Here is a 57,671-nt window from a genome sequence, read left to right as displayed (position 1 = left end):
CTCGTGCTGGAGGATGGCGACGGCGTCGACGTGCTGCGCGAGATGGCGAGCGCGAAGTTTGCAGGCTCCGTGATCGTCATCAGCGGCATGGACGGCAAGCGCCGCAGTGCCGCCCGCAGCTTCGCCCGTTCGGTCGGCATCGAGCTCCAGAGCCTGCCGAAGCCGCTGGATCTCGCGGCGCTGCGCATCAGCCTCGCCAATCTCGGCAAGACCGCGATGGGCCTGCCGGCGATTCACACCTGGGGTGGTGTCGCCACCGACGCGATCGTGGAACGGCACCGCGCCTGAGCTTGCGGAGCCGCCATACGGTCAGACGCGGCTTCCGGCCGCGTTGCCGGATTCCGATAGACATTGCAGGGCGTGGCCGAGGCCCGCCCGGCAGACATTGAGGGCCGCGCTCGCGCTGGCGTAGCGGGGCGTGACGTCGTCGAGCAAGACGACATCTGCGGAACCTTCCGGATCGCTGCCGTGTTCTTGATCCATGGCTGCGGCGATCCGGCGCATGCTGGTCTCGATCTGTGCGATCAGTAAACGAAGGTCCGCCGCAATCAGCTCACGGCTCTCGACTTCGGACGTTGCGACAGGAGGCGGCGTGTCGGCCAAATTTAGCATGGATATTCTCCGTCCAATGCAATTAGGCGCCATGCCGCTACTTGTGCGTTAAGTCCATGTCCCGTACAAATACGGGTGGGCCGAATCCGCGCCGAGCGCCATAACGAATGGCGCGGACGCGAGTCCTTCATGCCAACCGGATGTGGCACATGGCCGAACAAAGCTCTCGCGGTGAAATCTTCGTGGTCGATGACGACCCTGCCGTTCGCGACACCTTGTCGATGGTGTTGAAGGCGGCGGGCTATGAAGTGATCTGTTTTGCGGACGGTGCAGCGCTGCTCTCCGTCGCGCGAAGCCGCACGCCGGCTGCAATCCTGCTCGACGTGAATATTCCCGGGAAGTCGGGTCTCGACATCCTGAAGGAGCTGCACGGCGAGGATTATCCTGCGCCGATCTTCATGATCTCCGGGCAGGGCGACATCGCGATGGCGGTGGGCGCGATCAAGAGCGGCGCGCTCGACTTCATCGAGAAGCCGTTCCGCGGCAGCGAGATCGTCGGCCGTCTCGACGAGGCGATCGGTGCCTATGCACGCAGGCAGGCGGAGAACGCGTCGCCGAAATTCGGCTCGCTGCATTTCCCCGGCCGCGAGCCGCTGACGCGCAGGGAGCGCGAGGTGTTGGAGCAGTTCGCCTCCGGCGCCTCCAACAAGGAGGCTGGCCGCACGCTCGGCATCAGTCCGCGCACCATCGAGGACCACCGTGCCAACATCATGAAGAAGCTCGGCGCGCGCAATGCCGCCGACCTGATCCGCATCGTGATGACCGCAGCCCAGCGCGCGTCGTAACATGGTCTCGTGCCACGGCTCAGCAGCGCATCATGCAATGATGCGTTGCTGAGCCGGGTCCATCTCTCCTTACCGACGGTTTCGTAGCCCGGATGGAGCGCAAGCGTAATCCGGGATTTCGCGCGCCGCACGATTGTTCCCGGATTGCGCTGCGCTCCATCCGGGCTACGGGCCTTCACCCGCTCAACGCCTTGCGGATGATCCGCGCCAGATCCGATTTGCGATAGGGCTTGGCCAGCAACACCACGCCGGAATCCAGCCGGCCGTGATGGATGATCGCGTTCTCGGTATAGCCTGACGTGTAGACCACCTTGAGATCCGGGCGCGTCTTCATCAGCTCGTCCGCGAGCTGCCGTCCGTTCATCTTGCCGGGCATGATGACGTCGGTGAACAGAAGGTCGAACGGCTTGCCGGCTGCGACGATCGCGAGCGCCTCCGCGGCGTTCGCGGCCTGCAAGGTTACGTAACCCAGCGAATGCAGCTGCGCCAGCACGTAGTCGCGCACCAGCCGGTCGTCCTCGACCACCAGGATCGTCTCGTGTCCGCCCTCGATCGTCGCCGGTGTCACGCCCTCGCCGACCGCCGTCGGCGTCTTGCCGGGCGGCAGATACATCTTGATCGTGGTGCCGTGGCCCTCCTCGCTGTAGATCTTGATGTGACCTGCGGACTGCTTGATGAAGCCGTAGACCATCGAAAGCCCGAGTCCGGTGCCCTTGCCGGGCCCCTTCGAGGTGAAGAAGGGATCGAACACCCGGGGCAGCATGTTCGCAGGGATTCCGGTGCCGGTGTCGCTCACGGCGATCAGCACGTAGTGCCCCGGCGGCACGTCGTTGGCGCTGGCATAGACCTCGTCGAGATAGGCGGCGCCGGTCTCCACGATCAGCTTGCCGCCGCCGGGCATGGCGTCGCGCGCATTGAGCGCGAGGTTGAGGATCGCGGTGGTGAGCTGGTTGGGATCGACGATGGCAACGCAATTCTCGTCCTCGAACACCGATTCGATCTGGATCTGCTCGCCGAGCGTCGGACGCAATAACTTTGCGGTGTCGACGATCAGCGAGTTGATGTCGATCTCGCGCGGCTGGAGCGGCTGCTTGCGCGCGAAGGCGAGCAGGTGCTGGGTCAGGTCGGCGCCGCGCGCGGCGGCCTCGTCGATCATCTTGGTGATCGCCGCGAGCTGCGGCTCCTTGGCGACCGCCTCCGCGAGAATTTCGATCGTCCCGGTGATGACGGTGAGAATGTTGTTGAAGTCATGCGCCACGCCGCCGGTCAGCTGGCCGACGGCCTCCATCTTCTCGGCATGGCGGATGCGCTCATCGGCGGCGATCTTGTCGGTGAGGTCGCGGTAGAAGACGTTGAACAGCAGGCCCTCGCGCCGCTTCAGCGCGGTGACGCTCAACTCGGCCTTGAATTCCTTGCCGTCGCGCCGGCAGCACATCAGCTCGCGGCGGCGGTTCAGCGTCCGGCCACCCTCGTCTTCGAGGAAGCGTTTCAGGCCGGCTCGGACCCGGCCACGTTCGCTCTCGGCGACAATGAGGTCGATCGTGCTCTTGCCGAGCACCTCGTCGCGGCGCCAGCCGAACAGCTGTTCCGCCTGCGAGTTCCAGTTCAGGATGCTTCCGGTCTCGTCGGTCTGGACGAAGGCGTCGAGCGAGGTCTCGACGATGTTGCGGGCGAGCCGCTCGCTCTCGAGCAGCGATTCCTGCGCGAGCCGCGCTTCCGTCATGTCGCGCCCGACGAAGAAGAAGCGCTTGGCGCGCTCGGACCAACTGCCGAGCCAGGACAGCCAGACCTCGTGCCCGTTCTTGTGGTAGCAGCGGGTGTCGGCCAGCCTGACGCGCTCGCCGTGTCGCATCGCCCGCATCTCGGCACGGGACTGCTCCAGGTGATCGGGATGGATGAAGTCGGCGCCGCTGCGGCCGATCATCTCGTCCGGCCGATAGCCGAGAATGGTCTCGCTGCTCGGGCTGATCTGCGCGACATGACCCCGCGCGTCCATGACCATGATCAGATCCTGCGACGTCTCGAAGATCTGACGCCGCTCCTCGAGTTGGTGCTGCAGCGCCCGCTCGGCGCGCCGCGCCTCGGTCAGGCTGCGCGCGCTTCCGGACGCGCCGATGATCTCGCCCGACGGTCCCTTGATCGGCGACAGGCCGAGCGAAATCTCGACCGGCGTGCCGTCCTTGCGCAGGCGGACCGTCTCGAAGCGTTCGATCGGCTCGCCCCGCGCGATCCGCCGCAGATAGTCCTTGCCCTGTTCGCGGCGGTCGGACGGGACGATGATCGAGGTGGGCTTGCCGATCGCCTCCTCCGCCGTATAGCCGTAAAGGCGTTCGGCGGCCGGATTCCAGCCGGTGATGATGGCATCGAGCGTCTGCATGACGATCGCATCGTCGGACGATTCCACCGCGGCACTGAACAGGTTCTCGCGCGCCGCGTGATGGCTCCGCGCGGCCTCGGTGCGGCGATGCTCCTCGATCTCGCGTTCGAGCGCGGCCGTTTTCGCGCGCATCTCCTCCACCATCCGCGCAAAGGCCCGGGCCAGCACGCCGGTCTCGCCGCTAGCATCGACGGGGATCTCCGCGGGACGTCCGCTGCCGATGGCCTGCACCGCCTCCGTCAGACGCCCGATCGGGCGGGTCAACGAGCGCGCCAGCAGCACCGCGAGCGCAGCCGCGGCGAGAACAGCCAGCACGCCGACGAGCAGGGACGTTTTTTGAATGGCGGCCGGCACGCGGCCGAACACGGACGGGGGAACAGTCGCGACGATGGCGACCCATTCCTTGCCCGCAAGCGATAACGGCACGAATGCCGCGCCGCTCGTCCGGCCCGCCTCGTCGGTTGTGACCCGCGTGGCCACGTCCGACGTGCCGGCCAGTTCTGACAAGAACGGAAGGTCTTTGCGCCAATCGGTCGGATGGCCCCGCGATGACCCGAACTCCCGCGTCCGGTCGGGATGGACGAGATAGTCGCCGCGCGCATTCACGACGTAGATATCTCCGCCCGAGGTTGTCGCCGCGCGGACCCGCTCGAGTGCCGGGCGCATGTCGATATTGGCCACGATGATGCCGAACGGCTTGTCGTCGGCCGTGAACAGCGGCATCGCCACGCGCAAAGTCGGTGCGTGAGGCGCCGTCGTTCCCCCCTGACGGGTCGCGAGCTCGATGGGAGACACATAGATCTCGCCGGGCCCGAGCCGTATGGTTTCCTGGAAGTAGGCGCGGCCACTCTTGCGCTCCAATTCGCTGTCCGGAGCGATCCGGGCTGCTCCGTTGGGACCCGAACGATCGACGTGGACCAGCTCGCGCTGGTCGTCGTCGACGCCGATGATCCTGAACTGCCCGTAGATGGGCTTGGCGTCGATCTCGGCCGCGAGCCGCGCCGCGATACGCTCGCGCCAGGTCTGCTGCGAGACGCCGTCCGCCGGATCGATCCCGCCGCCGGCATGAGCCCGGATCAGGCCGTTGATTGCCGCTGCGGCGCGATAGCCGACCAGATCGCCGCGTACGCCGGCAACGTAGGATTCAAGGTTGGTTGCAAGCAGGCGGGATTGGGCTTCGACCCGCTCCAGCACCCGCGGAATGACGGCCTGTGTGGTGTTGCGATAGCCCAACCATCCGACTGCGGCCACGGTGACAGCAACCAGCAGGATCATCGCGAGGGCCAGCCGCGTGGCCAGCGTCGTTACTGCTCGCATGGGGAGTTTCGCCGGACCTGCCGCAGCGCTGCGCCATTTTTGGCTTGCAGCAGAGGCGTTCTTGTCATCGGCGGCCGGAGCGGACATCGGACCCCTCTGGCGCGTCGGCCTTCAGGCAATCTGCGACCACGGCAAGCAGTGCATCGGGCCGGAACGGCTTTTGCAGGCTGGCCACGGCGCCGAGCTTGGTCGCCATCTTCAGGAAGTCCGGCTCCGCATAGGCATCCGGCGTGATCGAACGGCCGGAGATGACGACGATCGGAACGGCTGGGGCCAGCATCCGAATGTGACGCATCGTCTCCAGTCCGTCCATACCGGGCATGAAGATGTCGAGAAACAGCAGGTCGAACCGGCTGGCCTCGAACAGCGCCAGCCCCTTGCGGCCATCCTCGGCGACCGTCACGTGATGACCAGCCCGTTCCAGCAGCAGCCGGATGGTGAACTGGACGGCCGGATCGTCATCCACGATCAGGATGTTGGCCACGCCTAAAATCCTCCGGCCGCATTGGGCGTTCCAGCGGCCCCAAATCAAAGCAACAAATGCAAAATTGTTGCGCGGATTCTGGCCGCGCTGCAAGCACCTCGCGTTTGCCGCGAATGCCTTCCTGGCGTGGCGACAGACGAGGCGCTGTGGCCGGTACGCACGCTTGCGTGCATATGCGATCCGGTCCGAATGCAATAAGTCGTTTCAAAGACAGGAGATATTCTTCTCGCCGTAGTTGTACGGAACCCGATCTTCACCGCGAATTAAAGAGGGCGAACTACTATCTCCGCGAGTTCCATCTCGGTACCTCGCGTATTTCAATTTCGGCATTCCTTTACCCGACGAAGCCGGTTCTCCCAAACCGGCCACCAGCTCGAGATCTCTCATGTTCAAATCGATCGCGAACACCGGAATTCGCACCCGGCTGCTCGGCGGCTTCGCGTTGATCTGCGGCCTGCTCGCAGCGACCGTCATCTACACCGTCGCCGCCGTCTCGGACATTTCGTCGCGGATCAGGACAGTCGTGGATCAACGCGCGCCGGTCGCGATCGCGAGCACGGAGCTCGTCGGCAATCTCTATTCCACGCTTTCGACGCTGCGCGGCTATCTGCTGACTGGCGATGCGCAGGGCAAGCGCGACCGGGCCGCGGTCTGGGCCGAGCTGGATCGCACGGCCGCTGCAGTCGACCGCATGGCGGAGGGCTTTTCCAGCCCCCAGAACAAGACCAATTGGAGCGAGGCCAGAACGTTGATGGCGGAATTCCGCAAGGCCCAGGACAAGGCCGAAGCGGCCGCCTTCACGCCTTCGGCCTATCCGGCGAGCGAATTGCTGGCGAAGGAAGCCGCGCCGCTGATCTCGGCCATGTTCGCCGAGATCACCGGCATGATCGACGAGGAAGAGGCGCTGGAGGCGACGCCGCCGCGCAAGCGCCTGCTCAAGACGTTTGCCGATGTGCGTGGCAATCTTGCCGCCGCGGGATCTCAATTGCGCCTGTACGTTGCCTCGGGCGAGGCGGCCGATCGTGACAAGTTCGAAAAGCCGCTGGCGACCTTCAGGGCCGCGCTTGCGTCGGTCGGTACCCAGACCGATCTGCTCACCGCACGGCAGGCGACCGCTTATCGGGCCATCGTCAAGGCGAACGAGGCGTTCATACCGCTGCCGCAGAAGATCTTCGCCATCCGCCAGACGCCGCAATGGAATATGCCGGTCTTCATCCTGTCGACCGAGGCCGCGCCGCGCGCCGCCCGGATCCTCGACCTGCTCGACGGTCGCAAGGATACCGATGGCAAGCGCTCGGGCGGTCTCAAGAGTGATCAACAATCGAAGCTCGCCGACGACGCCCGCAGTGTGGCCGACGCAGTCGAGAGATTGCTCCTGCTCCAATGGATCCTGCTCGCCGCAGCGCTTGCGCTCGGGGCAACGATTGCGATCCTGGTTGCACGCTCCATAACCCGTCCGATCATCGAGTTGGTGGGCGATTCCGCGCGCCTGTCCGGCGGCGACACCAGCGTCGAATTCAGGACGGCCGAGCGCGGCGACGAGATCGGCGTGGTGTCGCAGGCGGTAGCCAAATTCCGCGACAATGTGATTGCCCAGCAACGGGCGGCGGCGTCCCTAGCGCGCGAGGCGGAGGCACGCGAAGCGGCCAACCGCAACATGGAGGGGGCGGTCGAGGAATTTCGCGCGACCTCGCGCGACCTGCTCGCGCTGGTCGGCGAGAATGCGGGCACCATGCGGCAGACCGCAGAGAGCCTCAGCGGCATCGCCAATCATGCGACGAGCCAGGCCGCGTCCGCAGCGACCACCTCCGAACAGACCGCGGGCAACGTCCAGACCGTCGCCGCGGCGGCCGAGCAGCTCGCTGGCTCCATCGTCGAGATCGGCCGCCAGATTGAGCTGTCCAACATGACCGTGCGCTCCGCGGGCGAGGTGACCGCGCGTTCGGAGAGTGAGATCGAAGGGCTCGCGCACGCCGCACAGAGCATCAGCTCGGTGGTCGACCTGATCCAGGCGATCGCGGCCCAGACCAATCTCCTGGCACTCAACGCCACCATCGAGGCCGCGCGCGCCGGCGAGGCCGGTCGCGGTTTTGCCGTGGTGGCGTCCGAGGTCAAGGCGCTGGCCGAGCAGACCCGCAAAGCGACGCAGGAGATCGCGCAGCACATTGTCGCGATTCAGAACGCGACCGGCAGCGCGGTCGCCTCCGTCAAGGAGGTCGCGACCGCCATGCGCCGGATCGACGAAGTGACCGCGGCGATCGCAAGCGCCGTGGAAGAGCAGGGGGCCGCCACGCGCGAGATCTCGCAGAACGTTCAGATGGCGGCGTCGGGGACACAGACGTTGGCGACCAGCATCGGCACCGTCTCCGGCGCCATCGCGGAAACCAATCGCTCGGCCGACGAGGTGATGGGTGCCGCGAACCACGTCGCGGGGGCGGCCGAACGCCTCGCCGCCGAGGTCCAGGCCTTCTTCGTCAGGCTGCGCACCGGTCCGACGGACCGCGGCAAGAGTGGCGATGCCGATTACCACGGGCCGGAACGGCGCAGCGGCCGCAACGCGGCCTAAAACGGAATGGCTCGGCTAAATCGATCGTCGCGGGAGCGGCGTGGGCCGCCTTCGGCGCCCGGGTGAGGGCAGATGTAGCCGGCGCAGCCGGTCGATCTACCCGCTGCGGCTGCACGCCAGCGCCCAAAGCTCCCCTTGCCCTCCTCGGCATACCTGCAGTCTTCACAGGCCTCTTGACCGAGATCATCATCCGGCTCTTTGTCGAGCCCTGATCTTCCGCGTGATCGAGCGGAATACCATCCAGAAATGGGGCCTCATCGTGAAGAAGAAAATGCCCGACCAGCTCCGCAGCGCGCGTTGGTTCGCGCCCGACGATCTGCGCTCGTTCGGCCATCGCTCCCGCGCCATGCAGATGGGTTACGCGCCGGAGGAGTGGAAGGACCGCCCGATCATTGCGATCCTCAACACCTGGTCTGACGCGCAGCCCTGTCACATGCACTTCAAGTCGCGCGTCGAGGACGTGAAGCGCGGCATCCTGATGGCGGGGGGCCTGCCGCTGGAGCTGCCGGCGCTGTCGCTGTCGGAATCGCTGCTCAAGCCCACCACCATGCTCTATCGCAACCTGCTGGCGATGGACGCCGAGGAGCTGCTCCGCAGCCATCCCGTCGACGGCGTGGTGCTGATGGGCGGCTGCGACAAGACCACGCCGGCGCTGCTCCTGGGAGCAACCTCGATGAACATTCCGGCGATCTATCTGCCGGCAGGCCCGATGCTGCGCGGCAATTGGAAGGGCAAGACGCTGGGTTCCGGCTCCGACGGCTGGAAATATTGGGACGAGCGCCGCGCCGGAAAGATCTCGGACAAGGACTGGCTCGACATCGAGGCCGGCATCGCCCGCAGCTACGGCACCTGCATGACCATGGGCACCGCCTCGACCATGACCGCCATTGCGGAAGCGATCGGCATGACGCTGCCCGGCGCTTCCTCGATTCCCGCTGCCGATGCCAACCATATCCGCATGGCCAGCGAATGCGGCCGCCGCATCGTCGAGATGGTGTGGGAGGATCTGACGCCGAAGGTGATCCAGACCCGCAAGGCGTTCGAGAATGCCATTGCGGTCGCGATGGCGATGGGCTGCTCCACCAACGCCATCATCCATCTGATCGCGCAGGCCCGCCGCGCCGGTCAGGACATCGGCCTCGACGATTTCGAGACGGCGAGCCGCAAGGTGCCCGTCATCGCCAACGTCCGCCCGAGCGGCGATGCGTACCTGATGGAGGACTTCTTCTACGCCGGCGGCCTGCCGGCGTTGATGTGCCAGATCAAGCCGCATCTGCATCTCGATTGCGTCACGGTCACAGGCAAGACGCTGGCTGAGAACATCGAGGGGGCCGAGGTCTACAATGCCGACGTGATCCGCGGCATCGACAATCCCATCTACAAGGAGGGCGCGCTCGCCGTGCTCAAGGGCAATCTCGCGCCCGACGGCTGCGTCATAAAACCCTCCGCCTGCGCGCCGCGCTTCCTCAAGCACACCGGCCCCGCGCTGGTGTTCGACGATTATCCCTCCATGAAGAAGGCGGTCGACGATCCCGATCTCGACGTCACCGAGGATCACATCCTGATCCTGCGCAATGCGGGTCCGCAGGGCGGACCGGGCATGCCGGAATGGGGCATGCTGCCGATCCCGACCAAGCTCGTGAAGCAGGGCGTGCGCGACATGGTGCGCATCTCGGATGCGCGCATGAGCGGCACCAGCTACGGCGCCTGCATCCTGCACGTCTCGCCGGAATCCTATATCGGTGGCCCGCTGGCGCTGGTGCAGAACGGCGACCGCATCACGCTCGATGTCGCTGCGCGCACCATCAATCTCGATGTGAGCGAGGTCGAGCTCGCAAAACGCCGCGCCGCCTGGAAGCAGCCCGCGCGGCGCTTCGAGCGCGGCTATGGCTGGATGTTCACCAAGCACATCAAGCAGGCCAATGACGGCTGCGACTTCGACTTCCTGGAGACCGATTTCGGCGCGCCGATCGGCGAGCCGTCCATCTACTAGCACCTGTCATTCCGGGACATCGCGAAGCGATGGCCGGAATCCATAACCACGATAGGGAGTATGGATTCCGGGCTCGCGCCAAGTGGCGCGCCCCGGAATGACGAACGAGAGAGAGAGCACGACATGACCAAACTTTCCGAAGCCACCCGCACAAAACTCAAATCCGTCTCCACCGCCACCGTCGCGACCGCCTTGTTCAAGCGCGGCCTGCGCATCCAGATGATCCAGGACGTCCGCCCCTTGAGCCCGGACCAGCCGACCATGGTCGGCGAGGCCTTCACGCTGCGCTACATGCCGGCGCGCGAGGATCTCAACACTATCGACGTTTTCAGGGACCGCTCCCATCCGCAGCGCAAAGCGGTCGAGGATTGCCCACCGGGCGCGGTGCTGGTGATGGACAGCCGCAAGGATGCGCGCGCGGCTTCGGCCGGCGCGATCCTGGTGACGCGGCTGATGAAGCGCGGCGTCGCCGGCGTCGTCACCGACGGCGGCTTTCGCGACTCCGCCGAGATCGCAAGGCTCGGCTTTCCCGCCTTCCACCACCGTCCCTCGGCGCCGACCAATTTGACGCTGCATCAGGCGATCGAGATCAACGTGCCGATCGGCTGCGGCGATGCGCCGGTGTTTCCCGGCGACGTCATCCTTGGCGACGCCGACGGCGTCATCGTGATCCCCGCGCATTTGGCAGACGAGATCGCCAACGAAACCTTCGAGATGACCGCGTTCGAGGATTTCGTCACCGAGGAAGTCGGCAAGGGCCGCGGCATCTTCGGTCTCTATCCCGCCACCGATCCGCAGACGCTCACCGATTTCGCGGAATGGCGCAAGAAGAACGGGCGGTAGCGCTCTCGTAGCCTGGATGGAGCGGAGCGTAATCCGGGAACAGTGTTGATCTCTGCGCGAATCCCGGATTGCTGTCCGCTCCATCCGGGCTACGACGTCACGCCTCCGCCATCCCCGCTGCCCACAGCGCGAACGCGTACACGATCGCGACTTCGTCGAGCCGGTCGAAGCGGCCCGAGGCGCCGCCGTGGCCGGCGCCCATGTTGGTGCGGAGCAGGACCGGGCCGCCCCCACGCATGGTTGCGCGCAGGCGCGCGATCCATTTGGCGGGCTCCCAGTAAGTGACCCGGGGATCAGTAAGCCCGCCCATCGCCAGGATCGCCGGATACTCCTTTGCCGCGACGTTGTCGTAAGGCGAGTACGACAGGATGGTGCGGAAATCCTTCTCGCTCTCGATCGGGTTGCCCCATTCCGGCCATTCCGGCGGCGTCAGCGGCAGCGTGTCGTCGAGCATGGTGTTGAGCACGTCGACGAACGGCACCTCTGCGACGATGCCGGCGAACAATTCGCCGGCGCGGTTGGCGACCGCGCCCATCAGCATGCCGCCGGCCGAGCCGCCATGGCCGACGATGCGCTTGGCGCTGGTGTATTTTGTATCGATCAGCGCGCGGGCGCTGGCGGCGAAATCGTCGAACGAGTTCGTCTTCTTCTCGCGCTTGCCGTCGAGGTACCAGCCCCAGCCCTTGTCGGCGCCGCCGCGGATATGGGCGATGGCATAGACGAAGCCGCGGTCGACCAGCGACAGGCGGTTGGCGCTGAACGAGGCCGGCATGGCCATGCCGTAGGAGCCGTAGCCGTAGAGTAACAGCGGCGCTGCGCCGTCGAGCTTCAGTCCGCGGCGATAGAGGATCGAGACCGGCACCTCGGTGCCGTCATACGATTTCGCCATGATGCGCGTCGTGACGTAGTCGGCCGGGTCGTGACCGGACGGAATCTCCTGCCGCTTGCGCAAGACGCGCGTGCGCTTGACCATGTCGTAGTCATAAATTTCCGACGGCGTCGTCATCGACGAATAGGAAAAGCGCAGTGTCGTCGTTGCGAATTCGTAGGAGCCCATCGTGTCGAGCGAGTAGGCAGCCTCGTCGAAAGCGATGGCATGTTCCTCGCTCGTCGAAAGATCGCGGATCACGACCGAGGGCAGCGCATTGGCGCGCTCCAGCCGCACCAGATGGCCGGCATAGAGATCGAGGTCGATGATGTAGATGCCGGGCCGATACGGAATTAGATCGCGCCAGTTCTTGCGCTCGGGCTGGCTAAGCGGCGTGGTGACGATCTTGAAGTCGATGGCATCGTCGGCATTGGTGAGGATGAAAAGTTCGTCGCCGCGGTCGGCGAGCGAATATTGCACGCCCTCCTCGCGCGTAGCGACCAGGCGCGGCGGCGCCTCGGGATTGGCGAGATCGATCAGCCGCTGCTCACTGGTCTCGTGATCGCCGCCGGCGATGACGCAGAAGCGGCCGCTGGTGCTTTCATGCAGGTGGGTGAACCAGCCGGCATCCTGCTCCTCATAGACCAGCGTGTCGTCTGCCTGCTTGGTGCCGAGCTTGTGCCGCCACACCTGCATCGGGCGGTGATTGTCGTCGAGCTTCACATAGAAGAAGCTCTTGCAGTCCGCAGCCCAGACCACGCCGCCGTCGGTCTCCTCGACGAGATCGTCGAGGTCCTTTCCCGTCGCCCAGTCGCGGACGCGAATGGAGAAATACTCGGAGCCTTTGGTGTCGGCGCTCCAGGCCTGCAGCTTGTGATCGTAGGAGTGGCGGCTGCCGCCGAACTTGAAATATTGGTGGTCCTTGGCGAGCGCGTCGCCATCGAGCACGATCTGGCCGTCGCCGCCGTCGCGCGGCATGCGGCCGAACAGCTCGTGCTGCCCGCCCTCGCGAAACCTGCGGAAATAGGCGAACGGCCCATCCGGTGACGGCACGCTGGAATCGTCCTCCTTGATCCGCCCGCGCATCTCGCGCACCAGCGTCTTCTGCAGGCCCGAGGTGTGGCCGAGCAGGCTCTCGGTGTAGGCGTTCTCCTCGTCGAGATATTTGCGGATGTCAGGATCGAGCACGGCGGGATCGCGCAGCACCTCCTGCCAGTTCGCGTCCTTCAGCCAGGCATAATCGTCAGTCACGGTAATGCCGTGCCGCGTGAAGGAATGCAGCCGGCGCGGGGCGACGGGGGGCTTCGAAGGCGTCTTGGCTTGGGTCACTCGGTCCTCATCAACTACGTGTCGCGGCGTCGCCTTCTTAACCTCTCCCCGCCTGCGGGGAGAGGTCGGAATTTGCGAGAGCAAATTCCGGGTGAGGGGGTACAGGCCCCTCGACAGATCTCGCCTGCGGAGACGGGCCCCTCACCCCGACCCTCTCAGGGCGAGCGCAGCTCGTCCCGACCCCGTAAGAACGGGGAGAGGGAGAAGGCGCGTTCCCTTATATCGTTCCGATTCCGCGGATTGCCAGCACGACCGCCCATGCTGCCGGGTTGTTGATCGGCCCCTTGTGTGCTTTGAGGGGCAATATCCCGCCGCCGGTCCAGCCCGATGCTGTTCAATTCCTATGCGTTCATCCTGCTGTTCCTGCCGGTCGTGCTCGCCGGCTATTTCCGGCTCGGCCGGCGCAGCAATCTGGCTCCGGTGGTCTGGCTGGCGCTGGCTTCGATCACCTTCTACGCAATCGGCAGCTGGCAGTTCGTCGCCCTTCTGCTGCTCTCGATCGCCTTCAACTACGGCGTCGGCCATCTTCTCATCGTGGCGGAGCTCACGCACCCGCAACGAAAGGCCGCACTCGCGCTCGGCGTCGTCGGCGATCTCCTCATGCTCGGCATCTTCAAATATGCCGGCTTCGTCGCGGAGAACGTCAACGCGCTGCTCGGCACGGATGTCGCGCTCCACATCCTGCTGCCGGTCGGCATCTCCTTCTACACCTTCACCCAGATCGCGTTTCTGGTCGACGCTTATCGCGGCCAGGTCGCGGCCTATGCGCTGCCGCATTACGCGCTGTTCGTGACGTACTTCCCGCATCTGATCGCGGGGCCCATCCTCCATCACAAGGACATGATCCCGCAATTCGAGCACGAGGAGACCAAGCGCCCGGACGGGCATCTCATGTTGTGCGGAATCATCATCTTCGCGATCGGCCTGTTCAAGAAGACCTGCCTTGCCGACGGCATCCAGCCGCTGGTCGCGCTCGCCTTCGAGGCGCGCTCGCCGAGCTTCGACCAGGCCTGGCTCGGCGCACTCGCCTACACCTTCCAGCTCTATTTCGACTTCTCCGGCTATTCCGACATGGCGATCGGCATCTCGCTGATGTTCGGCATCTTCCTGCCCGTCAATTTCAACTCGCCCTACAAGGCCACCAGCATCGTCGAGTTCTGGCGGCGCTGGCACATGACGCTGTCGCAATTCCTGCGCGACTATCTCTACATCCCGCTCGGCGGCAACCGCAGAGGCCGCGTGCTGCGCTACGTCAATCTGATGATCACGATGCTGTTCGGCGGGCTCTGGCACGGCGCGGCCTGGACTTTTGTCATTTGGGGCGCGCTGCATGGCGCCTATCTCTGCGTCAATCATGCCTTCAATGCCTTGGTGCCGAACGGTCCGCCGCTGATTGCACGCCCAGCTCGCATCGCCGGCGCCGTGCTGACCTTCCTCGCTGTCGTCATCGCCTGGGTGTTCTTCCGTGCCGAGAGCGTCGCCTGGGCATTGCGGGTGCTCCACGCCATGGCTGCCCCTTCGAACCTCGTGCTCGGCCGCGAGGAGATCGCGGCCCTGGTGCAAGTCGCGATCTATGCGGCGCTGGTGTGGCTGGCGCCGAACACACAAGCGCTGATGGAATACGACCACGGCAACCGCGAGGTCGGCGAGGCCTTGCGGGCAGGGCGCACGCGGCCGTTGGTGCTCTATGCGGCCTCGCTGCTGCTCGCCTTCGGCTTCCTGGGCATCCAGAGCCACAGCGAATTCATCTATTTCCGGTTCTGATGCAGGGCGCATTCACCAATCTCGGGCGTCTTCTGCTGGCGAGCGCGGCCTGCGTACTGAGCGCCGCGGCGCTCACCTTCATCGTCGATCCCCTGCAGCTGTTCCGCCCCTCGCGCCTTGTCCCGGCCTTCTACTCGGAGGACACGCGCGTGCAGAATGCCGGGCTGATCAGCAGCCAGCCGTTCGACACCGCCTTCATGGGCACCTCGCTTGCGATCCATTTCCGCCAGAGCGACATCGATCGCGCGCTTCGTGTCCGCTCGCTCAAGCTAGCGATGACCGGCTCCAACTCGCGTCAGCAGGCCTTCGTGCTGGAGCAGGCGATCGACCGCGGCGCAAGGCGCGTGATCTGGGAAATGGACGATTTCATCTTCATCGATGCCGCGGACATCGAGACCGACCCTTATTTGTCCGTCGATCTTTATCGCCGAACCGCCAAGGGCATCGCCTCCTATCTGTTCAGCGCGGCGATGGCGAAGGAATCGGTGTTCGCGCTGCTGCGGTCCGTCCCGCTGCTGCGGGAGCCGCTGACCCGGGCGTCGCCTTATCTGCCGGTCAAGTTTGCGTTGTCAGACGTCGACGACATCTACGCCCTGCCGCGGGATTTCGACGTCGCGCGCGACTACAACGCAAAGAAGACGCTCGCCGCCTTTGCCTACATTACCAGCCCCGTACGCAGCCGCTTCCTCGGCGAAGGCTACAGCTACGAAGCCATGGTCCGGCATTTCGAGCAGGACGCCGTCGGCCTGATCGCGCGCCACCCCGACGTGACCTTCGACATCTACCTCCCGCCCTATTCGATCCTGCAATTCGTCGCGATGCGCGATGCCTCGCCCGAAACGCTGAAGGTCGTCACCGATCTCACGGCGCACATTGCGCAGCGATTGACGCAACTGCCCAACGTCCGCCTGCACGATTTCCGCGCGCTCAAGGCGGTGACACACGATCTTAACAATTACAGCGACGTTATCCACCATTCGCCGGCCGTGGACGCGATGGTGCTGAGATGGCTGGCAAGCGGGGAGCACCGCGTCGACCCGAAAGCGCCGCTCGCGCCGCTGAATGAGCTGAAGGCACAGGTGGAGGCGTATCGGGTGGAGCGCTGATCTTCCCCTCTCCCCTTGCGGGAGAGGGTGGCTCGCCGCGCAGCGGCGAGACGGGTGAGGGGTTCTCTCCGCGAGTCCTGGCAGTCGGGAAACGCGGATAGAACCCCTCATCCGGCGCTTCGCGCCACCTTCTCCCACAAGGGGAGAAGGAAGAGGCGCGCGCGACTTACACCGCCACTTCTTCCCCGAGATACGCGACCGCCGCCTCCAGCCCGCCCTTGCCGTGCGGGATCTTCAGCGCGTTCAGCCCGACCTCAATCACCCCGAGCGTGCCGAGCAGCATCGGCGCATTGACATGGCCCATATGGGCGATGCGGAAGGCTTGGCCGGAGAGATCGCCGATGCCGGTGCCGAGCACGACGCCGCACTTGTCCTTGCAATAGCGTTGCAGCACCGCCGGATCGTGGCCGTTGCTCATCGTCACCGTGGTCACGGTGTTGGAGCGCTCGCTGGCTTCGGCCACGTTGAATCCGAGCACCTGGCCTTCCGACCAGACCGAGACCGCGCGGCGGGCGGCTTCGCCGAGCAGGCTGTGGCGGCGGAAGGCGTTCTCCAGGCCTTCCTCGTGCAGCATGTCGATCGCTTTGCGCAACGCGAACAGCAGATGCACCGGCGCGGTGCCGGCATATTTGCGATAATTCTCGGTGCCCTCGCGCTCGCTCCAGCTCCAATAGGGCGTCGACATGTTGGCCTTCTTGTGCACCTCGAGCGCGCGCGCATTGGCGGCGACGAAGCCGAGGCCGGGCGGCGTCATCAGGCCCTTCTGCGAGCCGGACATCGCAACGTCGATGCCCCATTTGTCCATCTCGAACGGCATGCAGCCGAGCGAGGCGACGGTATCGACCATGTAGAGCGCGGGATGGCCGCTCGCCTTGATCGCCTTGCCGATCGCCTCGATGTCGTTCTGCACGCCGGAGGCCGTGTCGACCTGGACCACGACGACGGCCTTGATGCTGTGCTCCTTGTCGCGGCGCAGGCGTTCCTCGACCTCGTGCGGCCGCACCGCGCGGCGCCAATCGCCCTTGAGCACCTCGACCTCGGCGCCCATCAGCGCCGCCGCGTTGCCCCACCCGATCGCGAACCGACCGCTCTCCAGCACCAGCACCTTGTCACCGCGCGACAGCACGTTGCTCAGCGCCGCTTCCCAGGCGCCGTGACCGTTGGCGATGTAGATGTAGGACTTGCCCTTGGTCGCGAACAGCTTGGAGATGTCGCTGAGCAGGCTCTCGGTGAGATCCAGCATCTCCTGGGAGTAGATGTCGATCGCCGGACGGTGCATCGCCCGCAGCACCTCGTCGGGCATCGTGGTGGGCCCGGGGATGGCCAGAAACTCCCGGCCCGCGCGAACGGTCATTGCTGTCGGTCCTTATTGCCTGAGAACAGGATGGTGGGTCGCTGAATCATGCTTTTACGTGCCGGCGCGTCCCGAGAAAAGCGCGCAAAATGCAGGGCTGGGTTATCGCTTCGTCTCCCGGCAACCGGCCGCTTCGGCCTCCTCGACCGAGCAGAACCAGCGGGTGCCCTTGCTGATCTTCATCCTGATCTGCGTGTACCAGCGGCTGGTCGGCTGGTGAAAGATGCACTCCCCGGAGCTGTTGACGTTGCCCTTGATGGTGCAGTCCGGCGACGGCGCGACCGGCCCCGAGGCCGAAGCGAGCAGCACCGCGTGCGCGCCGTCAGGCGGCTTGGTCGCGCCGAGGATCGCGGTCTTCTTGTTGCGGACGCGCCAGTCCCACGGCGCGATGAAGGCGCCCTGCCACATCCCTGCCTTGGCCTCCCGCGCGGCCTTTTCATCGGCTTCATAGTCGCGGGACATGTGGGCGTAGGCCAGCGCCCAGCCGTTGCGCACCAGCCATTTCTGGATGTCCTCGCCGCCGACCTCGCAGCGCGCCACCGTGCGGCCGCGCCGGTCGACCGATCTCGGGCGGCAGACCCAAGTCTTGCCCTCGGCGTATCTGGCGAGCTCATCGCGGGCCGCGACGCCGCAAGTCCAGCGCTCGGACTTGGTGTTGAGGCAGAGCTGGTCGATTGCAGGCGCGTCGATGCCGCCGAGCCGGATCCGCGTGGTGCCGATCACCACCGCATCGCCAGCGCGGACCTTTGCCGTGCCGGTGATCTCGGCGGCATCCGCCAGCGAAGGGATGGCGAACAAAGACAGCGCAATCAGGACCTTTCGCAACATGCCCGTCCAGTTGTGATGAAAATCTCGATAGACGGCGCAATTGTGGTCGGCTTTTGGCCGCGCGGCCAGCGCATGCCGAACAGATAGGCTTTCAACTTCCTGTCATTTTGCGACGGTCTCGTAGGGTGGGTTAGCCGAAGGCGTAACCCACCACTGTTCGTATCCGCGGAGGTTAGATGGTGGATTACGCTTCGCTAATCCACCCTACGAGACCCCTCACCCTCGCGCCATCGCCCGCTTCGCCACCGCCAGCCCCATCAGCACGAACGCCGAGGTCACCTCCGGGCCACCGACCAGGATCCGCGTCGGCGTCTTCATCTTGTTCCATTCATAGGCGCGGAACGGGCCGCGGCGGCCGCCTTCACCGAGCCCGGCGACGATCACGTTCAGCGCCGGTGCGAAGGCGCGCGGGTCGGCGCCGAGATGGCCGAGCGCGATCAGCGCCAGCGCGGCGTCGAACACGTTCATCTCGGCCGCCATCAGCTCGCCCTTGACGTAGGACAGCACGCGATGGCGGATGAAATCGAAATCGCCGGCGGGATCGATCGCGGCCTGCGCCGCCAGCGGCAGCGCCAGGAAGGCGGCATAGCAGCGGCCGAAATAGGCGCTGTAGAGCTCCGGCAGATAATAGATGTGCGAGCGCGGATTGGCGAAGGCGCCGCTGGCGGCCAGCCGCTTCTGAAAGCCGATGATCCGGTGCAATGTTGCAAGCCGCGACGGCGTCTCCAGCACCTTCCAGCGCTCAAGGTTGCGGAAGCTTACCTCGAGAATGTCGAGATTGAGCGTCGGATCGAGATCGTTGCCGTAAGGGCGCTCGCCCTTGAGATTGTCGATCCAGGTCGCAACCCCGCCCTCATAGTCGATATTGTCGTTGAGCGGCACGGTCACGCGCGGTTCGTTGACGCCGGCGCGCACCTGATAGCCCGCATAGAAGTCCAGGAGCGGCTGGTCGATGATCGCGTCGGTACAGCCGGCCTGCGTCGCCGCGGAGATCGAGCAGGCCGTGGTGTCGCAATCCGGCACGTAGATGCCGAAACCGAGGTCCTGCTTGATCTGCGCGAAGTAACGGGAGAAGCGCGGATGCGGCGCCGGCGCCAGTGCGGTGACGACGTTGAAGCGCGCGCCGTCGATGCCCTCGACCTCCTCGCGACTGATGTTGACGCAGAAATCGACCAAGTCGGCGATCGCGCGCTCCGCCGCGACCTTGTCGGCCGGGGAGGCAAGCCCGGTCTCGACGAAGCTGAGCAGGGCCTCGATGAAGAACGCGTCGTAATAGGCCGAGCGGTGGCGGATCTGCACCGGCTCCCACATCGGCTCGGCAATGCCTTTCCAGGGCGGATTGACCACGGCGCGCGCGGGCGAGCGCGCGATGAAGACGCGGGCGAGGTTGAACAGCAGCGAGGAATTCTTGTAGCCGCGCGCGTTGAGGCCCGTGAGCGCCATGATCAGCTCGCGGCCGCGGACATCAGGATCGCCGATCAGGTTGAAGGCGGCGTAGGTCGGCAGGAAGCCGTTGCGGCGGTACGAGCCGAGCAGATGCTGCGCGCAATCGCGGATCACGCCGTCGATCTGCGCGCTCTGGGGCATGGCGGCGGTGAACGGCACCGGCGGCGGCTTGGGGTGGTCGAGCGCGATGCTGTCGACGAGATCGGCGATCGGCTGCCCGACCGCCGCCCAGTCGGGCTCGGCCTCGTCGCGGGCCCGGGTGAGTGCCGCGCGCAGCCGCGTCAGCATCCCCTCGTCGCGCAGCTCGGGCAGGCCGGCGCGGCGGAGCAGGATCCGCAGCGCGGGATTGCCGAGGGCGGTCCTGTAGAATTTGGCGAGATGCGGATCGCCGCTGGCCGTATCCGACAATACGGGATCGCAGACGTCGTAAAGCGAGGGGCCGTCCTTCCGCGCCGTCAGCGCCCGGCAGGCGGCGCCGGCAAAATAATGAAAGCTCATGAAATACCTGGTCGCGGGGGCCTTGGTCGGGGACATCAGGCACGCTGCCATCTGCGCGCCACCCCCCTGCAAGTCGTTGAAAAAGCTACCCGGATTCGCGGGAAAAACAAATGTGATGGAAGTCACGGAAAAGCCGGCACGAAGGCTGCATGATCGCTCTCCGGAAGGCTACGGGGAAGCCGTAAATGCGGCAATTTGGATCGGAGAATTATCAAGTATATTCAGACGCTTAGTTCAAATTTTGAGCAATCTATTGCCCCAGGGCCTATATCCGGTTAAGGGTTTGTTTGGTGCGGCGCCGCAAATTGCGCGCAATTCGGGGTCACATCCCCGGCCAATCCCTCAAACCTAAAGCCGCTATCGCGCTACTCAAACAGTGTGCGCGCGCTTGGTAGGTCTTTGGCACAGGAAACGAAGCGAGATGAATCTAAAGCAGCTCGACCTTTCCAGACGTACGATCGCCCTCGCCGCGGCCCTCATCGGCACGGTGTCGCTGGTGATCGGCGCCCATGCTGCTCTCAACATGCGTGCGATCGATGCCGCCAAGGCGGTCTCGACCGATCAGATCGCCGGTTCGATCGGCCAGAGCTCGCGCCTGGCGCTCGTCATCGGCAATGGACATTACCCCGACGCCAGCGCGCCGCTGACGCAGTCGATCAACGACGCCCGTGCGCTGTCCTCGTCCCTGCGCAAGAACGGCTTCGACGTCGACATGGTGGAAGATGCGACCCGCGACGACATGGTCCGCGCCGTGAGCCGCCTGAAGTCGCGGATCACCCGCGACAGCGTCGTCATGCTGTTCTTCGGCGGCTACGGCGTGCAGGCCGGCCGCGAGAGCTACATGCTGCCGGTCGATGCCGTGATCTGGAAGGAAAAGGACGTCCGCCGCCAAGGCGTGTCGATCGAGGGCGTGCTCGAGATGATGAAGGAGCAGGGCGCCAAGGCGAAGCTCGTCGTGGTCGACGCCTCCCGCCGCAATCCCTACGAGCGCCGCTTCCGCTCCTACAGCCACGGTCTCGCGCCGATCAGCGCGTCCGACAATGCGCTCATCCTCACCTCCGCCTCGCCCGGCAAGGTCGTCGACGACGGCAAGGGCGAGCACAGCGTGCTGGTCAGCGAGTTCCTCAACAACCTCAGCAAGCCCGGCAGCGCCGAGAGCGTCTTCAACAAGACCCGCCTCGCCATCTCCCGCGCCAGCGAAGGCGACCAGGTCCCGACCGTATCGTCGTCGCTGCTCGAAGACGTCCGTTTCGGCGAAGCCGGCGGTTAGTTCGCGGCTCTTGTAGGGTGGATTAGCCAAAGGCGTAATCCACCGCTTCTCTCGCGTCAGCTTGGAAAGCAAAGAGGTGGGTTACGCCTTCGGCTAACCCACCCTACGACGTTGCTCCTACTTCGCCGCTTCCGCGCTCGCCATCACGGGACGCACCGGATCGCCTTCGCGCAGCAAGGCACCGGCGCGGGCGACGACGACGTCACCCTCGCTAAGGCCGTCGCGGACCTCGATATTGCCGCCGGACATCAAGCCGACCTCGACACGCTTGGTCTCGACGCGGTTGCGGCGGATCACCTGCACCACGGTGCCGGCGGACGAATATTGCACGGCGGTCAGCGGCACCGCCACGTTGCAGCTCTGCCCGGTCTTGATCAGCGCGCGCCCGCTCCCATTCAGCAGCAGCCGCTTCTGCGAGGAGATGCCGATATAGACCATGCCCTGCTGGATGTTCGGCTCGACGGTCGGTCCGATGCGGCGCACCTTGCCGCTGATGTCGCCGCCACCTGGGATCCGCACGGTGGCCTGCTGATTGACCGCGAGCTTGCGCACATCGGTGGTGGCCACGAGGCCGACGAGGTCGTACTCGCTGCGCGCCACGATCGTGAACAGCGCCTCGCCCTTGGCCGAGGCGAAGTTGCCGATCTGCGCGGTCGAGGTCGCGATCACCCCCGCCACGGGCGCGGTGACCTGAAGCGTGCCGCCTTCGGGCAGCGCCAGCCGGGCCAGCACCTGGCCGGCGGTGGTGGTGTCGCCGGCTTCCGCCAGCACGTCCGTGACCTTCAGGCCGGGCCGCTCGGGCCGCACCGAGGTTTCCTCACGCGCGATGATCGTGCCGGTGGCTTCGACGACGTCGGAGAAGCAGGATTTCGCGACCTTCAGCACCGTGACCGCCGGCCCCTTCGGCGCGTCGTCATCGGCGGCACCGGCCGGATGGGGGCTGAGGACGAGCAGGCCGGCGACGGCTGCGGGGCACAGGTTTCGAACAACGGCGCGGGGCAAATGACGCATCGGAAATTCCAATTGGGTAAATTCCACTTGGGCTATGCCTCCAATCGATAGCAGATGGCCGCCGCCTGCACTACGGCCGCGTCGTCCCGAAACAGGACGCCGTGCCGCCGCCGGCAGTCGCGGCAAGCGAGTCTTTGACAAGCAAGTCTTTGATGAGTCGCGGGATTGGAGAACAGGTTCGCTCCGAAGAGCTCGCGCCGCGCGCGGCGGGCGTCAGCGGCGCCGCTCACCCACCGGCTTGCCGCTGGCCCGCTCGATCAGATGCAGCCGCGTGCAGGCCGGACACGACACCGACACGTGCGTGCGATCGCTCGGCTCGTCGGTAAGCCGATGCTGCACGTTCAGGCCCGTCTGGGGGCATTTGAAGACAATCTGCCGGTCCATGACCGAGATATGACGCCAAGCCGGGCCTCGCGAAATTACGGATGTTTACGTAGGTCGGCGATGGCTCCTCACGGCAGTTTCAGGAACTCGACCCAGTTCGGTTTCTTGCCGGTGGGGTAGGATTTCAGCTTGGTCAGCGCGCCGCTGCCCTGGTCGATGGCATGAACCGTCATGCTGTCGGAGAGCTCGCCGACCGCGGCGAGATAGCGGCCGCTGGGATCGACCTGAAAGCCGCGCGGTTGCTTCTCGGTCGGCACGCTGCCGATCGTGGTCAGCTTGCCGCTCGAGCCATCGACCCTGTAGGCGGTGAGCGTGCTGGTGGTGCGCTCGGAAGCGTAGAGGAAGCGGCCGTCCGGCGTGATGTGGATGTCGGCCGCCCAAGGTTTCTTATTAGGCTCTTTTCCCGAAAACCCTTCCGGCAGCGCGGTGGTGCGCTGGATCTCGTCCCACGCGCCGCTCCTGGCTTCATAAGTGAAGGCCGCGACGTCGCCGTTCAGCTCGTGGAGGAGATAGACGAACTTGCCGCCGGGATGAAACACGAAGTGCCGCGGCCCCGATTTCTCCGGCACCTTGCGCCCCGGCGGGTCGTTCGGCGTCAGCGTGCCGGTCGTGGCATCGAATGCGAAGGCCAGCACCTGATCGGAGCCGAGATTGGTCGCAAATGCGAAGCGGTTGTCGGGCGAAGGCAGGAAGGCGTGCGCGTTCAGCCCGGTCGGGATCACCTGCTTGGGCTCGCCGGCAACCCCGTTGCCAAGCAGCGGATTCAGCGCGACCTTGTTGCCGCCATAGGAGGCGCTGAACAGGTACTTGCCGCTGCGGTCGATGGCGATATGGGCCATGCTCTCCGCGAGCGGTCCGTTGCCGAGATGGTTGAGCTCGCCCGTCCTGGGATCGATTGCAAAGCTCACCGCGAGAGTGGGCTGCGAGCGGATGCCGGCGATCAGCGTACGGTGATCGGGCGTGATCGCGAGCGGTGTCGAAGAGCCCGGCTTTTCGACGCCCTTGAAGGCGGCCGTCTGCACGAGCGTCATCTCGCCGCTCTCGCTCATCTTGAACACGCTGATGTCGTTGCTGTCGGCGTTGCCGACATAGGCGAAGGTTTCGGCCATACCGGCACGGACTCCAGAAATGAGGGTAAGCGAAGCGAACAGGGCGGCGGCGATCGCAGCGCGTGGCGCGCGCGATGCGATGCGTCGGATCGGTCTCGACATCGGTCTCGACATGGGCTCCTCCTGAAAGCTGGCTCGCGGTATTATCGTTTTTGCCGCGAGCATAGCGGGCGGAGCGACGCCGCACCAAAATCCAATGGGGATCGATCGATGCCGAAATCGCATCGGTCGCGGGATGCCGGGTCAGCGCGCCGCTGCGGTTCGGGAGGGCAGACGCAACCCGGACGGCTGGTCCGGCGGCCCGAGCATAGTCCACACGGTGATCGCGACCAGGGCGGAGGTCATGAGGGTCCAGAGGATGAGTCGTTTTCGCATCAGGCCAATCCATCGGTGCAAGCCGCGAGGCCAAGGGCCGCGTCAGCGATCCTGCACTGCAAAGAGCGGCGGTTCTATGAGGCCGTTCACAGGGCGAAAACGGCCGATGCTGTCGCGAACCAATGCGCTGCGAACGCATTGAACCGACATGTCCCGCGCAAACGATCTCGAAGGCAAGCCCGACATGGGCAGCAAGCATGGCGGTCAAGCCGGCCAGCCCAAGCTTCCGCCGCGCCCGCACGAGGGCGAGCGCGATGCGGACGTCGTGGCAAAGCGCCACACCGGCCAAACCGATCGGGCGGCGCCGCCGACCAAACCAAAATAGTTCCTTGCCGCCGCCCTCGCGGCAGGCCCCGCGCCGGGAACGGCGGCATCGCTCTGCCGTTAGCTCGGGGCGTGAGAGAGGGAAAAGGGAGGCTGGCTCGTGTTTTGGATCTGTTGGAACACCGCCTGGTCGCTGATCATCAGCGGCATCATGGTCGCCACCATCGTCAGCCACCCCGACGCCGAATTCGCCGAAGTGCGGGCGGCCCGACAATCGATGTGAGCTTCTCTTACCTTGCCGAGCCCGTTCCGGATCACGTCATGCTGTCGGGCATGAAGCAGCGGATCTTGGGGCGGCCGTTGACGTAATAGGGCCAGACCATGGTGCGCCCGTCGTCGAGCGCCGTGCCGTCGGCGTCGGCACAACACGGGTGAGGCCCGACTGTCGAAGCGCCGCTCGCGGACGCTTTGACCGCACTCGGCGCCGCCAAGTCTCAACCAGCGGTTGGCGGGCCTTGGAACGCTCTGGGCTTTGATGCGTTCAAGCTGATTGCGTAGGCGCCCGCCTGCGGCACGTCGGGGCTAAGTATGTCGAATGTCGAGGAATTTCCGCTCTCTGCCCGCAAGCTGACCGAATTCGAGGCCCTGGTGGCGGCGGCTCCTGCAGCGCTCGAGGCCATTCCGGGCGCGGTCTATGTCTGCGATAGTGAAGGCTGGATCGTGACCTACAACGGCGAAGCCGCGGAATTGTGGGGCAGAACTCCGGAGCTTGGTTCCGTCGAAAAGTTCTGCGGGTCGCATCGTCTCTACAGGATGGACGGCACCCTGCTTCCGCATTCCGAGTGCCCCATCGCCACGGCGGTCCGGCTCGGCCTCCCCGCGCGTAACACGGAGGTCATGATCGAACGGCCGGACGGCTCGCGGATCACTGCACTCGTGAACATCCGTCCCCTGCGCGATCATGCCGGCCGCATCCAGGGCGCAATCAATTGCTTTCAGGACGTTTCAGATCGCAAGAAGATCGAGGAAGAGGTTCGTGCAAAGTCCAAGGATCTCGAGGACTTCTTCGAGAACAGTGCGGTCGGGCTCCATATCGTGGGTGGCGACGGCATCATTCGCAGGGCCAATCAGGCCGAGCTCGATCTGCTGGGCTACAGCGCCGAAGAGTATATCGGTCACCATGTGGCCGAATTTCACGCGGACGCCCCCGTCATCGGCGACATTCTCCACCGACTGTCCTGCGGCGAAAGGCTGGACCGTTATCCTGCCCGCCTGCGCGCGAAGGACGGCTCGATCAAGCACGTACTGATCACCTCCAACAGTCGTGTCGAGGACGGCAAGTTCGTCAGCACGCGCTGCTTTACAGCTGACGTCACCGGGCTGCGCGTGGCCGAGCTGGCGCGCGAGGCGAGCGAGACTCGCCTCGCTGCAACCTACCAAGCGGCCAAGGTCGGCATCGCCGAGGCCGATGAACATGGGCGGCTGCTCCGGGTCAACGATTATCTGAGCGAGATCACCGGGAGATCCCGTGAGGAGCTGCTGGGGATGAGCTTTTCCGACTATACTCATCCCGACGATTGCGCCGCGGATCTTGCCCTCTATGAGCAACAGGTCCGTGGCGAGATTCCAAGCTACACCTGCCGCAAGCGCGCCCTGCGCCCCGACGGCAGCGTGCGTTATCTCGAGATCTTCAGCTCTTCGGTCACGGACAGCGCGGGACGCTTCCGCTACGGCGTTCGCGTCAGTCACGACGTCACGGAAGCCAAGCGATTGCAGGATCGGATTCGCGAGAGCGAGCAGCATATGCGCGATCTGCTCGAGGCGCTGCCCGCCGCACTCTACACCACCGACGCAAACGGCCGCATCACCTTCTACAACAAGACCGCCGTCGAGATGGCCGGGCGCACGCCGCTGCCCGGCGACGAATGGTGCGTGACCTGGAAGCTCTATTGGCCCGACGGCACGCCTCTGCCGCACGACCAATGTCCGATGGCGATCGCGCTCCGGGAGGGGCGGCCCGTGCGTGGAGTGGAGGCTGTTGCGGAGCGACCGGACGGCACGCGCGTGCCGTTCATTCCCTATCCGACGCCGCTATTCGATTCGGGGGGCAGGCTGATCGGTGCAGTCAACATGCTGGTCGACATCACCGAACGCAAGCGCGCGGAAATGGCGCAAACCCTCCTGATTGATGAGCTCAATCATCGCGTCAAGAATACCCTGGCGATGGTGCAATCGCTCGCCGGCCAGACCGCGCGCCATACCAGCAGTCTGGACGACTTCAATCGAACCTTCGAGGGCCGGTTGCTGGCGCTCTCTCGTGCGCATGATCTCTTGACCGAGCGCAAGTGGCAGGACGCTCCGCTCCAGCGGCTCGTCGAGGACATCACGGCGGCTGTTGCGGAGGATGGCCGGATCAGGATGGAAGGTCCACCCGTCGCGCTCAATGCGCGCTCGGCGCTCAGCTTTACGATGGTTCTCAACGAGCTCCTGACCAACGCGACGAAGTACGGAGCCTTGTCGGCGCCGGATGGGACGCTCTTGATGCGATGGAGCCTGCGGAATGCCGGGCACGGCACCATTCTCGATTATGAATGGGTGGAATCCGGCGGCCCGAAAGTCACGCCGCCCATGCGCCGCGGCTTCGGCACGCGGCTGATGGAGCGCTGTGTCGAGGCGGACCTCGGCGGCGAGTTCGATCTCGCCTTCGAGCCGGGCGGCGTGCGCTGTCGCATGTCGATGCCGGTCACGGGCACTGTCGGATCGAATTGATTCGCGCGATCCATGGCTGTTCTCTGGATGACAGCATATCGAGCTCGCTTGCGAGCGCGATGGCTTCTTTCACGTCCGGCGTGACGAGCCCTTCACGGAGCCTGCCGACAACAGGCACAAGCAGGTCCACCGCCTGCTCAAGCTTGTCGGAATCTCGCCAGAGGCGGGCTAGGCTGACGGCTGTCCGCAGCTCCCACGAGCGGGCATTCTGTCCGCGCGCGACTTCCAGCGACTGCACGAACAATTCCTCGGAGTCGGCCGCTGGTCCGGCATGGGCCCGGATGAACTCCCCTTGCAGGCGGTAGATCTCCGCCAGATAGAAGTGATCGCCCGTCCTCTTCGCGACCGTCAAGGCACCATCGAGCGCGCGCAAGGCCGCTTCCGACAGACCGGCCCTCGCATAGCCTTGCGCGAGGAGGCATCTGAACCAGCAACTGGCGAGCCAGGAATTCTGCGCCTCGTAACCCTCGACGCCCGTGCGCATTTCGCTCAGACCTGCATCCATGTCCCCGAGCTCAGTCAGCGCCCATCCATGCAGAATGGTGGCCTGTTGCTTCCAATGCAGAAAGCCGTGTTGCGATGAAATGGTCATCGCGCGGCTGGCATAATCTCTGGTGCCCGTGACGTCGCGCAGATGCTGACAAAGGTATGCGCCAAACACTTGCGCGAATGCCAGCGTAAAAGGATGGCGCATTTGCTCGGCATCGGAAATCGCCTGCTCGCTGTGCTGCCGCGCGGTGTCAGGCTGCCCCAGGAACCATAGCAGGTATCCGAGGTACGACATCGACATGACGCCTGGATTGAGGAGCCTTTCCGCCGAACCGCGATGCAGAGCCGGATCATCGAGTTGGATGGAGCGACGAAGATGATGTTGCGCCGCCAGAAACCGCCCGCGGTAAAGCATGGTCGCCGCGATCGACCTGTGGGCCTCCACGAGGTACAGGGTCTGCTTCGACAGCAACTCGCTCGGGCGTTCCCGTTTGGCGAATTTCAGGAGTGCGGCACTCAGACCATGCGCCTTGGTCAGGTCAGCCCGAATGAAGTGGTGCATCCAAAGCCCTCTTATCGCCGCTAGCACCTTGTCTTCATCATGGAGCTGCCGTCCGAGCTCGAGGCCTCGGGCAAAATTGTCTTCCACCTCCTGTGTGCCGTAACCTTTGGCAGCGATCAGCGCGTTACCCAGCGCAATGCGAAGCTCCAGCTCCATTTCATCGCGGTCGGGCATCTCGGGACTGCCGAGGACGACCGCTAGGCCACGGCGCAGGTGGCCGATCGCTTCCAAATAGGCTCCCAACCTTGCGGCGTGCCTGCCGGCCTTGATCCAGGAAGCTGCAGCCGGCTGGCTTTGATCGGATTCGGTCAGATGATAGGCGAGCAGCTCCGGCTCGCGCTCGGTCTTTTCCGGATAGTTCTGAGCCAGCACCGACGCGATCCGCGCGTGGAGCCGTCTCCTCTCGCTGCGCAACAGGCTCGCATGCGCTGCATCCTGGATCATCACGTGCTTGAACGAGTAGAGCGCATCCGGCGGATGGCCCAGCCGGACGATCAGCCCTGCCTCCTCCAGGCGATCGAGCGCCGCCTCGATCTGGTCGGCTGGTACGGAGGCGACAGCGTTCAGCATCTCGTAGGAGAACTGCCGGCCGATGGTGGCTCCGATCTGTGCGACCCTCTTGAACGGGCCCAGCCGATCCAGACGCGCCATCAGCGAATCCATCAGCGTCGCCGGGATTGCCAGCGGTCGCCACGAACCGGAGAGCACATAGTTTCCGCGTTCCTCGGTCAGAAGGTCGCTTTCGAGAACGGCTTTGGTCAGCTCCTCGACGAACAGCGGCACGCCGTCGGTCTTGACGATGATGTCCTCGACGACTTCCTTCGGCATTTTGCGGCTGCCGGCAACCCGCTCGACCAAGGTCGTCCGCTGCTGCCGGCTCAGCCTGTTCAGCACCAGCGTCGTGATGTGAGAGTGAGCGCTCCAGCTCGGCTTGAATTCGGAACGGCAGGTGATGACGACGAGAATGGGCGTATACTGGACCCGCTCCACCAGCAGATCGATGACCTCCCGGGATGTCGGATCGATCCAATGGGCGTCCTCGAAGGCGATCACCAGCGGCTGATCGTGCGCGAGGCCCAGGAGATGATTGATGAGGGCGGAGACGATGGCGTCCTTTTGCTGCTGCGGCGACAGATCGAGCGGAGGATAGCGGTCCCCGGTCGGGATCGACAGCAGCGCCGCAAAGAGCGGCGTCATCTGCTCGATGTCGCCATGCGCGGCCGCAACGGTCCGCTCGAGACTCGACAGAGACGAGGCCGAAGCATCGTCGCGGTCGAGGCCCAGGGCAAATTTGAGCTGCTCGATGAAGGGATGGAACGCCGTCGAGCTGTAGTAGGGCGAACACTGGAACGAGACATGCCCGTGCCGATCCCCCGCAATCCGCACGAAGATTTCCTGGACGATGCGCGACTTGCCAATGCCCGGCTCCCCGAACAGCACCACGACTTGGCCGTCGCCCGCCTTGGCCTGCTCCCAGCGGCCGAGCAGAACCGTGATCTCGTCGTCGCGATTGACGAGTGGCGTCAGCCGGGAGCCGATGGCTGCGGCAAAGCGGGTCTCCACGCGCGACGGCCGTACCACATGCCACGCCTGTGTTCTTCCGGCTATGCCCTTGAGTGCATGGACCCCGAGATTGCGATAGTCGAACTTTCCCTTCAACAGCGACTGCGTCGACGACGAGATGACCACCCCGTTCGGCGGCGCCAGGCCCTGCAATCGCGCCGCCAGATTGACGGTCTCGCCGACCGCGGAATCGCGCTCCTCGGTCCCCTGGCCGACCAAGTCGCCCACGACCACCAGTCCCGTCGCGATGCCGATCCGGACGGCGGGCGCTTGGTTGAGCGCACTCAGCGGCTCGATCGCAGGCGCGGTCGACAATGTCCGCACGATCTCGAGACCAGCCCGCACCGCTCGCTCGGCATCGTCCTCATGCGCCTTCGGGTAGCCGAAATAGACCAGGATGCCGTCGCCGACGAAGCGGGCGGCAAATCCTTCATAGTGTTTGACCACACCCACGCAGGTTTCGCGAAAGCTCGCGATCATGTCACGCACGTCCTCGGGATCGAACTGTGCGGAGAGCGCGGTGGAATCGACCATGTCGCAGAACATCGTGGTGAGCTGGCGACGTTCCGCAACGATTGCCGTAGCGGGCAATGTGTGGCCCGCGGCTGGCGCGGCCATTCCGGAAAGGGACGCCGTTGCACGCTGAAGCCGCTTGCGGTCTCCGAGCGGCAGTCCAATCTGTGCCAGATCCGGTTCGGTCAGGTGGGGCAGGATGTCGAGATCGATGCGATGGCGGACGAAGAAGTCCGTGTATCGGCTGAGCCCAACGCTTTCAAGCCAGTGTCTCAGACGCTCCGTCCCCGTCCTCGACCCATCATTCGGCATGCGGAAATCCCTGGTTCAAATTGCGCTGAGCGGCTCCAAAATGCCTGTGGTTTGCGCTTGGATTGGGACTCAATGCGACTCTTCGTTGCGGCGGCCAATGGAGGCAAACCATCGGTATTTTGAGCGTTTCTTGCCCGGGTCTCGAAAATGAGGCGGATCGGCGGCTCACCATTTCGACGAGCCAGGTGCGCAGAATTCAATGAATTGATAGCTGTCGGTCGCTGATTGTCAAATCGCCGCACGACCTCGAACCAAACACTCAGCGGCGCCGCTTTCCTGGCAGCGGACATCCGGGCCAGACGTGGCGTCGCCGGCTAGGCCGCGACCGCCTGCGCCGCCAGCAGCTGCTTCAGCTTCGTCGCCGGTACCGCCGGGCTGAACAGCCAGCCCTGCATCTGGCTGCAGCCGAGCTGGCGCAGCACCTCGCGCTGGGTTTCAGTCTCGACACCTTCGGCGGTGGTCGCCATATGGCGCGCGGCGGCCATGTGCACCACGGCCTGCACGAGGGCGAGGAGTCCTCGGACTGACCGATGTCGCTGATGAAGCTGCGGTCGATCTTGATCTTGTCGAACGGGAAGCGGTGCAGATAGCTGAGCGACGAATAGCCGGTGCCGAAATCGTCGAGCGCGATGCGCACGCCGAGCTCGCGCAGCTGCTGCAGGATCGCCAGCGCCTCCTCGTCGTCGCGGATCAGCACCGTCTCGGTGATCTCGAGCTCGAGCCGGCCCGGCGCGAGCCCGGACTCCGCGAGGGCGGCGGCGACCTTGAGCGCCAGCGTGCGCGAGCGGAACTGGACCGGCGACACGTTGACCGCGATGTGAATCCGTCCCGGCCACGAGGCAGCCTCGACGCAGGCCTGCTTCAGCACCCATTCGCCGATCTCGCCGATCAGGCCGGTGTCTTCGGCGACCGGGATGAACTCCGCCGGCGAAACCATGCCGCGCTCGGGATGGCGCCAGCGCAGCAAGGCCTCGCAGCCGGTGACGACATTGGCGGTGAGGTCGACCAGCGGCTGGTAGTGCACCTCGAACTCGCCGCGTGCGAGCGCCTGGCGCAGATCGAGCTCGAGCTGGCGGCGCTGCCGCGCCTTGGCGTCGTATTCGGGCACGAACAGGCGGAAGGTGCGGCGGCCTTCCGACTTCGCCGCATACATCGCCAGATCGGCGCGCTTGAGCAGATCGTCGAGATTGTCGCCGTGATCGGGCGCGACGGCGATGCCGATGCTGGCATCGGTCGGAACCTCGTGCCCCCTGCAATCCACCGGTGCGCGCAACGCCTTGAGGATGGTTTCCGCCAGTGCCGTCAGCTCGGCCGGATCGGAGGTGCCGGCCTTGACGATGGCGAATTCGTCGCCGCCCAGCCGCGCGACCATGTCGTTGCCGCTGACGCAGGCGCGCAGGCGGTTCGCCACCTGGCGCAGCAGTTCGTCGCCGACCTCATGTCCGAGCGAATCGTTGACGCCCTTGAACTCGTCGACGTCGATATAGAGGATCGCGAACGGCTTGCCCTGAGCGAGCTCGGCGACGCGGCGTTCCAGATGCCCGCGCAGCAGCACGCGGTTGGGCAGATCGGTGAGGGCGTCGTAATGCGCCAGATGGGCGATGCGCTCGTCGGCGCGGATGCGCTCGGTGACGTCGTCATGGGTGGCGAGCCAGCCGCCGGCAGCGGCCGGCTGGTTCTTGATCTCGATCAGGCGGCCGTCGGCGGTTTCGACGATCGCGCTCTTGGTGCGGCCGACATTGCTCAGGATGTCGTCGCAATAGGCCTCGACGTCGCCCTCGAACGAGCCGGTGTCCCGGCGGTGCCGGATCACATCGCGGAAGTGGACGCCGGGCTTCACCACGGCGACAGAGAGCCCGTACATCTCGATGTAGCGGCGGTTGCAGACGATCAGCCGCTCGTCCTGATCGAACATCAACAGGCCCTGCGTCATCGTGTTCATCGCGGTGTCGAGCCGCTGCTTCTCGAGCGACAGGCGGTGCGTCACCTGGCGGAAGATCAGAAACAGCGTGAGCACCAACAGGCCGATCGACAGCGCGGCAATGGTGACGAAGAATTTCGTCTGTGTGCGCCAGGTCGCCAGCGTCGCATCGAGCGACTTGGTCGCGACCACGACCAGCGGCTCGCCGGTGAGCAGGCGCGAGGCGACGATGCGGTCCTTGCCGTCGATCGGGCTTGCGAGCTGGGTGGTGACGAAGGTGCGCTCGAACACCGCCATTTGCTCCGGCGTGCCGGTGCGGAAGTTCTGCCCGATCATCGCTTCGACGTGTGGAATGCGGGCGAGCAGCTGGCCGTTCTGGTGGTGCATCGCGATCGAGGAATCCTCGCCGAGCCCGGTCGAGGCGAAGAAGGATTCGAGCTGCTCGGGCGTGATCGCGCGCGAGACCAGCCCGAGGAATTCGCCGTGCGGGCCGGAGATGCGCCGCGCGAACACGATCGCCGGTCCGTTGCCGAACCGGCCGGGCACGACCTCCACCTCCTCCTGTGCGGCCGGATCGTCCTTGAGACGGTTGAAATAGCCGCGATCGGCGATCGAGATATCGGCGACCGGCCATTGCCGCGACGAGTTGATCAGCACGCCCCTGGAATCGAACACATTGGCGCCGGCGACGTCGGACCAGCCGCTGGCTTTCGCGCGCAGCACCTCATGCACGGCGAGCGTGCCCATCTCGCTGCGGAAGATTTCGGCGGACTGGATGCCGTGGCTCTCGAGCTCGGCGATGATGCTCTTCTGCAGCACCGCAAAGTCCTCGAACTGCCGGTCGAAATGCCGGGCGAGCATGCGGACGGCGTTTTCAAGGCTGTCGCGACCGCTCTCGATGGCATTCTGCCGGAAACGGTCGACCGTGAGCGCGGTGCCGATGGCGGTCGCAAGCATCAGCACGAAGCCGCCGGCGATCAGCCACGTCAGCGGCGCTCCGCGCCAACGGCGGAGCAACGCGCGCGTTCGCGCGGTCCATCGGATCGATGCGCCCATCCAGCCCTCCCGTGGGATGCAAGATGCAGCAAAACCGACAAGACCCCGTTACCATTGACGGTTAGGAAAATATGAATCGGAATGGAATCAGAGGGTTGGTTCCATCGTACAGGAGACCGCGGCGAGACCGCAGGACCTTCAGCGCCTGATTTTCCACTTCAAGGCTTCCGCGTTGCCCTTGGCGAACATCTTCGGCACATCGAATTTGCCGGTCTCGAGATCATAGCGGCATTTCCAATCCGCAAGGCCCTTCACCGCGACGTTCTTCGGATGCTTGTCCGTCTCGCCCGACAGCGAGATCAGGAGATAGCGGTTGTTGGTCCAGTCGACGCCGAGCCAGCGATACGCATCTTCGGTGCCCTTCACCAGATTCGCCGTGATGTGATAGTCGAGCTTCATGCTCTTGGTGTCGGGCCGGCTGCGGAAGTAGGCCCAGGCCAGATCGCCGAGCGACGTCTTGGTCGCGCTCACGAAGGCGCCGTTCTCCAAATGATAGAGAAAGAGGTCCTGCTCGCGCGAGCCCGTCTTCTGGATCCGCACCAGCCATCGCGAGTCGGCCGTGAAACGGAAGCCGGCCGGATAACCCTGCTCGGGCTTCAGCTCGCGCATCTCCCCGCCGCGTCGCGCCCAGACCTGCCACTTGATGTCGAAATCCTCGCCCTCCTTCATATACTGCTCGAGCCTGGTGGCGCCGTCGGGCGAGGTGAAGGCGAGATCGGCATCGTCGGAAAGCGTGAAGCCGGGCGGCGGGCCGGAGGCGGCCAAAGCGGGTGCAGCGGCCAGCGTCAGAGCAACCGCTAGGGATCCCGCGGCACGGGAGAATACGGTCACGGGAGGAATTCCCTTGAAGAATGCCGCCAGGCGGCCTTGATACTTGGACACCCGCGTGGTCGCGCCGGTTCATCCCGCGCGCCTGGACGGAAGCATAATCCTATCGACAGTCTTGCTGCGGCAGCCAAATCGGCGCACCTTGCCGGCCTCGGCTGATTTGCCACCCAAGGTCCTTTTCAAATGATCACCGCCTCCAAGGCCTTCATTGCCTTCTGTCTGCTCGCGCTGGTCGGCACCGCGCTGGTGATCGGCCCGACCGAGCTGCGCCGCCTGCTGCCTGATGGGACGAAGGTCACCGTCGCCGCCAAGCCGGAGGCCAAGGTCGAACCCCAGGTCGGAGCTAAGGTCGAGCCCAAGCTTGAAGCCAAGGTCGAGCCCAAGGTGGAGTTCAAGCCTGAGTCCAAGCCTGAATCCAAGCCAGAGCTGAAGCCGGAACAGCCGAAGCTCGTCGACAGCGCGCCGCCTGCACCCGAGCCGAAGGCGGGCGCGCTGGCCGAGACCCAGAAGCAGGTGGCCGCGCTCGGTGACCTCGTGCCGGTCAAGCCGCCGGCGCCGGCTGCAGATGCCGGCCCCCGTTTCGACGTCGCCCGCATCGACGATCACGGCGAGGCGGCGGTGATTGCCGGCCGCGCCACGCCGGGTGCGCGGGTCGAGCTGATGCGCGACGGCAAGCCGCTCGACAGCGTGGTCGCCGACGCCTCGGGCCAATTCGTGATGACCCCGCCGCAGCTGCCGGCCGGCTCATATGACCTGACGCTCCGCGCCAGGGCGCCGGACGGCACGGTCACCGAATCCGGCCGGACCATGCCGGTCACAATCGCCGCGGCGGCGCCGCCGCCCGTGCGCATGCCGCCGGTTGCGAAGCAGGAGGCCAAGCCGGCCGAGAAGCCCGACGACAAATCGGATGTCGTCGCCGCGCTGCCGTCGGCCTCGCCGCGGCTGGCGTCGGTGCCTGAGAAGCAAGCGGCCCGGCCGAAACTGATCGGCGCGCCGAAACCCAAGGCCTTCGCGCAGGCGCCGAGGGCCACCGTGGTTGCATCGGCCTCGCCGGCGGAGGCGCTCACCGCCGCGCCGGCCGAGGCCGGCGGCAGCCGGATCATCGCCCGCGGCGATAGCCTGTGGGCGCTCAGCCGGCTCGCTTACGGCGACGGTTCCCGCTACGCCGTGATCTTCAACGCCAACCGCGACAAGATCCAAAACCCCAATCTGATCTATCCCGGCCAGACCTTCGTGATGCCGCAAAAGGCGGAGTGACACGGCACAGCCGGCGCGTTGCGACGCATTGTCCTGTGTCTCTCTGGAACATTCGGTTCCCTCGCGCGTCTTCGTGATGCGACGCATTGCGCACTTGGCGCGGGAGGGAGGGCCAAGACGTGGCCGAACAAGACGTGGCCAAACCAGTCGTCAGGTCAAAAATCCTGTCGGGGCGCATGGGACTGGCGCTGGCTGGCGCGGTCCTGGTGGTTGCAACAGTGCTGCTGCCTGACAGAGCCGAGGCGCAGTTCGGCTTGCGCGGCGGTCCGGTCGGGGTTGCGCGCTTCGCCGTCGGCCACGTGATCGGCCTGTCGCGCCTGCGCCATTCCCGCATGGCGGTGCGCGGCGGCCGCTACCGGTCAGCTGCGCTGAGGTCGCAGGACCCGCGCGGGGCCGACCGCAGCCAGCTGTCGAACCCTTACGTGATGCGTGCGGCCCTCACGGCGCAGGCTGCGCTGGCGGGCTGGCAAGGCGGCCGCCGCCCGCAGGGCTGGTGGCGTCATCCCGATGGCAGCTATGGCTGGGTCGGCCCGGTGTTCTGGCCGTTCGCCCATGACGATCTCACCAATGCGATCGTCTTCGGCGACACCACCAGCCTCTCGCTCTACGGCTACGGCGATATCTATGCCGCGCTGTTCACGCCCTATGCCGCCACCGAGCTTGCCGCCTACACCGTGCCGCAAGGCCGTCGCGCGCGAAAGGTCCCGACCGCGGAGACGCTGTGCGAGGCCAGCGACACCGGCGGCCTGCCGGTCGAGCGCATCGCGAGCGCCGTTGCACCGAACGAAGCTCAGCGCACCGCGCTCGACGAGCTCTCATCCGCCTGGAATGCCGCGCGCGACACCATCCGCACCGCCTGCCCGGCGCAAACCCCTGCGAATGCGGCGGAGCGCCTCGGCCTGATGCGCGAGCGTGTCGAGGCCATGATCAAGGCCATCGACACCATGGAAGCGCCGTTGTCGAAATTCGTCGGCCTGCTCAATGACGACCAGAAAGCCCGGCTCAACGCCTTAGCCAATGAGCGTCGCGCCGCGCTGGCGTCCTACCAGTCCAAAAACGCTGACAAGAACGCGGGCAAGGACGCATCCAAGGACGCACAGGCGGCCAAGGCCTGCCAGGCGGACTACGATCCTATTTCCGACGAGAACGCGCAGCGCCAATACGAGCAACTGCTCCAGCAGCAATGGCCCGCCGCCGAAATCGCGGCCACGCTCCACCTCGACGAGGTCGCCCGCGCCCGCTTCGAGGTGCTGCAGGACACCACGCTCCGCACCATGCAGACGCTCAGCGCCTGTCCGACAGAACCCGCTGCAACGGCGCAGGCCCGCCTCGCCGCCGTGAGGGCGCGGCTGCAGACCATGCTGCAAGCCGTCGGCGCCATCGCCGACGCGCTCGACGATTTCCAGGCCGATCTCAGCGACGAGCAAAAGGCCGGATTCGAGGCGATCGGGCCAAAGCGAGGGGCGTGAGGGGACGCCAGCTTGGAATGCCATCATATCTCCCTATGATATGCAGATAGGGATGCACATCACGGAGGGTGCTGGTGCTGGTTTCCAAATGGGGCAACAGCCTCGCAGTGCGCCTGCCCAAAGCGCTAGTTGATGAACTCGGCCTCAAGGAGGGCGACGAAATCGATATCGTGGCCACTCGCAAAGGCGCGATCGAAATCGAGACCAAGGCGGAGCAGCGTCGGCGTGCGATCGAGAACATGGAGGCGCGCAATTGGGCGGCCTTGCCCGCCGGCTACAAATTCGATCGGGACGAGGCGAACGAGCGGTGATCGCGTTCTTTGACAGCGGTGATTCTGGGACCTTCAGCGCGGCCGCAGCATCGGCGGGCTCACCATCGTCAATCCGTTCCTCGGCATGGCTCCGTGAACGCTCGCATCATCGCAAAGTCCGGATCCTTGCGCGGCTTCCATGATCACCCGCACGCCCAGTCGAACTTCATGTCCTTGAAGTCGAGCTGCGCGTTGCCGCCGCCGAAATTGTAGCCGCCGAAATATTCCTCGAACTCGATATAGAACGGGCTCATCTCCGGCACGGCCTGGCAGGGCCGCATGGTGCCGCCGAGGTGGTTGTGGGCGTGATCCTTGGCCCAGTCGTGCAGGCGGAAATTGTCGCGGCCCGGCTTGCCGCCGACATAGTAGTAATATGGCTGATAGCCGGTCGGCGGATTTTCGCGCACGTGCTCATCCTGCGGGCCCTTGCCGGCGTTGGGATCATCAGCGCGCGGCGACAGCGCGATCGCGCGCGTCTCGCTGAGATCGGCACGCGGCGGGGCTGCAAACATCTTCTTGGCGTAGCTAGGTGCGGCCTCGAAGAAGGCGCTGGCACCGCCGACATCGAGCCAGCGCGGCCGCTCCACCGTTGCCAGCGCAAGCGGCGCCGGCGGCGCGGCGAACGCGCCGTCATATTCGGCCTTCGTCAAGAGCAGCGCGGCATAGGCGTAGTCGAGAATGTCGGTCATGCGCGACAGGCGCGGATGCGACGGCCGCGCCAGCACCGCCTCGCGAATCTCGGGATCGTCGGGCGCGCCGCCGTCATTGTGATCGGGCGCCGTGGCGAAGAACGACAACGCGACGATGTCCGCGCCATGCACCCGGTAATCCTCCGGCAGCTTTAGCGTGAAGCCGTGCATCAAGGGATAGCCGGTGACGGGATCGAGCGGCCATTGCTCGGATGCAATGCCCGGCGGCAGCCCAAACACCCAGCCGTGGTCGCGCGCGCGATCCGCGGGCCGGTCCAGCATCTGCAAATCATAGGCACGCGAAGGCAGGGCAAGCGTCACGAATCGTCTCCCACGAAGTCCGCCTCGCCGTTGAGCCGAGGGTTGGTCGCGGGGAGGCTGGATGTGGTTCGGGGCGGTCGTTGCGAGAGTTGCGACGTTCCAGCGGTTTGCACCGCTCCCTCTCCCTTTGTGGGAGAGGGCGGGGCAGGGGGTAGCCCAGGAAGAGGTCTATCCGCGGAAAAACGTTGAGGAATCGAGGTCGCGGCCGAAGCAAGAGCAACAAGATCCGTCGTCCAACTCGGCCATGAGGCTTCAATCCAGCCAACAAATAGCACGTTTCCCAGCCAAGTCCGTCTTCCCCTAAATTCTAGATTGTGCCCCCGAGGTCTGATTGCCACACTGATTGAGTTCGGGCATTCCTGTAACTACCGCATTTCTAGCCCAGGCGTTCCCTACCGTGAATCATCAGGCACTCTCGTCCTTCATCTGGTCCGTGGCTGATCTGCTGCGGGGCGACTACAAGCAGTCTGACTACGGCAAGGTGATCCTGCCGTTCACCGTGCTGCGGCGGCTGGACTGCGTTCTTGAGCCGACCAAGGCGAAAGTGCTGGCCGAGTTCGCGGCCAAGAAGAAGGCGGGCCTCAATCCAGACCCGTTCCTCCGTCGCGCGTCCGGGGTGAACTTCTACAACGCCTCCGAACTCGACCTGCCTAAGCTGGTCGGCGATCAGGACCACATCAGTCAGAACCTCCATGCTTATGTCCAGGCGTTTTCACCTGAGGTCCGCGACATCTTCGAGCGATTCAGTTTCTCAACCCAGATCGATAAGCTTACGAAGAGCGGTCTCCTCTATCTCGTCGCCGAGAAGTTTGCAGGCACCGACCTGCATCCCGAGGCAGTTGATAACCACGAGATGGGGCTGGCGTTCGAAGAGCTGATCCGCAAGTTCGCCGAGCTGTCGAATGAAACGGCTGGAGAGCACTTCACACCGCGCGAAGTCATCCGTCTGATGGTTAATCTGCTGTTTGTCGAGGACGACGATGTTCTGACCAAGCCCGGGGTGGTCCGAACTATCTATGACCCTACGGCAGGCACCGGGGGAATGTTATCCGTAGCCGGTGAACACCTCGCCGCGCTGAATCCTCAGGCCCGATTGACGATGTATGGGCAGGAGCTGAACGACGAGAGCTACGCAATCTGCAAGGCGGATATGCTGATTAAAGGTCAGGATGTGGCCAACATCGTTGCAGGGAATACGCTCTCGGACGACGGTCACCCTCACGCCAAGTTCGACTACATGCTGTCTAACCCACCGTTTGGCGTCGAGTGGAAAAAAGTAGAGAAGGACATCCGCCAGGAACACGAGAGCCAAGGCTTCAATGGCCGCTTCGGCCCCGGCCTGCCGCGCGTCTCAGATGGCTCGCTGTTGTTCTTGCTGCACCTCCTGTCGAAGATGCGTCCGGCTCAGGACGGCGGAAGCCGCTTCGGCATCGTGTTAAATGGCTCTCCGCTGTTTGCGGGTAGCGCAGGATCGGGCGAGAGCGAGATACGCCGCTACCTGCTGGAGAACGATCTGGTCGAAGCCATCATTGGTTTGCCGACCGACATGTTCTACAACACAGGTATCTCCACCTACATCTGGATAGTCTCCAATCGCAAGCCTGTGCAGCGAAAGGGCAAGGTGCAGCTCATTGATGCATCCTCGTTTTGGCAGAAGATGCGCAAGGGCCTTGGGTCCAAACGCAAGGAGATGAGCGAGGAACATATCGCTCAGGTGACAAAGTTATTTGGCTCCTTCATCGAGGCGCAACTCGCCGCGGTTCTAAATGTCGAGGGTAAGGAGATCACTACCCAGTTAGTGATGGAGGGTGACAAGCCGCCGATTGCGCCCGACGGCGGAAAAGTGAAGCTCTCCCCATTATCTCGCATCTTCCAAAATGAGTCGTTTGGTTATCGCACGATCACTGTTGAACAGCCACTGCGCGACGAAAACGGCGATATTGTTTTCGGGACCAAAGGCAAAACGAAAGGCAAGCCGCAGCCAGACAGCGAGCTGCGTGATACTGAAAACGTACCGCTGTCAGAAGATACTAACGCTTACTTCCAGCGAGAGGTCTTGCCCCACGTCGCCGATGCGTGGATCGATCTTGAGAAGACCAGGACGGGCTATGAGATACCGTTCAATCGACATTTCTACGTGTTTGAAGCGCCGCGCCCATTAGCGGAAATCGACGCCGATCTGGCGCAAGCCACGGCTCGCATTAAACAACTAATAGATCGGCTTGTTACATGAGCATAGACCCCTATGAGAAGTACGCGGACAGCGGCGTTCCTTGGCTCGGCGCAATACCGTCCCACTGGCAGGTCGTAAAAAGTCGGAGGCTGTTTTCCGAACGGAAGGAGCGCTCGCGGCTCTCGGACGAGCAGCTAACAGCCTCTCAAAAGTACGGCGTTATCTATCAGAAGGATTTCATGGCTCTCGAAAATCAGAGAGTGATGCAGGTGATCCACGGCACCGAAATCCTAAAGCATGTTGAACCCGACGACTTTGTAATCAGCATGCGTAGCTTCCAAGGCGGAATCGAATGGTGTGGCCTGAGAGGATCGACAAGCTCAGCGTATGTTGTCCTCGTTCCGTCAGAAGGGATCGTTCCTGCGTTCTTTCGATATTTGTTCAAATCGTCCGTCTACATTCAGGCGCTTCAAAGTACGACAAATCTCGTGCGCGACGGGCAGGCCTTACGGTTCGAAAACTTCGCGCATGTTGATCTACCCGTTCTCCCCCGTGTCGAACAGCAGACAATCGCGGAGTTCCTTGATCGCGAGACAGCCAAGATTGATGCTCTTGTGGAAGAGCAAGGTCGGTTGATCGAACTGCTAAGGGAGAAAAAGCAAGCTGCCCTATCCCACGCTGTCACTAAGGGGCTTGATCCACAGGCCACGATGAAGAATGCGAACATCGAATGGCTTGGCGAGGTTCCGGCGCATTGGAGACTTGTCAGAATAAAGGATGTTTGCCGCGAAATCGTGGATTGCAAGAACCGGACGCCGGAGAAGATTCCGGAGGGGAGCTACTTCGTTATCCGCACGTCGTGCGTTAGAGATGGTAAGTTTGATGAGGCTGGAGGTTATTGCACGGACGCCGAGAACTTCGAGGAGTGGACAAGAAAAGGGCGCCCTCAGGTCGGCGACGTGTTATTCACGCGAGAGGCTCCTGCCGGAGAAGCTTGTCTGGTGCCTAGCGGTTACGATCTCTGCTTGGGGCAGCGTATGATGTACTTGCGGCCTGATCCTGAGGTCATAAGTCCAGACTATCTTTTGGCAAATATCTACGGACCGTTGGTCCGCTACCAGATCGAGGCGAAATCGAAAGGCAGCACAGTTGGGCACTTGAGAGTTGGAGAAGTTGGTGACCTGCCCTGCCTACTGCCACCCTTGAACGAGCAGTACGCAATATGTGAAACGCTTCGGGCTCTCGGCTTGGAGTTTGACAGCCTACTTTCGGCGGCTCAGGTTGGCACAGAGCTTCTTCAAGAACGCCGGAGCGCCCTCATTGCGTCTGCAGTTACTGGCAAAATTAATGTGCAGCGGCTATTGGATCGTGACCAGTCTCACCGAAAAGCAGTTGCAGCATGAGTCTGCACAAGGAGATCACCTTCGAGGACGAGATTTGCGGCCACCTCGCTGCCCATGGCTGGCTCTACGCGGAGGGCGATGCGGCGCTGTATGACCGCCCTCGCGCCATCTTTTCTGCTGATCTTGTCGCTTGGGTGCAAGCCACGCAGCCGATCGTCTGGCAAACGCTTACAAAAAATCACGGTGCGAGTGCCGAAGGTGTTCTGCTGGACCGCATCCGCAAGCAGCTCGATGAGCGCGGCACCCTCGATGTGCTGCGTTACGGCGTCGAGCTGATTGGACTGCGCCAGCCGATTGCGTTGACGCAGTCCAAGCCTGCCCTCGCGATGAACGCCGACATCCTAGCTCGCTATGCGGCCAATCGGCTACGCGTGGTGCGGCAGGTTCGCTACTCGTCTGCCAACGAGAACTGTATCGATCTCGTGCTTTTCCTAAACGGGCTACCGGTCGCCACCGCCGAACTCAAAACGGACTTCACCCAGAGCATTGACGACGCCATCGACCAGTATCGTTTCGACCGCCGCCCGCGCCCCAAAGGGCAAGGTATCGAGCCGCTGCTGAACTTCCCCAGTGGGGCGCTGGTGCATTTCGCTGTCAGCAATAGCGAAGTTCACATGACGACGCAGCTTGCTGGTCCAGCGACAGCCTTTCTACCTTTCAACAAGGGGAACCGCGGGGCAAAGGGCAACGCGCCCAACTCGGCCGGTCACCGCACCAGCTACCTCTGGGAGGAGGTCTGGCAACGAGATAGCTGGCTGGAGATCCTTGGTCGCTACTTGGTGACCCGGCGCGACGACAAGAAGAAAATCACCAGCATCATCTTCCCCCGCTACCACCAGCTTGACGCAACCCGGAAACTGCAAGCCAAGCTTCTGGAGGAGGGAGCAGGCGGCAAGTTCCTCATCCAGCACTCGGCTGGTTCGGGCAAGACCAACTCGATAGCATGGTCCGCCCACTTTCTCGCCGATCTCCATGACGCCAAGAACGAGAAGCTATTCTCCAGCATCATCGTCATCTCCGACCGCAACGTGATCGATGCGCAGCTTCAGGACGCCCTGTTCGACTTCCAGCGCACCACCGGCGTGGTCGCTACGATCAAGTCGGAAGGCGCGAGCAAGAGCGGGCAGCTTGCGGAGGCCCTGGCGGCGGGCAAGAAGATCATCGTCTGCACTATCCAGACCTTTCCCTTCGCGCTGGAGGAGGTCCGTAGGCTTGCGGCCACCGAGGGCAAGCGGTTCGCAGTGATTGCAGACGAGGCGCATTCGTCGCAGACCGGCGAAGCCGCTGCGAAGCTCAAGCAGTTGCTGTCGCCGGAGGAGCTTGCCGCGCTGGGTGACGGTGGGGAGATCAGCACCGAGGACATGCTGGCGGCCCAGATGGCAGCTCGCGCTGATGACAAGGGGATCACCTACGTTGCCTTCACCGCCACCCCGAAGGCCAAGACGCTGCAACTGTTTGGGCGACCGCCGAAATCCGATCAGCCGGTGGGGGACAACAATCTGCCCGCCCCGTTCCATGTCTACTCGATGCGGCAAGCCATCGAGGAAGGCTTCATCCTCGATGTGCTGAAGAACTACACGCCGTACCGGCTGGCCTTCCGTCTCGCCAACAACGGCAAGGAGTGGGACGACAAGGAGGTCGAGCGCGATGCAGCGCTGAAGGGCATCATGCGTTGGGTCCGGTTGCATCCCTATAACATCAGCCAGAAGGTCCAGATCGTCGTTGAGCATTTCCGGGAGACCGTCGCGCCGCTGATGGAGGGCCGCGCTAAGGCGATGGTCGTGCTGGGGAGCCGCGTCGAGGCTGTGCGCTGGCAGCTAGCCATCGAGAAATACATCAAGTCTCGTGGTTATAAGATCGGGACGTTGGTGGCATTCTCAGGCGAGGTGAATGACAGCCAGTCTGGTCCTGATCCTTTCACCGAAACCAGCAAGGCGCTGAACCCTGGCTTGAAAGGACGCGACATCCGCGACGCCTTCAAGGGCGAGGATTTCCAGATCCTGCTAGTCGCGAACAAGTTCCAGACCGGGTTCGATCAACCTCTCCTGTGCGGGATGTATGTGGACCGGCGTCTGGCGGGCATCCAGGCGGTGCAGACGCTCTCCCGGCTTAACCGTGCCTACCCCGGCAAGGACACGACCTATGTGCTGGACTTCGTCAATAGCTCGGAAGAGGTGCTGGCTGCGTTCAAGACCTACTACGAGACGGCCGAGCTGGACAGCGTCACAGATCCCAACCTCGTCTTTGATCTCCGGGCTAAGCTTGACGCTTCAGGGCATTATGACGAATTCGAGGTGGATCGCGTCGCAGCCGTCGAGATGAGCCCCAAATCCAAGCAGGGTGATCTGATCGCGGCGCTTGAGCCGGTGGTGGATCGCCTGCTGAAGAGGTTCAAGCATGCGCAGGAAAAGCTGCTGGTGGCCCAAGCGCAAAACGACGCGAGGGGCAAGGAAGAGGCCAATAGCGAAATAGACGCCCTGATCCTGTTCAAGGCCGACATGGGCGCGTTCCAGCGCATGTACAGCTTTCTCTCGCAAATCTTCGACTATGGCAACACGGCCATTGAGAAGCGGTTCATGTTCTACCGGCGGCTGATCCCGTTGCTTGAGTTCGGTCGTGAGCGCGAGGGCATCGATCTATCGAAGCTCAAGCTTACTCACCACAATCTGAGGGATCAGGGACAGCGTCCTCTCGTCCTTGGGGACGGCGAACCTCCGAGACTCATGGGCTTCGCCGAAGCAGGCTCGGGCGGCATTCATGAGAAGGAAAAGCTCCGGCTGGAAGAGATCATTGCGAAGGTGAATGACCTCTTCGAAGGCGACCTGACCGAGGATGACAAGCTCGTTTACGTGAACAACGTTCTGATGGGGAAGCTTCTGGAGAGCGAGGAATTGGTCATTCAGGCGGCGAACAACACCAAGGCGCAGTTCGCGACGTCGCCGACGTTGTCGAAAGAGTTGATGAACGCCATCATGGATGCATTCTCGGCTCATACCACGATGAGCAAACAAGCCCTTGACAGCGAACAGGTAAGAGCCGGGCTGAGGGATGTTCTTCTAGGTCCTGCTCAGCTCTACGAGGCTCTCCGAGAGAGGGCAGAGGAGCAGAGGCCGAGAGATGAGCCATGACTAGGATGAAGGATCATTATAACTTTTCCGCCGCTAGGCGCGGCAAGTTCTTTCGGCCCGACGCGAAACTCGTTCCGCCGGTTCATCTTCAGCCCGATGTCTTGGCATCTCTATTGGAGCTCGCCGATGCGCGAAAAACCTCGCTGAGTGATGTGGTGAACACGCTGCTGAAGGAACATTTTAAGAAGCGGCCTTGAGGGCTGTCCGCTACACTCCACGATGCTAAGGTGAGTGCTTGTACGGTCGAAGTTAATGCCCCTAAAGTCAAGGTGCGCGCTTTCCGCCGCTGACATACGCCTATGCCAATCTCAGCCCAGCGCCTGTCTGAGCTGGCTCGTCTGCCAGATAACCTGATCGATGCATCCGATATTGCGGAAGCGAGCGATGCGTTTTTCGCGCGGCCAAATTGCATCAGCCGAAAGCAACGACGGGTGCGCTAAAGGCACCTCATACACAAGCTCCGATGATGCCATCCTACCCCTGTTTTGCCCGACAGTCAATCCAAATTTCGTAAAATCCGCATCTCTGGAAAAAGTCGTTGTGTTCTGAAAGCCTTCCCTACTGTGCATGGGGTTGTTTTCGCACTTTTGTTTTGGCTAGCCCCGCCGCCGCACCGCCGCGGCATCCACCACGTTCTCCACCTCCTCCCGCCAGCTCAGGATCTCCATCGCCAGTACCGGGTGGTTAAATCCCTTGAGCTGCAGATCATCTAGCGCGCGGGCTTCGACCCAGGGCTCGACCATGCCGTAGACGCGGCGGCTGACCACGATCTGGTTGGGCTTGGCTTCGCTGCAGAGGCGGGAGGCGAGGTTGGTGACGCTGCCGATCGCGGCATATTCCAGCCGCTGCTCAAAGCCGACCTGGCCGAGCGTGGCATAGCCGAGCGCGACGCCGATGCCGAAGCCGAGGCTATGACCGCGGTTGCGCCAGCGCTCGGTCAGGGGGCCGATCGTGTCGCGCATCTCCACCGCCATCTTCACAGCGCGCTTGGTGTGGTCCTCGAACTGGATCGGGGCGTTGAACAGGATCATCACGCCGTCGCCGGCATATTTGTCGAGCGTGCCCTCGTACTTGAAGATCAGCTGGCCAAGCGCGGCGTGATATTCGCGCAGCACGTTCATCGCCTCTTCCGGCTCGGTCGCCTCCGTGAACGCGGTGAAGCCGCGCAGGTCGCAGAACACCACCGTGACCTCGCGGCGTTGGCTGGTGAGCAACCCCTCGGGGCTGTCGGAGGAGGCGATCAGCTGCGCCACCTGCGGCGCCAGGAAACGCTCGAGCTTGCGGATGCGCTCGATCTCGCCGAGCTGGGTCCGGACGCGCTCCTCCAGCGACTTGTTCCAGTCCTTGAGCTGCTCGGTCTGCTCGCGGAGCTTGTCGGCTTGCGCGCGCACGGTCGTGTTCGCCGCCTCCAGCGCGTGGCTCTTGTGGTCGACCTCGGTAAACAGCTGCGCATTGCGCATCGCCAGCACGGCCTGGTTGGCGAAGGTGCGCATCAGGCCGATGATGCTGGGCGCGAACGCCCCGGTGGCGCGGCGCAGTACCACGAGCGAGCCGAGCGTGCCCTGCTGGTCGATCAGCGGCACCACCAGCACCGAGTTGAAGCCGGCCGCGAGCGCGGCCTCGCGCAGCGGCTGCTCGGCGGCATCGCCGAGCTCGGCCAGCGCGATCGGCTCGCCGCTGTCGGCGGCATCGCTCAGGATGTTGCCGCCTTGGGCGATGGTGACATGCGCGCCCTCGGCGGATTTGTCGATGCCGTTGGCCTCGACCAGGTTGAAGCGGCGTGTCTCGGCGTCGAAGCCGTAGATCAGCACCGCATCGGCACGGGTGATCTCGATGGCGCGGGCGGCGATGGTTGCAAGCACCGCGTTGAGATCGAGCGAGGAGGCCACCGCGCGGCCGACCTCCTCCAGCACCTTGAGCTCGTGGATCGACTGCGCGAGATCGCGGGTGCGCTCCTCGACCTTGCTCTCCAGGTTCGAATAGGTCTCCTGGATCTGGTCGGCCATGCGGTTGAACTGCCCGGCGAGGTCTTCCAGCTCGTCGGAGGTGTGCACGTCGATGCGGTGGCTGAAATCGCCTTCGCCGAGCTTATGCGCACCGTCGCGCAGCGCCGTGATCGGGATGATCATGCGGCGGGCGAGCAGCGTGCCGGCGAGGATCGCGACCATCAGGCCCATGCCGATCAGAAGCGCGATGCGCACCAGCTGGTCGCGGATCGGCATCAGGGCCTGCGTGGTCGGCTGCTCGAACAGCACGCTCCAGCCGAGCTTCGGCACGATGCTCGCGGCGCTCATCACCGCATGGCCATTGAAGTCGGTGCCCGACGTCTCGGCTTCGTGGCCGGGCGCGATCGCGGCCGCCACCTGCGGCAGTTTGGAGAGGTCCTTGCCGATCTCGGGCCCTTTCGATGACGTCGCCAGCACCCGGCCGCGCGGATCGACGACATAGGCGAAGGCGGCCTTGCCTACTTGCGCGTCGGACAGGAAGTCGGAGAGGAAACCGAGGTCGATCTCGGCCACGGTGACCCCGGCATTGAAGCCGGAATGCGCCACCGAGATCGACATCAACGGCGTCCGGTCGGCGAACCAGGCCGGCGCGTAGGTGACGCCGCGGGCGACGGCGTCGGTGAAGCGCACGTCGCGGGAGAGGTCGGCATTGCCGCCGGTGGTGGTCGATTGCCTGGAGACGCGCAGCACCTCGCGGCCGTCGCCGTTGAGCTGGAACAGCTGGTTGACGACGGAAACCTGATGCAGCAGCGACGCATAGTCGGCGCGGCGCTTCTCCAGCGTGTCCTGGCTCGCGCGCGTCACCCAGCTGATCTGGCGGTCGAGCTCGGAAATCGCCTGCTCGATGCGCCGGGCGGCCGCCTGCGCCTTGTCCTCCAGGCCGTCGGTCAGCTGTGTCCGCGTCGCGCGGTAGGAGATCCAGGTCTCCATCGCCCCGTTGATGGCAAGGACGAACACGACGAGGCCGACGAGGGAGACGACGTATTTGGCGAACAGGCCCTCGCGCAGAGATCGTGTCTTGTCGTTCGCTCCTGCCATCCCGATCCTCTCGCGCCGCCACTGACGCTGCGCGCTATGGGCCGTACAGGCCCTTCCAAGCCGTTCTAGCACAATTTGGACCGAAGGGCCGTCGCGCGGCCGGGGACCGGCCGGTGTGGTTACCCCCTGTGGCCTCCTGGGCAGGTGGACGGGCGGCGATGGTCGCAGCCCGATCTGTTCGAAGGAGGGAGCTTAGCGGTTGAAGAGCTGCCGCAGCACGTCGTTCATTGGCTGACTGTCCTGCTGCGCGGCCGGCGGGTCCTCCAGGGCGGGGGGCGCAGGCGAGGCCTGCGGCGCCGGCGTGGAGGGCGTTGCCGGCAGGCTGCGGTTGCGCCCGGTGCCGGTGCCAGTGCCGCTCCCCGCGCCGCTGGAGAGACCCTGCTGGATCAGATTGCCGATCGCTTCCCCGAGCGGGCCCCCGAGCAGATTGTTCTGCCCCGCTTGCTGGCCCTGCGGATTGGCATTGCCGGTTGCATTGCCGCCCGGCGCGACGGTGCCACCAAGGCCGAGGCTGCCGAGGATGTTGCCGAGTCCGGCGCCCTCGGGGCCGAACAGGCCCTTGCCCATCTCGCGCAGCTTGGCATAGGCGGCGTCGGGATTGTCCAGCATGCCGGCCATGTCGGGATAGATCCGCGGCTGCGACCAGGAGCCCTGGATCATCACGGGAATGCCGAAGCCGACCGGCTCGGAGGTGCGGCCCTGGCCTTCGGTCGTCATCACGAGCTTCGGCTCGACGCGAAAGCCCATCATCTTGGTGTCGAGCGCGATGGTGCCGGCGCCGGTGACGCGCACCAGCGGCCCGATCAGGTTGAGATCGGTCGTCACCGCCTGACCCTTGTCGATGCGGAAGGAGGCCGAGAGCTGCGACAGATCCGTGCTCTGCTCCTGGCTCGGGTCCTGGTTTCCGTTCTGGTTTCCTTGCCAGCCGGAGAGCGTGCTCGTCGTCAGCGAGCGGATCATCTGCGCGACATTGATGCCGCGGATGGCGCCGTCCTGGAAATTGACGAAGGCCGTCCCTTGCATGTTCGCCATCAGCGCGCGCTGGCTGTTGCCGGCGCTGCGCAGGGCGAGCTTGGCCTGCAGCTTGCCGTCGATGCGATCGAACTCGGCAAGGCTCTGGAGCAGCGGCAGCGCGCGCACGCCGACGAGGTCGGAATGCATCGCAAAGCTCGGCGCGCCGGTCGTCGCGTCCAGGATCACCTCGCCCGAGACCTGGCCGCCATAGGCGCCGAGATTGGCCGTGCCGGCCTTCAGCACGCCGCCGGCGAGCTTGGCGTCGAGCGCCAGCGGCGCAATGCGCGCATCGCCGATCACGGCCTCGTTGGCGGAGATCCGCACTTGCGCATCGACATAGTTGAGCCCGACCACGTCGATCGGCGCGTTGCTCCAGGGCTGCCCGGACACGCTTTCCGGCGATTTCGCCAGCGGCATGGCGAGCCGCTGGAAGTCGAGATCGACCTTGACCAGCGGCTTGCTCGCGATGTCGACGGAAGCCCAGCCGTTGAAGGCGCCATCGCCGAGCCTGCCGTTCACGCCGTTGATCATCACGACATTGCCGCTCAGCCGCATCTCGGCCTGGCCGGTGAGCTGGGACTTCAGCACGCTGGGCATGTCGACGGCGAAATCCACATGAAACGCCGGCCGTTCGGTCGGCGAGGCCGCCTTGATGTCGAACTTGGTCGGGTGATCGCCGACACGCGCGGTGCCGGTGATATTGACCTTGCGGTCGCGGTCCAGGGTCGCGTCGGCGTTGATGGCGCTGATGCGGCCCTCGACACGGTCGCGCAGGCGCGAGAATGCCACTTCGCCGTCGGTGACCTTGATGCGGTCGATGGTGGCGCCTTTGGTGTCGAGCGCGAGCGGCTTCGCAGGCGCGGCTGCATTCGGCAGGCGTTCGCGGAGCAGCGGCTGGTAGAGCACGGGATGGGTGACGACGAGCTCGCTGATCTCGGGCCTGCCGGACCACACGCTCGCGAGCGACATGTCGGCCTGCACGCGATCGATCGTCAGGCGGGTGATGCCGCTGCGGTCCTTGGGGTCGGCCAGCGTGAGGTCGTTCAGCGTGACGTTCAGCGTCGGCCATAGGCTGATCTTGGTGGTGCCGTCGATCGACAGCCGATAGCCGGTCGCACTCTCGAGGCGCGAGGCGATCGTCGAGGTCAGGAAGCCCGAGGGGATCCCGACCACGAGCAGAAGTGCGATCACGACGATGACGGCGGCCAAAGCCCCGCCGACGAATTTCAATGCTCTCATGTCGACTTTCCAGCGACGGACAATCCGCGCCGAACCCGGCCGATCACCCGTCCTTTGCGCCCGGAGTTTATCCCCGGACGGGAAGCGGCTCCAAGCGCGTAAAAATAGTCAGGGGGTGCTGCAAAGTTATGTGACTTATGACACACTTCTCCGGCGCTGTTTTACGCGATCCTGAAGTTGATGGTTTCAAGCGATTTGCCAAGACGATTTGCCAAGAGACGATGACCAGGACGTTCACAAGGACATTGACATGAGCAAGCAGGCCGAATTTGCGGTCATCCTGAAGATGAATCCGATGTTCGCCGATCTTGGCGCAGACGAGCTCCAGCGGCTGTCTAATCTCTGCCACACCCAGCATTTGGCCAGCGGCGAGGTGCTGTTCCAGAAGGGCGATCCCGGCAATGCGCTGTTCGGCGTGCGCCGCGGCCAGGTCCGCATCGAGACCGGCGCCGCCGACGGTAGCCGGCTGACGCTGAACTTCATGGGGCCGGGCGACCTGTTCGGCGAGGTCGCGGTGCTGGACGGCCAGAACCGGACGGCGGACGCGACCGCGGGCGAGGCCAGCGAATTGTTCGTGCTGCGGCGCGAAGACTTCCTCGGCTTCCTCGAGCGCGAGCCCAAGGTCGCGATCAAAATCATCGCGCTGCTGTGCCAGCGCATCCGCTGGCAGAGCGAGCGCATGGAAGAATCCATGCTGCAGCCGCTGCCGGTGCGGCTGGCGCGGCGGCTCTGCGCGCTCGCCGCCGATTTCGGTTCCGAGGTCCACATCTCGCAGGAGCAACTCGGCGTCTTCGTCGGCGCCGCCCGCGAAAGCGTCAACCGCCAGCTCCAGGCCTGGCGCAAGGAAGCGATCCTCGATCTCCAGCGCGGCCGGATCCTGCTGCGGAACATGACCAAGCTGACCGCGATCGCGCGGAACGAGTAGGGCGAGCAGTTTCACTCTTGCTCGGCGGGTGGAGACAGATCGACGGCTAGATCCTCGGCGAGGAACGCCGCGTACCGCAGTGCCTCATCGATGTCCTCGCGCTCGAGATACCGATATTCATTGAGGATCGATTCGCGCGTCTCGCCGGCCGCCAGCAGGCCGAGCAGCCGCGCAACCGGAAAACGCAGCGCGCGAATGCAAGCTTTGCCAGTGCAGACGGCAGGGTCCATCGTGATGCGCGCGAAGGCCATGCCATAGGCTAGCGGACGCAAACGACTTGCGCCACCGTGGGCTTCCAAGCTGGCGTGGACCCTACTCCGCCGCGGGCCGTGCGACGCTCGTCACCGCCGGCCTGGCTTCCGCCTCCGCAGCCCCATGATGGTCCGTCTCCGCATCCTCGCTGTGCACGATCAGCCGCTTGGCGAAGCGCCAGATCAGGGCGCCGAAATCGTCCATCACCATGAACATCGCGGGCACGAACACCAGCGACAGGAGGGTCGAGAAGATCAGGCCGCCGATCACCGCGAGCGCCATCGGCGAGCGGAATTCGCCGCCGGCGCCGACGGCCAGGGCGCTCGGCATCATGCCCGCGGCCATCGCGATCGTGGTCATCACGATCGGACGGGCGCGCTTCATGCCGGCGTCGATCATGGCCTCCTCGCGCGGCGTGCCGGCCTTGATGGACTCGATGGCGAATTCCACCAGCATGATCGCGTTCTTGGTGACGATGCCCATCAGCATCAGGATGCCGATCCACACCGGCGTGGTGAGCTGCTTGCCGGTGACGAGCAGGGCCGCGATCGCGCCGCCGATCGAGAGCGGCAGCGAGAACAGGATGGTGATCGGCTGCAGGAAGGTGCCGAACAGCAGCACCAGCACCGCATAGACCATCATCAGCCCCGCCGTGATGGCGGTCGCAAAACCCTCGGACAATTCGTTCAGGCTTTCGGCATCGCCCGAGGGCGAGACCTTCACGCCCTTCGGCAGGGTCTTCATGACCGGCAGGTCGTAGATCTTCTTGGTGGCATCGCCGAGCGCGGCGGAGCCGACGAGGTCGGCGGCAACGGTCGCCTGCCGTTCGCGATCGTAGCGGCCGATGCTGGTCGGACCCTGGTCGAGCTTGACGTCGGCGATGACCGAAAGCGGCACGCCGCCCTTCTCGCCGCGCTCGCCGAGCGGCACGCGGAGCTGCTCCAGCGTCTTCAGATCGCCGCGGGCGGCGTCCTCGAGCTGCACGCGGATCGGCACCAGGCGGTCGCCGACGTCGAACTTGGCGAGTGCCGGTCCGACGTCGCCGATGGTGGCGACACGGATGGTCTGCGACAGGCTTTCGGTGGAGACGCCGAGCCGTGCGGCGAGATCGGCGCGCGGCTCGATGCGCAGTTCGGGGCGCTCCAGCGAAGTTTCTGAGATGACGTTGGCGATGGTGGGAATGCGCTTCATCTGCGTCGCAAGCTCGCTCGCGACGTTGTTGACGATGTTGGGGTCGACGCCGGTCACCACCAGCGAGATCGCGCGCAGGCCGTTCTCGTCCAGGAACCAGAAGCGGATATCGGGAACGTTCTCCAGCTCCTGGCTGATGGAGAATTCGAGCTCGCGCTGGGTGATGTCGCGGCTGTCCTTGGGCGTGTAATTGATGATCAGGGCGGCGCGGCGCACCTCCTGGGTGCCCGGCGGGACGCGGCCGCCGTCGACGAAGATGCTCTTGACCTCGGGCCGCTTGCGCAGGCGCGCGACGATGTCCTCGGTGACCTTCTCGGTGTAGGCGAGCTGGGTGCCCGGCGGCAGCTCGAGCGCAAGCAGCGAGCGCGCGCTGTCCTGGGCCGGCAGGAAGCCCTGCGGCAGCAGCGTGATGCTCCAGATCGAGGCGGCGAAGACGCCGAGGCCGATCAGCACCGTGACGAAATAGTGCTTCACCGACCAGGCCACGATGCGGTGATAGGAGCGCAGGATGAGGCCGGGCGGCGGCTCCTCGTGCGTGCTGTGCTTGAGGAAATAGGCGGCCAGCACCGGCGTGACGAAGCGCGCGGCGAGCAGCGAGAAGAACACCTGCACCGAGACTGTGATGCCGAACTGCTTGAAGAACTGTCCGGCAATGCCCGACATGAAGCTCGCAGGCGCGAAGATGGCGATGATGGTCAGCGAGATCGCGATGACGGCGAGGCCGATCTCGTCGGCGGCCTCGAGCGCGGCCCGGTAGGGCGACTTGCCCATGTTCATGTGCCGGACGATATTCTCGATCTCGACGATGGCATCGTCGACAAGAATGCCGGTCGAGAGCGTGATGGCGAGGAAGCTGACGAGGTTCAGCGAGAAGCCGAGCAGGTCCATCGCCCAGAACGCCGGGAAGATCGACAGCGGCAGCGAGATCGCGGCGATGATGGTGGCGCGCAGGTCGCGCAGGAACAAGAGCACGATGATCACGGCGAGGATCGCGCCTTCGAACAGGGTCGAGATCGCCGCGTGGTAATTGCCGTTGGTGTATTCGACCGAGGTGTCGATCACCTTCAGGTCGACGTCGGGATAGGCGGCTTTCAGCGCGTCGATGCGCTTCTGCACGGCCTCGGCGACCTTCACGTCGCTGGCGCCCTTGGAGCGCTTGATGCCGAGCGCGACCACCGGCTCGCCGTTGAAGCGGGCGAAGGTTCGGCGGTCGGCGATGGTGTCGGTGACGGTGCCGAGATCGTCGAGCCGGACCTCGCCGCCGCCGAACAGCGGGATCATGGTGCCGGCGAGATCGCCAAGCGTCTTGGCGCCGGCGAGCGTGCGGATCGCCTGATCGTTCTTGCCGATCTCGGCGCGGCCGCCGGCGACGTCGACATTGGTGCCGCGCAGGCTCTGGCTGACATTGACCGCGGTCAGGCCCATCGCCTGCAGGCGATCGGGATCCAGCGAGACCAGGATCTCGCGCTCGACGCCGCCGATGCGCTCGACCTGGGCGACGCCGCGCACGCCCTGCAGCGCGCGCTTGACCACGTCGTCGACGAAATAGGAGAGCTGCTCCGGCGTCTTGCCGGGCGAGATCGCGGCATAAGTCACGATCGGCAGGCCGATGACGTCGACGCGCTGGATCAGCGGCTCGGTGACGTTCTGCGGCAGGTTGGAGCGCACGCGCGTCACCGCGTCCTTGACGTCGTTGAGCGCGCGGTCGGTGTTGGTCTCGAGCGCGAACTGGATCGTGGTGACCGACAGGCCATCGGTGATCGACGAGGTGATGTGCCTGACGCCCTCGACGCCGGAGACCGCGTCTTCAACCGTCTTGGTGACCTGGGATTCCAGTTCGGCCGGTGCGGCGCCGAACTGCGACACCGCCACCGAGATCACGGGGATGTCGGCCGAGGGCAGCCGTGTGATCGCAAGCTTGGTGAAGGACACCCAGCCCAGCACCAGCAGGATGATGGAGAAGACGACCGACGGCAGCGGATTACGGATCGACCATGCCGAGATATTGAGAGCCATCAGCGTACCCGCGTGCGATCGAGTTCATCGGCGAACATGGTCTTGATCTGGTCGCCGTCATGGAGCGAAGAGCCGGCGTCGGCCACGACGATTTCGCCGACCTGCAGCCCTTCCAGGATTTCCGTCGCGCTGTCGGACGACAATCCGACCCGCACCTTGCGTGTCTCGACGACATTGCCCTTGACGACCTGCACCGTGAGGTGATCGATCGCGGTCTTCGGGATCGAGACGCCGCAGCTTCGCTTGGCGTCGATCGAGGCGCGAGCGAACACGCCGACCTTGAGCGAGGGGTTGTTGGCGACGCTGATGCGGACCCGCCCGAGTTGCGTGGCGCGGTCGATCTCGGGTGCAACCAGCCGGACCCGCCCGATCAGGTCGGGCGCATCGTCGCGGCTGATCCGCACGGTGGCGCCGGAGGTGAGCTTGGACATGTGCACCGCCGGGACCTGGGCGTCGAGCTCGATCTCGTTGTTGACGGCGATGCGGAACATCGGACCGGCCTGCGGCGAGGCCGGCGCGCCGACGATGGTGCGGACTTCGGTGACAAGGCCCGGCGCGGGGGCTTTCAGCGAGATCGGGCCTTGCGGGCCGGGCCGCTGCGGCTGGCCCGGAATCTGCGGCGGCGCGGTCAGGCGCGCCAGCTCCTGATTGTCGGCGACAATCGTGCCCTCGGTGACCAGGAGGTCGGTGACCCTGGAGCCTTCCTGATCGGCAACGACCACCGCCTCGCGGCGCGGCACGAAGAAGCCGGTCACCCGCACCAGATCGGAGAAGCAGGCATTGGTTGACTTCGTCACGATGACGAGCGCCTCGCTTTGCGTCTCCTTCGGCTCGGGACGCTTGCGATGCTCGAACAGATAATAGCCGATGCCGAGCGCGGCGACGAACAGCACGGTTCCGGCCGGCTTGAGATATTCAGTCAAATTCATCGCCGGATCATCCTGACCTGGCTCACGGCCATCCGCGCGAGGCCCAAACGGAGCGCTTTTCTGACATGAAGCGGCGTCCCGCAAGGCTGCGGGACGCGCTTTGGAAACGAGACCTTACACGACATCACGACTTGTCACTGGCAATGGATTCGTCGTGCTCACTTCGATGCGGTGGTCTTGTTTTCCATGTTGACGACCTGCACGCGCCGGTTGGCCTCCGCCAGCGGCTGGTTCGGGTCCTTGAGCTTGCTCTTGCCGTAGCCGACGGTGACGAGATCGGTCGCGGAGATGCTGTACTTCTCGACCAGGTAGCGCTTGATCGAATCGGCGCGACTCTCCGAGAGGTCCTGGTTGTAGGCTTCGCCGCCGGCGGCGTCGGTATGACCGGCGACCACGAAGGTCGAGCCCTTCAGATCCGGGCTGGTCAAGGCGCGGCCGAGCGCCTGCACCGAGGGCAGCGACTTGGCGCTGATATTGGCGGAGTTGTAGTCGAACGTGATCTCGAGATCGATGTTCGGCTTGTCCTTGGCGGCCAAGGCGATTTCCTCGCGCTCGGTCGACGACAGCGAACGCGTCGAGCGGCCGCGCACCGACTGGATCAGCTTGGAGTCGGTCGCGCTCGGTGCAGGGGCGGTCTGCGGACCGATCGAGAGGCCGCGCGTCAAGGGCTTCTTCGGCGCCGGCGCCAGCGCGCGGACGATCTCGTCCTCGGTGATATTCTTGCTGTTGCCGTCATCGCCCGCATATGCGGCCGAGGTCGGCAGCGACAGCGCGGCGCCGACGGTGATGATGGACAGAATCGCGGTAAGCCAATTTGCAGCCGATCTCATTCCCAGTCCCTCCTGCGCAGCCAGCTCACGTGCTCTCAAAATTCAAGCAACACGCCCCCGAAAAAGCCTGTTGCGGCATCCGCCCATTGGTCTTCCCAGGGCTGTTCAAGGTTCGAGCCTTGGACGGGGGTCCGACTCAAAAAAATACTAGCGCACTCCGTAGCTTGCGAATTCCTGAACGATGTTCGGATCCATCGCCTTGGCATTGGCGATGTCCAGCGCCCCCTCCTGGGCCGAGCCGTTGCGTTGCTTGGCAAGGCCGCGTCCGTAGAGCGAGGACGTCAGGCGCGGGTTGATCTTCAGGGCCGCGTCGAAATCGGCGATCGCATTCTTCACCGCGCCCGACTTGAGATTGACGAGCCCGCGGCTGTCCAGTGCATCGACGAAGTTCGGCCGCAGCCGCAGCGCCTCGTTGCAATCCTTCAGCGCGGCCTGGAGGTCGCCGACCACGGTGCGGGTCCAGCAGCGGTTGTTGAGGGCCTCGACGTCCTTCGAATTGATCCGGAGGGTGTCGTCGAAATCCTTGATGGCGAGGCTGTAGGCGCCCTTGCTGGCATAAACCTGGCCGCGGCGGTACAGCGCGTTCACGTCGTCAGGGTTGGCGGCAATCTTGGCAGTCAGGCTCTTGATCGTGGGATCGTCAGCCAGGGCGGCAGCGCTCGGCCCACCGTCCGTGCTCGGCGCAGGAACGGGATCAACCGGCTTCACCGGCGGTGGCGGCGGGGGCAGGGCGGCCTCGATCTGCGGCCTCGGGGTGGGAGCAGGCGCGGGCGCCGGTGCCGGCGCCGCGACTGGAGCCGCAGGTGGCGGAGGCGCAGGAGCGGGAGCCGCAGCCGCGCTGTCGGCCGGCTTCGGCGGTGGTGGTGGTGTCGGCGGTGCGGGAG

Annotated in this window: 41 protein-coding genes and 1 pseudogene (1 of these 42 running past the window's edge); 19 read left to right on the top strand and 23 right to left on the bottom strand. The window is 64.6% G+C overall.

Features of this window, described 5'->3' with window-relative positions:
• Positions 1–288 carry the 3' portion of a response regulator gene (locus I6F33_RS35050; RefSeq protein ID WP_036015910.1) on the top strand. The gene continues 216 nt to the left of window position 1, outside the view, so 288 of the gene's 504 nt are visible here — the last part of the coding sequence; its start codon lies off the left edge, out of view; its stop codon occupies positions 286–288.
• Between the two features lie 21 nt (positions 289–309).
• Here the strand turns inward: I6F33_RS35050 and I6F33_RS35045 are convergent, their stop codons facing one another.
• Positions 310–612 (bottom strand): hypothetical protein, encoded by a 303-nt coding sequence (locus I6F33_RS35045; RefSeq protein ID WP_036015912.1) that lies wholly within the window; start codon positions 610–612, stop codon positions 310–312.
• A gap of 149 nt (positions 613–761) precedes the next feature.
• On the opposite strand from I6F33_RS35045, the gene I6F33_RS35040 reads away from it, so the two are divergent.
• Positions 762–1,397, top strand: coding sequence for a response regulator transcription factor (locus I6F33_RS35040; RefSeq protein WP_225145566.1), 636 nt, complete (start codon positions 762–764; stop codon positions 1,395–1,397).
• Positions 1,398–1,572: 175 nt separating this feature from the next.
• Here I6F33_RS35040 and I6F33_RS35035 read toward each other — a convergent pair whose 3' ends face one another.
• Both I6F33_RS35035 and I6F33_RS35030 read right to left on the bottom strand, forming a co-directional pair.
• Positions 1,573–5,178 carry a PAS domain S-box protein gene (locus I6F33_RS35035; protein ID WP_225145565.1) on the bottom strand — a complete coding sequence of 1,202 codons (3,606 nt, stop codon included), beginning with the start codon at positions 5,176–5,178 and terminating at the stop codon, positions 1,573–1,575.
• Positions 5,156–5,575, bottom strand: a complete 420-nt coding sequence (locus I6F33_RS35030) for a response regulator (RefSeq protein WP_036015915.1) — start codon at positions 5,573–5,575, stop codon at positions 5,156–5,158. The genes I6F33_RS35035 and I6F33_RS35030 overlap by 23 nt, the downstream gene beginning before the upstream one ends.
• A gap of 385 nt (positions 5,576–5,960) precedes the next feature.
• Between I6F33_RS35030 and I6F33_RS35025 the strand changes: the two genes are divergently transcribed.
• From I6F33_RS35025 to I6F33_RS35015, 3 genes are all read left to right on the top strand, one after another.
• Entirely contained in the window at positions 5,961–8,141 is a 2,181-nt protein-coding gene (locus I6F33_RS35025) for a methyl-accepting chemotaxis protein (RefSeq protein WP_225143736.1), read from the top strand.
• Positions 8,142–8,412: 271 nt separating this feature from the next.
• A complete protein-coding gene (araD, locus tag I6F33_RS35020; protein WP_225145569.1) occupies positions 8,413–10,134 on the top strand; it encodes an L-arabinonate dehydratase in 1,722 nt (573 codons plus the stop codon).
• A gap of 123 nt (positions 10,135–10,257) precedes the next feature.
• Positions 10,258–10,977, top strand: coding sequence for a ribonuclease activity regulator RraA (locus I6F33_RS35015; RefSeq protein ID WP_225114575.1), 720 nt, complete (start codon positions 10,258–10,260; stop codon positions 10,975–10,977).
• A gap of 97 nt (positions 10,978–11,074) precedes the next feature.
• On the opposite strand, the gene I6F33_RS35010 is transcribed toward I6F33_RS35015, so the two are convergent.
• Positions 11,075–13,174, bottom strand: a complete 2,100-nt coding sequence (locus I6F33_RS35010; protein WP_225145564.1) for a S9 family peptidase — start codon at positions 13,172–13,174, stop codon at positions 11,075–11,077.
• Between the two features lie 327 nt (positions 13,175–13,501).
• Here I6F33_RS35010 and I6F33_RS35005 point away from each other — a divergent pair, with 327 nt between their 5' ends.
• Together I6F33_RS35005 and I6F33_RS35000 are read left to right on the top strand one after the other, a co-directional pair.
• The gene (locus I6F33_RS35005; RefSeq protein WP_225131153.1) at positions 13,502–14,938 is read left to right on the top strand and encodes an MBOAT family protein; all 1,437 of its coding nucleotides are present in this window, start codon (positions 13,502–13,504) and stop codon (positions 14,936–14,938) included.
• A complete protein-coding gene (locus tag I6F33_RS35000; protein ID WP_225145563.1) occupies positions 14,938–16,044 on the top strand; it encodes a hypothetical protein in 1,107 nt (368 codons plus the stop codon). The genes I6F33_RS35005 and I6F33_RS35000 overlap by 1 nt, the downstream gene beginning before the upstream one ends.
• A gap of 166 nt (positions 16,045–16,210) precedes the next feature.
• On the opposite strand, the gene I6F33_RS34995 is transcribed toward I6F33_RS35000, so the two are convergent.
• The 3 genes from I6F33_RS34995 to I6F33_RS34985 all read right to left on the bottom strand — a co-directional run bounded on the left by I6F33_RS34995 (position 16,211) and on the right by I6F33_RS34985 (position 20,170).
• Complete coding sequence (locus I6F33_RS34995) at positions 16,211–17,398, bottom strand: alanine--glyoxylate aminotransferase family protein (protein ID WP_036015923.1); 1,188 nt, start codon at positions 17,396–17,398, stop codon at positions 16,211–16,213.
• A gap of 102 nt (positions 17,399–17,500) precedes the next feature.
• Complete coding sequence (locus I6F33_RS34990) at positions 17,501–18,226, bottom strand: thermonuclease family protein (protein WP_036015924.1); 726 nt, start codon at positions 18,224–18,226, stop codon at positions 17,501–17,503.
• 216 nt (positions 18,227–18,442) lie between these two features.
• Positions 18,443–20,170 carry a hypothetical protein gene (locus I6F33_RS34985; RefSeq protein ID WP_225145568.1) on the bottom strand — a complete coding sequence of 576 codons (1,728 nt, stop codon included), beginning with the start codon at positions 20,168–20,170 and terminating at the stop codon, positions 18,443–18,445.
• A 421-nt stretch (positions 20,171–20,591) separates the two neighbouring features.
• On the opposite strand from I6F33_RS34985, the gene I6F33_RS34980 reads away from it, so the two are divergent.
• On the top strand, positions 20,592–21,440 hold the full coding sequence (locus tag I6F33_RS34980; protein WP_225145562.1) for a caspase family protein: 849 nt from the start codon (positions 20,592–20,594) through the stop codon (positions 21,438–21,440).
• A 117-nt stretch (positions 21,441–21,557) separates the two neighbouring features.
• On the opposite strand, the gene I6F33_RS34975 is transcribed toward I6F33_RS34980, so the two are convergent.
• The 4 genes from I6F33_RS34975 to I6F33_RS38440 all read right to left on the bottom strand — a co-directional run bounded on the left by I6F33_RS34975 (position 21,558) and on the right by I6F33_RS38440 (position 24,319).
• A complete protein-coding gene (locus I6F33_RS34975; protein ID WP_036015950.1) occupies positions 21,558–22,451 on the bottom strand; it encodes an efflux RND transporter periplasmic adaptor subunit in 894 nt (297 codons plus the stop codon).
• A gap of 213 nt (positions 22,452–22,664) precedes the next feature.
• A complete protein-coding gene (locus I6F33_RS34970) occupies positions 22,665–22,835 on the bottom strand; it encodes a hypothetical protein (RefSeq protein WP_167361671.1) in 171 nt (56 codons plus the stop codon).
• A 68-nt stretch (positions 22,836–22,903) separates the two neighbouring features.
• A complete protein-coding gene (locus I6F33_RS34965) occupies positions 22,904–23,944 on the bottom strand; it encodes a lactonase family protein (protein WP_225145561.1) in 1,041 nt (346 codons plus the stop codon).
• Positions 23,945–24,187: 243 nt separating this feature from the next.
• Positions 24,188–24,319, bottom strand: coding sequence for a hypothetical protein (locus tag I6F33_RS38440; protein WP_260345447.1), 132 nt, complete (start codon positions 24,317–24,319; stop codon positions 24,188–24,190).
• Positions 24,320–24,467: 148 nt separating this feature from the next.
• Here I6F33_RS38440 and I6F33_RS34960 point away from each other — a divergent pair, with 148 nt between their 5' ends.
• Complete coding sequence (locus I6F33_RS34960; protein ID WP_225145560.1) at positions 24,468–24,644, top strand: hypothetical protein; 177 nt, start codon at positions 24,468–24,470, stop codon at positions 24,642–24,644.
• A gap of 99 nt (positions 24,645–24,743) precedes the next feature.
• Positions 24,744–24,866 carry a hypothetical protein gene (locus I6F33_RS38435; RefSeq protein ID WP_260345449.1) on the top strand — a complete coding sequence of 41 codons (123 nt, stop codon included), beginning with the start codon at positions 24,744–24,746 and terminating at the stop codon, positions 24,864–24,866.
• 31 nt (positions 24,867–24,897) lie between these two features.
• On the opposite strand, the gene I6F33_RS34955 is transcribed toward I6F33_RS38435, so the two are convergent.
• Complete coding sequence (locus tag I6F33_RS34955; RefSeq protein ID WP_225145559.1) at positions 24,898–25,074, bottom strand: hypothetical protein; 177 nt, start codon at positions 25,072–25,074, stop codon at positions 24,898–24,900.
• A 97-nt stretch (positions 25,075–25,171) separates the two neighbouring features.
• On the opposite strand from I6F33_RS34955, the gene I6F33_RS34950 reads away from it, so the two are divergent.
• On the top strand, positions 25,172–27,352 hold the full coding sequence (locus I6F33_RS34950; protein WP_225145558.1) for a PAS domain S-box protein: 2,181 nt from the start codon (positions 25,172–25,174) through the stop codon (positions 27,350–27,352).
• On the opposite strand, the gene I6F33_RS34945 is transcribed toward I6F33_RS34950, so the two are convergent.
• From I6F33_RS34945 to I6F33_RS34935, 3 genes and pseudogenes are all read right to left on the bottom strand, one after another.
• Complete coding sequence (locus I6F33_RS34945) at positions 27,327–30,791, bottom strand: AAA family ATPase (RefSeq protein WP_225145557.1); 3,465 nt, start codon at positions 30,789–30,791, stop codon at positions 27,327–27,329. The genes I6F33_RS34950 and I6F33_RS34945 overlap by 26 nt on opposite strands.
• A 314-nt stretch (positions 30,792–31,105) precedes the next feature.
• Positions 31,106–33,768 (bottom strand): annotated as a pseudogene (locus I6F33_RS38560) (EAL domain-containing protein).
• A 138-nt stretch (positions 33,769–33,906) separates the two neighbouring features.
• Complete coding sequence (locus I6F33_RS34935) at positions 33,907–34,599, bottom strand: hypothetical protein (protein WP_225145556.1); 693 nt, start codon at positions 34,597–34,599, stop codon at positions 33,907–33,909.
• Between the two features lie 180 nt (positions 34,600–34,779).
• Here I6F33_RS34935 and I6F33_RS34930 point away from each other — a divergent pair, with 180 nt between their 5' ends.
• The 3 genes from I6F33_RS34930 to I6F33_RS34920 all read left to right on the top strand — a co-directional run bounded on the left by I6F33_RS34930 (position 34,780) and on the right by I6F33_RS34920 (position 37,633).
• Positions 34,780–35,853, top strand: coding sequence for a LysM peptidoglycan-binding domain-containing protein (locus I6F33_RS34930; RefSeq protein WP_225145555.1), 1,074 nt, complete (start codon positions 34,780–34,782; stop codon positions 35,851–35,853).
• 176 nt (positions 35,854–36,029) lie between these two features.
• Entirely contained in the window at positions 36,030–37,322 is a 1,293-nt protein-coding gene (locus tag I6F33_RS34925; RefSeq protein ID WP_225145567.1) for a Spy/CpxP family protein refolding chaperone, read from the top strand.
• A 74-nt stretch (positions 37,323–37,396) separates the two neighbouring features.
• Entirely contained in the window at positions 37,397–37,633 is a 237-nt protein-coding gene (locus I6F33_RS34920) for an AbrB/MazE/SpoVT family DNA-binding domain-containing protein (protein WP_036015962.1), read from the top strand.
• Between the two features lie 143 nt (positions 37,634–37,776).
• Here I6F33_RS34920 and I6F33_RS34915 read toward each other — a convergent pair whose 3' ends face one another.
• Positions 37,777–38,643 carry a hypothetical protein gene (locus I6F33_RS34915; protein WP_225145554.1) on the bottom strand — a complete coding sequence of 289 codons (867 nt, stop codon included), beginning with the start codon at positions 38,641–38,643 and terminating at the stop codon, positions 37,777–37,779.
• A gap of 397 nt (positions 38,644–39,040) precedes the next feature.
• Here I6F33_RS34915 and I6F33_RS34910 point away from each other — a divergent pair, with 397 nt between their 5' ends.
• From I6F33_RS34910 to I6F33_RS34895, 4 genes are read left to right on the top strand one after another with little or no spacing between them, the layout of a single operon-like run.
• Entirely contained in the window at positions 39,041–40,876 is a 1,836-nt protein-coding gene (locus I6F33_RS34910) for a class I SAM-dependent DNA methyltransferase (protein ID WP_225145553.1), read from the top strand.
• Entirely contained in the window at positions 40,873–42,219 is a 1,347-nt protein-coding gene (locus I6F33_RS34905; RefSeq protein WP_225145552.1) for a restriction endonuclease subunit S, read from the top strand. The genes I6F33_RS34910 and I6F33_RS34905 overlap by 4 nt, the downstream gene beginning before the upstream one ends.
• Positions 42,216–45,347: a type I restriction endonuclease subunit R gene (locus I6F33_RS34900; RefSeq protein ID WP_225145551.1), complete on the top strand. Its 3,132-nt coding sequence runs from the start codon at positions 42,216–42,218 to the stop codon at positions 45,345–45,347. The genes I6F33_RS34905 and I6F33_RS34900 overlap by 4 nt, the downstream gene beginning before the upstream one ends.
• Entirely contained in the window at positions 45,344–45,544 is a 201-nt protein-coding gene (locus tag I6F33_RS34895) for a hypothetical protein (RefSeq protein WP_225145550.1), read from the top strand. Before I6F33_RS34900 ends, I6F33_RS34895 begins: the two co-directional genes overlap by 4 nt.
• A 399-nt stretch (positions 45,545–45,943) precedes the next feature.
• Here the strand turns inward: I6F33_RS34895 and I6F33_RS34890 are convergent, their stop codons facing one another.
• Positions 45,944–48,391 (bottom strand): adenylate/guanylate cyclase domain-containing protein, encoded by a 2,448-nt coding sequence (locus I6F33_RS34890; protein WP_225145549.1) that lies wholly within the window; start codon positions 48,389–48,391, stop codon positions 45,944–45,946.
• Positions 48,392–48,583: 192 nt separating this feature from the next.
• Positions 48,584–50,644 (bottom strand): AsmA family protein, encoded by a 2,061-nt coding sequence (locus I6F33_RS34885; protein WP_225145548.1) that lies wholly within the window; start codon positions 50,642–50,644, stop codon positions 48,584–48,586.
• Between the two features lie 250 nt (positions 50,645–50,894).
• On the opposite strand from I6F33_RS34885, the gene I6F33_RS34880 reads away from it, so the two are divergent.
• On the top strand, positions 50,895–51,569 hold the full coding sequence (locus I6F33_RS34880) for a Crp/Fnr family transcriptional regulator (RefSeq protein WP_036044931.1): 675 nt from the start codon (positions 50,895–50,897) through the stop codon (positions 51,567–51,569).
• A gap of 11 nt (positions 51,570–51,580) precedes the next feature.
• Here the strand turns inward: I6F33_RS34880 and I6F33_RS34875 are convergent, their stop codons facing one another.
• The 5 genes from I6F33_RS34875 to I6F33_RS34855 form a co-directional block, all read right to left on the bottom strand.
• Positions 51,581–51,820, bottom strand: a complete 240-nt coding sequence (locus I6F33_RS34875; RefSeq protein ID WP_225145547.1) for a DUF433 domain-containing protein — start codon at positions 51,818–51,820, stop codon at positions 51,581–51,583.
• Between the two features lie 61 nt (positions 51,821–51,881).
• Positions 51,882–55,028, bottom strand: coding sequence for an efflux RND transporter permease subunit (locus I6F33_RS34870; protein ID WP_109141777.1), 3,147 nt, complete (start codon positions 55,026–55,028; stop codon positions 51,882–51,884).
• A complete protein-coding gene (locus I6F33_RS34865) occupies positions 55,028–55,957 on the bottom strand; it encodes an efflux RND transporter periplasmic adaptor subunit (protein ID WP_036015974.1) in 930 nt (309 codons plus the stop codon). The genes I6F33_RS34870 and I6F33_RS34865 overlap by 1 nt, the downstream gene beginning before the upstream one ends.
• Positions 55,958–56,115: 158 nt before the next feature.
• Positions 56,116–56,787, bottom strand: a complete 672-nt coding sequence (locus I6F33_RS34860) for an OmpA family protein (protein ID WP_225145546.1) — start codon at positions 56,785–56,787, stop codon at positions 56,116–56,118.
• 147 nt (positions 56,788–56,934) lie between these two features.
• Positions 56,935–57,671: tetratricopeptide repeat protein (locus tag I6F33_RS34855; RefSeq protein ID WP_225145545.1), on the bottom strand; the 737-nt coding region annotated here is incomplete at its 5' end.

Source organism: Bradyrhizobium sp. BRP20, from assembly GCF_020194215.1.
Taxonomy (GTDB): Bacteria; Pseudomonadota; Alphaproteobacteria; order Rhizobiales; family Xanthobacteraceae; genus Bradyrhizobium; species Bradyrhizobium yuanmingense.
The sequence above is the reverse complement of the archived record's forward strand: the minus strand, read 5'-3'. Positions and strand labels throughout refer to the sequence as shown.

What these genes read in the sequence shown, in the direction of transcription:
- I6F33_RS34880 (WP_036044931.1), top strand. Translation starts at nt 50,895, where the DNA reads ATGAGCAAGCAGGCCGAATTTGCGGTCATCCTGAAGATGAATCCGATG.
- araD (WP_225145569.1), top strand. Translation starts at nt 8,413, where the DNA reads ATGCCCGACCAGCTCCGCAGCGCGCGTTGGTTCGCGCCCGACGATCTG.
- I6F33_RS34975 (WP_036015950.1), bottom strand. Translation starts at nt 22,451, where the DNA reads ATGCGTCATTTGCCCCGCGCCGTTGTTCGAAACCTGTGCCCCGCAGCC.
- I6F33_RS34945 (WP_225145557.1), bottom strand. Translation starts at nt 30,791, where the DNA reads ATGCCGAATGATGGGTCGAGGACGGGGACGGAGCGTCTGAGACACTGG.
- I6F33_RS34905 (WP_225145552.1), top strand. Translation starts at nt 40,873, where the DNA reads ATGAGCATAGACCCCTATGAGAAGTACGCGGACAGCGGCGTTCCTTGG.
- I6F33_RS34875 (WP_225145547.1), bottom strand. Translation starts at nt 51,820, where the DNA reads ATGGCCTTCGCGCGCATCACGATGGACCCTGCCGTCTGCACTGGCAAA.
- I6F33_RS34960 (WP_225145560.1), top strand. Translation starts at nt 24,468, where the DNA reads ATGTCCCGCGCAAACGATCTCGAAGGCAAGCCCGACATGGGCAGCAAG.
- I6F33_RS34980 (WP_225145562.1), top strand. Translation starts at nt 20,592, where the DNA reads ATGAATCTAAAGCAGCTCGACCTTTCCAGACGTACGATCGCCCTCGCC.
- I6F33_RS34930 (WP_225145555.1), top strand. Translation starts at nt 34,780, where the DNA reads ATGATCACCGCCTCCAAGGCCTTCATTGCCTTCTGTCTGCTCGCGCTG.
- I6F33_RS35035 (WP_225145565.1), bottom strand. Translation starts at nt 5,178, where the DNA reads ATGTCCGCTCCGGCCGCCGATGACAAGAACGCCTCTGCTGCAAGCCAA.
- I6F33_RS34865 (WP_036015974.1), bottom strand. Translation starts at nt 55,957, where the DNA reads ATGAATTTGACTGAATATCTCAAGCCGGCCGGAACCGTGCTGTTCGTC.
- I6F33_RS35025 (WP_225143736.1), top strand. Translation starts at nt 5,961, where the DNA reads ATGTTCAAATCGATCGCGAACACCGGAATTCGCACCCGGCTGCTCGGC.
- I6F33_RS34970 (WP_167361671.1), bottom strand. Translation starts at nt 22,835, where the DNA reads ATGGACCGGCAGATTGTCTTCAAATGCCCCCAGACGGGCCTGAACGTG.
- I6F33_RS34990 (WP_036015924.1), bottom strand. Translation starts at nt 18,226, where the DNA reads ATGTTGCGAAAGGTCCTGATTGCGCTGTCTTTGTTCGCCATCCCTTCG.
- I6F33_RS34870 (WP_109141777.1), bottom strand. Translation starts at nt 55,028, where the DNA reads ATGGCTCTCAATATCTCGGCATGGTCGATCCGTAATCCGCTGCCGTCG.
- I6F33_RS35045 (WP_036015912.1), bottom strand. Translation starts at nt 612, where the DNA reads ATGCTAAATTTGGCCGACACGCCGCCTCCTGTCGCAACGTCCGAAGTC.
- I6F33_RS35005 (WP_225131153.1), top strand. Translation starts at nt 13,502, where the DNA reads ATGCTGTTCAATTCCTATGCGTTCATCCTGCTGTTCCTGCCGGTCGTG.
- I6F33_RS34890 (WP_225145549.1), bottom strand. Translation starts at nt 48,391, where the DNA reads ATGGCAGGAGCGAACGACAAGACACGATCTCTGCGCGAGGGCCTGTTC.
- I6F33_RS35015 (WP_225114575.1), top strand. Translation starts at nt 10,258, where the DNA reads ATGACCAAACTTTCCGAAGCCACCCGCACAAAACTCAAATCCGTCTCC.
- I6F33_RS34950 (WP_225145558.1), top strand. Translation starts at nt 25,172, where the DNA reads ATGTCGAATGTCGAGGAATTTCCGCTCTCTGCCCGCAAGCTGACCGAA.
- I6F33_RS34860 (WP_225145546.1), bottom strand. Translation starts at nt 56,787, where the DNA reads ATGAGATCGGCTGCAAATTGGCTTACCGCGATTCTGTCCATCATCACC.
- I6F33_RS35040 (WP_225145566.1), top strand. Translation starts at nt 762, where the DNA reads ATGGCCGAACAAAGCTCTCGCGGTGAAATCTTCGTGGTCGATGACGAC.
- I6F33_RS34895 (WP_225145550.1), top strand. Translation starts at nt 45,344, where the DNA reads ATGACTAGGATGAAGGATCATTATAACTTTTCCGCCGCTAGGCGCGGC.
- I6F33_RS34900 (WP_225145551.1), top strand. Translation starts at nt 42,216, where the DNA reads ATGAGTCTGCACAAGGAGATCACCTTCGAGGACGAGATTTGCGGCCAC.
- I6F33_RS34885 (WP_225145548.1), bottom strand. Translation starts at nt 50,644, where the DNA reads ATGAGAGCATTGAAATTCGTCGGCGGGGCTTTGGCCGCCGTCATCGTC.
- I6F33_RS35000 (WP_225145563.1), top strand. Translation starts at nt 14,938, where the DNA reads ATGCAGGGCGCATTCACCAATCTCGGGCGTCTTCTGCTGGCGAGCGCG.
- I6F33_RS34965 (WP_225145561.1), bottom strand. Translation starts at nt 23,944, where the DNA reads ATGGCCGAAACCTTCGCCTATGTCGGCAACGCCGACAGCAACGACATC.
- I6F33_RS34995 (WP_036015923.1), bottom strand. Translation starts at nt 17,398, where the DNA reads ATGACCGTTCGCGCGGGCCGGGAGTTTCTGGCCATCCCCGGGCCCACC.
- I6F33_RS34985 (WP_225145568.1), bottom strand. Translation starts at nt 20,170, where the DNA reads ATGAGCTTTCATTATTTTGCCGGCGCCGCCTGCCGGGCGCTGACGGCG.
- I6F33_RS34925 (WP_225145567.1), top strand. Translation starts at nt 36,030, where the DNA reads ATGGGACTGGCGCTGGCTGGCGCGGTCCTGGTGGTTGCAACAGTGCTG.
- I6F33_RS38440 (WP_260345447.1), bottom strand. Translation starts at nt 24,319, where the DNA reads ATGCGAAAACGACTCATCCTCTGGACCCTCATGACCTCCGCCCTGGTC.